Genomic DNA, 57,671 nt, shown 5'->3' on the forward strand with positions numbered 1-57,671 from the left:
CGGAGCGCAAGTTTCCGTCGCTCTTCGAGCCGGTGCACGGTTCGGCGCCCGACATCTACGGCCAGAACATCGCCAACCCGATCGCGATGATCTGGTCGGGCGCGCTGATGCTGGACTTTCTCACGCAAGGCCAGGGCGCGGGCCGCGCGGCGCACGACGCCATCCTCGGCGCGATCGAGGCGGTGCTGCGCGAAGGGCCGCGCACGCGCGACCTGGGCGGCACCGCTTCCACGACGGAACTGGGCATCGCCATTGCCGAACGCGTGGCCGCGGCCTGACGCGTTCCCTGCCTCAACTCTTTACCGACCTTTTCATTCCATGCCACTCACCCTCCAACGCCAGGACCTGCTGCCGGGCCTTCATCTCATCGGCGCCGAATGGCGCGACGCCAGCGATGCACGCCGCCTCGATGTGACCGACCCCGCCACCGACAGCGTCTTCGCGAGCGTGCCCGACGGCACGGCCGCCGATGCGCGCGCCGCGGTCGATGCGGCGCATGCGGCCTTCCCTGCCTGGCGCGCCGTGCCGGCCAAGCAGCGCGCGCAGATCCTCAAGCGCTGGAACGACCTGATGCTCCTGCACCAGGAAGACCTGGGCCGCCTGATCTCGCGCGAACAGGGCAAGCCGCTGGCCGAGGGCCGCGGTGAAGTGGCTTATGCGGCCAGCTATGTCGAGTGGTTCGCCGAAGAGGCCACGCGCGCCAACGGCGAGGTCATTCCCGCGCCGGTGAGCGGCCGCCGCATGCTCGCGCTGAAGGAGCCCGTGGGCGTGGTCGCCGCGATCACGCCGTGGAATTTTCCGGCCGCGATGATCGCCCGCAAGATCGCCCCCGCGCTCGCTGCGGGCTGCACCGTGGTCTGCAAGCCGGCCGAAGACACGCCGCTGACTTCGCTCGCGCTCGTGAAGCTGGCCCAGGAAGCGGGCGTGCCGGCGGGCGTGCTCAACATCGTGACCGCCTCGCGCGAACGCACGCCCGAGGTGGTCGATGTGTGGCTGGCCGATGCGCGGGTGCGCAAGATCAGCTTCACCGGCTCCACGCCGGTCGGCAAGCACCTCGCGCGCGCCTCGGCCGATACGCTGAAGAAGCTGTCGCTCGAACTCGGCGGCAACGCGCCCTTCATCGTGTTCGAAGACGCCGACATCGATGCCGCGGTGGAAGGTCTGATGGCCGCCAAGTTCCGCAACGGCGGCCAGACCTGCGTGTCCCCGAACCGCGTGTTCGTGCAGGCCAAGGTGTACGACGCCTTCGTCGACAAGCTGGCCGCGCGCGTCGGTGCGCTGCAGGTCGGACCGGCCACCGAACCCGATTCGCAGATCGGGCCGATGATCAACGCGCGCGCCGTGGACAAGATGGAGCGCCACGTGCGTGATGCCGTGTCCCGCGGCGCGCGCATTGCGGTCGGCGGCGAGCGGCTGCGTTCGGCGCGCTGCGACGGCCCCAACTACTACGCGCCGACCGTGCTGGTGAATGCCGACGCCAGCATGGAATGCAGCTGCGAGGAGACCTTCGGGCCAGTGGTTCCGGTCACGCGCTTCGAGACCGAGGCCGAGGTGATTGCCGCCGCCAACGACACGCCCTTCGGCCTCGCCGCCTACTTCTACTCGACCGACACGCGCCGCATCTGGCGTGTGACCGAGGCGCTCGAATCGGGCATCGTCGGCGTCAACGAAGGCGCACTGGCCGCCGAGGCGGCGCCCTTCGGCGGCGTGAAGGAATCGGGCTACGGCCGCGAAGGTTCCGTGCATGGCCTGGACGACTACATGCACATCAAGTACGTGTGCCAGGGGCAGCTCTAACGGCGCATCGTTTCGCCCTGGTTGCGTCGAGAAAAACCCAACCGCAGGCTACCGAACCAGTCGGTGGACCGCACCTCCTTCTCGACGCGCCAACGGCCACCGCACGATCCATCAGCGCACGCCCGCAAAGACATATTTCCCGCTGTTATCGCCCGCTGGTTCAGCATCAACGCAGCCGGAATTTTTCTAGCATTGGTTCACCATCCAACCAACGCGAACAGGGTTTCACATGTCCAAGCTTCTTGTCCCATTCAACCTCGACCAACTCGGCGAACCGCGTGAATACCGGCCGCCGGCGGAACGCGTCATCGAGGGCGATGTCGTATGCCGCAACTGGGACGTCGACAGCGCGAAAGACGGCAAGGTGCGCGCCGGGGTGTTCGAGTCGACCGTTGGCGTCAATCACTCCATCAAGGGCGAGACGTGGGAGTTCTGCCTGATCCTTTCGGGCGTGGTGGAAATCACGGAGCAAGGCCAGCCCCCGTTGACCTACAAGGCCGGCGACTGCTTCATCATGAAGCCGGGCTATGTCGGAACGTGGCGCACCATCGAAACCGTTCGCAAGGTGTGGGTCATGGCTTGACCGGAAAGCGCCGTGATGACAACTGAACCACGCATGAACGACGCCCGCTTCTATATCGATGGATGCTGGCAAGACCGCACCGATGCCGCAGGCATTGCGGTCGTCGATCCGTTTACCGAAGAAGTCATCGGGCACGTTGCAGCGGGCTCGTCGACGGATGTGGACCTGGCCGTCGCCGCGGCCCGGCGCGCTTTCGAAACGTTTTCGCGAAGTTCCGTCGAGGAGCGGCTTGCGCTGCTGGGCCGAATCCTGGCGTTGCTGGAAAAACGCGCGGAGTTGTTCGCCCAAGCCATCGTGGCGGAGATGGGTGCGCCCATCGGATTCGCCAGGGCCGCCCATGTGCCCTTCGGCATCGCGCATGTTCGCGCGCAGATGGAAGTGCTTCAGCGCTACAGGTTTCTTTCCTTGGATGGCAGCACCGCCATTTCGAAAGAGCCGATCGGCGTCTGCGCACTGATCACGCCGTGGAACTGGCCGCTGTATCAGATCACCGCGAAGGTCGCGCCGGCGATCGCCGCGGGCTGCACGGTCGTCCTGAAGCCCAGTGAGTTGTCGCCCTACAGTGCGCAGCTTTTCGCGCAGGTGATGCACGACGCCGACACGCCGGCCGGTGTCTTCAACCTGGTCGGGGGCAGGGGAGAGGTGGTCGGTGCGGCGCTGGCCGCGCACCCCGATGTCGACATGATCTCCATCACCGGATCGACGCGCGCCGGCGTGCTCGTGGCCCAGGCAGCTGCAGTGACGGTGAAGCGCGTCGTGCAGGAACTTGGCGGCAAGTCGCCGAACCTGTTTCTGGACGACGCCGATTTCGAACAAGGCGTGGCCAAGGGCGTGCTGGCGGGAATGCGCAACGCGGGCCAGTCGTGCAGCGCGCCGACACGGATGCTGGTGCCCGCGTCGCGCCTGGCCGAGGTGGAAGCATTGGCGCAAGCGGCGGTGATGGGCATCAACGTTGGCGATCCACGCGACGAAAAAATCTCGATGGGTCCGATCGCAAACGCTGCGCAATATGCGAGGGTGCAGGAGATGATCGCCAGCGGAATCGAAGAGGGCGCCAAGCTCATCTGCGGCGGTCCGGGCAGGCCCGCCGGTTTGACGCACGGCTACTTTGCACAGCCGACCGTGTTCTCCAACGTGTCGCCCGACATGAGAGTGGCGCAGGAAGAAATCTTCGGCCCCGTGCTGGTCATCATTCCTTATCGGGACGAGCAAGAGGCCATTGCGATTGCGAACGACACGGTCTATGGCCTCGGTGCCAGCGTGCAGTCCGGCGACCGGGAGCGAGCGCAGCGCGTAGCCAGGCAAATTCGCGCCGGCCAGGTGCACATCAACTATCCGGCGTGGAACAGCCATGCGCCGTTCGGCGGATACAAGCGGTCGGGCAATGGCCGCGAATACGGCGTCCATGGGCTCGAGGAGTACCTCGAAACCAAGGCCATCCTCGGCTATTGACCTTGCTTCCAAGAAACGAGGAAGCGAGGAAGCGGCGTCACGCGAAACCAAACCTGTCCTCAAGTTTTCACTGAACTTTCACCGGTATCACAAGAATGCCCGCACCTCTAGTTTCCGTCGAGTCCAGTCCAGAACTGCCGACGCACGCCGACGTTGTCGTGATCGGCGGCGGCATCATCGGCGTCTTTGCCGCGTACTACATGGCCAAGCGCGGGATGAAGGTCGCGCTCGTCGAAAAAGGACGTGTCGGCGCCGAGCAGTCGAGCCGCAACTGGGGTTGGTGCCGTCAGCAGAACCGCGATGCCCGCGAGTTGCCGATGGCCACGAAGAGCCTGGACCTGTGGGAGCAGTTCGCCGCGGAAACCGGCGAGGTCACAGGGTTCCAGCGATGCGGGTTGCTGTACCTCAGCAACAGCGAGAAGGAGCTGGACGGTTGGGCGCGCTGGGGAGAATTTGCGCGCACCGTCGATGTGAAAACCCACATGCTGACGGCCGACGAGGCGGCGCGACACGGCCGGGCCAGCGGCAAGCCCTGGAAGGGCGGCGTCTTCTCGCCGACCGACGGCACCGCGGACCCCTCGCGAGCGGCGCCTGCCGTGGCGCGGGCCCTGATGAAGCTCGGCGGCACGATTCACCAGGGCTGCGCGGCGCGAGGTATCGAGACCGAAGGCGGGCGCCTCTCGGCCGTGGTCACCGAGCGCGGCACCATCCGCACCAAGGTCGCGGTGCTCGCCGGCGGCGCCTGGGCATCGTCGTTCTGCCGCCAATACGGCATCCGGTTTCCGCAGGCGTCGATCCGGCAGACGATGCTCTCGGTTGCCACGGGCAGCAAGGAGATTCCGCCTGCGCTCCACACGACCGGCGTCTCGATGACGCGGCGCATGAACGGCGGATACGCGATCGCCATCAGCGGCCGTGGTCGCGTCGACCCGACGCTGCAGCTCTTGCGTTTTGCACCGCAGTTCCTGCCCATGTTCCAGCGGCGATGGCGCAATCTCGCGCCGGGCGGACTCGAAGGCGTCCGCTCGGGCCATGAAGCCTGGTCCCGCTGGCGGCTCGACAAGCCGACGCCGATGGAGCGCATGCGCGTGCTCGATCCGAAGGCGGACGCATCGGCTGTTCGCCTCACGTACAAGCGCGCCGTCGAACTGATGCCGACGCTGAAGGGGAGTTCGGTCACCGCATCCTGGGCCGGCTATGTGGACAGCACGCCCGACGGTGTGCCGGGCATCGGCGAGATCACGAACCTGCCCGGGCTCGTGCTGGCGGCAGGGTTCAGCGGCCATGGCTTCGGTATCGGTCCTGGGGCCGGGCACTTGATCGCCGACATCGTCAGCGGTGCAGAACCTCTTGTCGACCCGCGCCCGTATCACCCGGACCGATTCCTGTCTTCGGCCTGGGGCAAGGTCTCGGACTTCTAGGCCTCGCCATGACGCTCGACCCCTCTCGTGGCCTGCACGCGCCGGCGCACAAGACGACGCCGCACCTCATCGCGCTGCGCGCCGATCATTTGCCGGATGCGGTCGAACAATCGGCCGCATTGGGATGGCCGTACCGGGAAGCCGACTGGCGCTTCGCCTTCGATCTCGGCAGCGGCTTCGCGGCGGAAGTCGACGGCCGCCTGGTCGCCACGGCGCTGTGGTGGCCCTATGGACAGACCCATGCCTCGATGGGCATGGTCATCGTCGATCCGGGCATGCAGGGCCGCGGCCTCGGGCGGGCCTTGATGGAAAAGCTGCTCGACGAGGCGCGCGATCGCACGGTGTTCCTGAACGCCACCCAGGAAGGCCTTCCGCTCTATACACAGCTCGGGTTCGTCGCGCGCGGGCAGGTGTTTCAGCATCAGGCCGTACTGCCTGCGGACACCGTTCTTGCCGCGACACCGGCGAGCGTGCGCCCCATGCGAGCAGCAGACGAAAAGAGCGTGCGCCGGCTGGACTTGGCCGCCACGGGGATGGACCGAACCGCATTGCTGAGCGCATTGTTCGCGGCCGGAACGACGATGGTCGTCGACCGCGGTGCCGGTGTGTCGGCCTACGCCTGCGCGAGGGAATTCGGGCGTGGCGTGGTGATCGGCCCGGTGGTCGCATCGGGCGCAGACAGTGCGGCGGACGCAATGGATCTCATCGCCGCACTGGCTGGCCGAACCCGCGGCCGGTTCCTTCGCATCGACGTGACCGAGAGCAGCGGGCTGTCTGCATGGCTGAGCGAAATGGGGCTGCCCTGCGTTGGCCATGCGGTGCCCATGGTGCGCGACATCCAGGCTCGTGCCGGTGCGGATGCAGATGCAGATGCGGATGCGGACGCGCGCCTGTTCGCCCTTTCCAACCAGTCGTTCGGCTGACGCCGCGACCCACCTCGCAAATTCGTCCCGAAGACGATGAAAGTTTGTCCATGAAGCTGATGCCCTACTGGCTCGATAGCGCGCCCAAGTTCACCGCCGCACAGACAGCAGCGCCCAGCGGCGATGTCGATGTGGCGGTGGTCGGTGCAGGCTTTACCGGGTTGTCCGCGGCCATCGCGCTCGCCAGGAAGGGTGCGAGCGTTGCGGTGTTCGACGCCAGCACGGTGGGCAGTGCCGCTTCCGGCCGCAACGGCGGCATGTGCAACAACGGCTTCGCACAGGACTATGTTGCTTTGTCGGGCAGGCTCGGACGAGAGCGCGCCAACATGCTCTATCGCGCATTCGACGCGGGTGTGTGCAAGGTGGAATCGCTGATCGCGGAGGAAGGCATCGACTGCGACTTCAAGCGTGTCGGCAAGCTCAAGCTCGCTGCCAAGCCGGAGCACTACGACAAGCTGGCCCGCACGCAGGCACTGATGGAGAAGGAATGCGATCCGGACACCCACATGGTCACGCGGGCGGACCTGCGCAGCGAGATCGGGTCGGATCGGTACTTCGGCGGCATGGTCTTCGGCAAGAGCGCCGGCATGCACGTGGGCCGCTATGGCCACGGGCTTGCCGTCGCGGCAGCCAGGCGCGGCGTGCGCATCTACGAGAACGCGCCGGTCGTCGGCCTGAAGCGCCAGGGCGGTTCGGTGCATCAGGTCGAGACCCCCAACGGCAGCGTTCGCGCCAAGCAGGTGCTGCTTGCGACCGGCACGTCGGCCATAGGGCCGTTGGCATGGTTCCGCCGCCGCATCGTGCCCGTGGGGGCATTCATCATCGTGACCGAGCCGCTGTCGGTCGAAGTGCTCGACCGGCTCACGCCGCGGCGCCGGATGACGACGGACACGAAGAACTTCGTCAACTACTTCCGCGTCACGCCGGACAACCGCCTGCTGTTCGGCGGCCGTGCGCGTTTTGCGGCGACCAATCCCAAGTCGGACATGAAGAGCGGCGTCATCCTGCAAAAGTCGCTCGTGGAAGTTTTCCCCGAGCTGAAAGACACCCGCATCGACTACTGCTGGGGCGGCATGGTCGACATGACACGCGACCGCCTGCCGCGCGCCGGTGAGCGCAACGGCCTCTTCTATTCCATGGGCTACAGCGGGCATGGAACGCACATGTCGACCTACATGGGCGCGGTCATGGCGGAAGTGCTGGATGGCCGCGCCGACCTGAACCCCTGGCGTGATTTCGACTGGCCTGCGATTCCGGGCCATTTCGGCAAGCCATGGTTTCTTCCCATCGTCGGGGCGTATTACCGCTTTCAGGATCTGGTGCGCTGAGCGGATTCGGCGACGCGAACAGGCGTCGGCGAGATTCAAGATTGGCGACGGCAGCTTCGCGCAAGGCGCGCCCATCGGCGTGTCTTGCGTGGCAAAGCGAATGGTGGTTCTGCCGACAAGTCAGCGCTCGGTACGCGGCGACCCGAAGAACAGCGCCGCCAAAAATGCCAGGCCGCTCGCGCATTGACCAAGAATCTGCTCGGTATCCACAGCGATATGGCATCTCCTGCAGAGGGGCAAACCTAGACTTGTTTCCTCTCAACGCAGCAGGTCTACCGATGATCTTCAAACCCAAATTCATCAGCTTCGATTGCTACGGCACGCTCATCAACTTCGAGATGGGCCCGACGGCAAAGGTCTTGTTCAAGGACCGCGTTCCAGCCGAGCGGATGCCGGCATTCCTGGACAGTTTCAAGGCCTACCGCCTCGACGAGGTGCTGGGCGACTGGAAGCCTTTTTTCGACGTGGTGGAAAACGCCATCCAGCGCACCTGCAAGGCGCACGGCATCGAATGCGTGGCATCGGATGCAGTCGCCTTGTACGCCGCGGTGCCGACCTGGCAGCCGCATCCGAACGTGGTCGAAGTGCTGGAGGCGATTGCGCCGCATGTGCCGCTGGTGATTTTGTCGAACTCGATGGTCGACCTCATTCCCCACAGCGTCGCGCACCTCAAGGCGCCTTTCCACGCGGTCTACACCGCCGAGGAAGCGCGCGCCTACAAGCCGCGCATGCAAGCCTTCGAGCACATGTTCGACCGGCTGGGATGCGGACCCGACCGGATGATGCATGTCTCCTCGAGCTTCCGGTACGACCTGATGACGGCGTCCGATCTCGGATTCATGGCCAAGGCCTTCATCGACCGGGGCCATGAGCCCACGTCGACCGAATACGGCGTGAGCCGCCTGACAGACGTTCGCCAGCTCCCCGCACTGCTGGGACTCTGATGGCCAGCCTCGACTCCTCCCCTGGCCGCCAGGGAGCGGTGCCCGAAGAGCGCCCGGACGAGGCCGCCGAACTGGGCACCGCAGTGCCCGACCTGGCGCCGGCCGAGGTGCAGGCGCTGGTGGCGCATCTCTACGGCATGGATGTCGGCGTGAAGGCACTGGCCGGCGAGCGCGACCAGAACTGCGCGCTGGAATCCTCGGACGGCGCGCGCTACGTGTTCAAGATCAGCAACCCGTCGGAGCCCGTGTCGCTGGTCGATTTCCAGATCGCCGCCATCGAGCACATCGCGCGCACCTCGCCCGGGCAGCCGGTTCCCCGCGTCGTGCGAATGCTCGATGGACGTGCGCGCGGCACCGTGGCGCTCGCCGACGGCACCCCCACCACCGTGCGCATGCTCACCTACCTGGAGGGCGTCCAGATACGGGAGACGCCGCGCACCGCCGCCCAGCGCATCGCGATGGGCAAGGGCCTCGCCGAACTGAACCTTGCCCTGCGGGACTTCACGCATCCCGCGGCCACGCACGATCTGCTGTGGAACGTGTCGGCAGCGCACCGGCTGACCGCGCAGCTCGACAGCCTGGCCGAAGGACCGCGGCGTGCGCTGGCCCGGTCGTTCATGGCGCGCTTCACCGTGCATGTGCTGCCTCGCCTCGCATCGCTCCGGGCGCAGGTGATCCACAACGACTACCACCTCTACAACGTGCTGGTCGCGCCCGATGAGCCGGCGCGCATCACCGGCATCATCGATTTCGGCGACATGCTCCATGCGCCGCTGGTGGGCGAGGTGGCGACGGCTGCCGCCTTCCACATGACCGGCAGCGCGGATCCGTTCGAAGGGCCGGCGCAGTTCGTCGGCGCCTACCAGTGCGTGCTGCCGCTGACCGCGCCGGAGCAGGAAGTCGTGGCCGACCTCATGGCGACGCGCCATCTCATCACTGCGTTGATCTCGGAGTGGCGCGCCCTGCGCTATCCCGAAAACCGCGCCTACATCCTGCGGCACAACCCCGCGGCCTGGGAGGGGCTGTCGCAGATGGCAGACCTCTCCCGCCACGACGCGCGCGACCGCTTGCTGACCCCCACACGAACCGGAGCCTCCTCATGAAAACCACTGCCGACTTCAACATGGTCAACGCCTACATTCCCGGCCGCGCCAACGTCGGGCCCGCCACCGAGGCGATGATCGAGCGGCGCAATGCGCTGCTCGGCCCGGCCTACCGGCTGATGTACGAACACCCGCTGCACATCGTGCGCGGCGACGGCGTCTGGCTGATGGACCCGGAAGGCCGCCGCTACCTCGACGTCTACAACAACGTCACCTCGCTCGGCCACTGCCACCCTGCGGTGACCGAGGCGATCTGCCGCCAGGTGCAGACGCTCGCGACCAATACGCGGTACCTGCACGACACCATCCTCGAGTTGGCCGAACGCCTGATCGCCAGCGTGCCCGGCACGGACCTGGCCCACCTGATGCTCACCTGCACCGGCAGCGAGGCCAATGACCTGGCCTACCGCATCGCCAAGGTGCGCACGGGCGGCACGGGTGTGATCGTGACCGACACGGCCTATCACGGCATCACCGACGCCGTGTCGCAGTTCTCGCCATCGCTCGGCGTGACGGTCGCCCTCGGCCCGCACGTTCGGCTGGTGCCGGCGCCGCGCCTGTACCACGCCGAAGGCGCCGATCTGGGAGAGCGCTTCACGCGCGACGTGGAGGCAGCGATTGCCGACCTGCAGCGGCACGGCATCAAGCCGGCAGCCCTGATCGTCGATTCGCTTTTCACCAGCGACGGCATCCTGCCCGAGCCCGCGGGCTTCCTGAAGGGAGCGGTCGAGGCGATCAAGCGCGCCGGCGGGCTCTTCATTGCCGACGAGGTGCAGCCAGGCTTCGGCCGGACCGGCGAGCACATGTGGGGCTTCCAGCGCCATGGCCTCGTTCCCGACATCGTCACGCTGGGCAAGCCGATGGGCAACGGCCAGCCGATCGCGGGGCTTCTTGCGACCGCCGACGCGCTGGCGGAATTCGGAAAGCACTCGCGCTACTTCAACACCTTCGCCGGCAACACGGTCTCTTGCGCGGCCGCGCTGGCGGTGCTGGAGACCATCGAACGGGAGCGGCTGTTGCCGCACGCCGCCCACGTTGGTCGGTTGCTGCGCGACGGCATCGCCGGGCTCGCCGCAAGGCACGAGGCCATCGGCGACGTGCGCGGCGCGGGGCTCTTCGTGGGCGTTGAACTCGTATCGAACCGCGCGACACGCGCGCCGGACCGCGGCCTCACCAGCCGGGTGGTCAACCTGATGCGCGACAAGGGCGTGCTGCTCAGTGCCTGCGCGCAGGGGCACAACGTGCTCAAGATCCGCCCGCCGCTGGTGCTGTCGGCGGAGCAGGCGGGCATGGTGATCGAAGCGCTCGACGCCTCGCTCGCCGAGGCGCAGCGCACGCCGCAAGCGTTGGCTTGAACGTACGATGGCGCGATGAGATCCGCAGTTTCCTTCGACCGGTTCGACCTCAAGATCCTTGTGCATCTGCAGCGCGAGGGGCGCTGCTCGAACGTCGACCTGGCGGAGTCGGTAGGCCTGAGCCCGAGCCCGTGCCTGCTGCGCACCAAGCGGCTGCAGGAGACCGGGCTGATCCGCGGCTACGGTGCCGACATCGCGCTGGAAAAGCTGGGCGACCACGTCATCGTGTTCTCGGAGGTCACCATCGGCAGTCACCGCCCGCACGATTTCCGCAAGTTCGAGGAGGCCGCCGCGAAGTACGAGGAAATCGTCGAGTGCTACAACGTCAGCGGCGGCTACGACTACCTGCTGAAGATCGTGGCGCCGGGCATCGGCTACTTCCAGGCAGTGATGGACAAGATGCTGGAAGAAGACATCGGCATCGAACGCTTCGCCAGCCGGATCGTCCTTCGCCACTCGATGGGACGGCGTGGATATCCGCTGGGCATCATCGCGACGCAAAAGCGGTGGGAGTGAGGTTGTGGGTCTCACTGAATCGCCCCGGGTTTTCTAGACACCTCTGAGCCTCAAACCTGAGGCCCAATAGGAGGTGCCATGAGTAAGCAGAGATATCCCGAAGAATTCAAGGCCGAAGCGGTCAAGCAGATCACCGAGCGCGGCCACAAGGTGGCCGATGTGTCGGCCCGGCTGGGCGTGAGTCAGCACAGTCTTTATCAATGGATCAAGGCCCAGCGCATGCCCACCGGTGATCGGCAGGCGCAGGTGTCGCAGACAGACGAACTGCGGCGGCTGAAGGCCGAGCTCAAGCGTGTGACCGAGGAGCGCGACATCCTAAAAAAGGCCGCAGCGTACTTTGCCAAGCAGTCCGGGTGAAGTACGCATTCATCGAGCGCCATGAAGGCGAGCACAGCGTTCGCAGGCTGTGCAAGGTCATGGCCGTTCACCCCAGCGGCTACTACGCCTGGAAGATCGAGCCGATGAGTTTTCGTGGCAAGGACGATCAACGTCTGCTGGGCCTTCTCAAGCACGCCTGGCTGGAGAGTGGAGGCGTCTATGGCTACCGCAAGCTGACCATGGACATGCGCGATCTGGGCGAGACATGCGGCAAGCATCGCGTGGCTCGCCTGCTCAAGCTCGAGGGGCTGCGCTCCCAGACGGGCTACCGCCGACGGCCTGGAAGTCGTGGTGGCAAGCCTGCCGTGGTCGCCCCCAATCATCTGCAGCGACGCTTCATAGTCAGCGAGCCCAACCAGTCCTGGGTCACGGACATCACCTACATCCGTACCCACGAGGGCTGGCTGTATCTGAGCGTGGTGATCGACTTGTTCTCGCGCCATGTCATCGGCTGGTCCATGGGGCACCGCATCGATACTGAATTGGCCCTCAATGCTTTGTTGATGGCTTTGTGGCGGCGCCAACCCAAAGCGACGGTCACCGTGCATTCCGACCAAGGCAGCCAGTTCACCAGCCATGACTGGCAAAGCTTCCTGCGCGATCACAACCTGGTGAGCAGCATGAGCCGGCGCGGCAACTGCCATGACAACGCAGTCGCAGAGAGCTTCTTCCAGTTACTCAAGCGAGAGCGCATTCGCCGACAAATCTATTCGACGCGCGATGAGGCCAGGGCAGATGTCTTCAACTACATCGAGATGTTCTATAACCCCAGGCGTCGCCACAACACCGCTGGCGACCTGTCGCCCGTAGAGTTCGAGCGACGCCATTTCCAACGGCTCAAAAGTGTCTAGGGAATCCGGGGCGATTCACACGCCCGATGCGAGGAGTGGCAGGATCGCACCGTGCGCCTCTTCGTCGCTGGGCTCGAATTTGTTCAGCTTGCCGGATCTTTGCTTCACATCACGGTCCGGGGCAGTGTCCTGTTTGATATTGCCGGCGTGTTGGATGGGGAGGCGTGCAGCTGGAACAGTGCGCATCCCGACCACGATTTCACTCGCTGGCCCTGCAGTTCTTTTTGAGGCCAGTAAAGTACCGGGCAACTTTTTGAACTCTGCTTATTTGCCTTGAACTCCACCAGCCTCGACCTCATTCATTTCGATGCCGCCATCGTCGACCTCGACGGCACCATGGTCGACACGCTCGGCGATTTCGCCGAATCCCTGAACCGCATGCTGCGCGACCTCGACCTGCCGCCGGTGGCGCCCGCCGCCATCGAACGGATGGTGGGCAAGGGCTCCGAGCACCTGATTCACTCGGCGCTCGTGCATGTGATGACGCCCGCCGGGGCGGCCGATGTCGAGGCCAGGGCACAGGCGCTCTTCGACCGCGCCTGGGACCGCTACCAGCACCACTACCTGGCGATCAACGGCCAGCACTCGGCGCTGTACCCGGGGGTGATCGAGGGGCTGAAGGCGTTGCGCGCGCGGGGCTTGCGGCTGGCCTGCCTCACCAACAAGCCAACCTCGTTCGCCAGACCGCTGCTGGCCGCGAAAGGTCTCGATGGTTTCTTCGAGCTGGTGTTCGGCGGCGATGCCTTCGAGCGCAAGAAGCCCGATCCGCTGCCGCTCCTGAAGACCTGCGAGGCGCTGGGCACGGTGCCGGCGCGCACGTTGATGGTCGGCGACTCGAGCAACGATGCGCGCGCCGCAAGGGCCGCCGGTTGCCCGGTCGTGCTCGTGACCTACGGCTACAACCACGGCGAGCCGGTGCGCGGCGTGGATGCGGACGGCTTCGTGGATTCGCTGGCCGATCTCTAGCCTCCAGTGGCTAGGAGGACTTGCCGAGCAGCGCGTCCTTCAGCTTCCAGTCCGCGGGGCTCGGGCCGAGCCAGATGCGCAGCAGCGCATTGAAGAAGGCCGGCTCCTTCACCGGATCGGGCTGCGGCACGCCGCGCACCGTGATCACCGTGCCGGTGCCGGGCAGCCAGTCGATGGTGAAGGTGTCGCCGGTCTTCAACTGCTTCTGGTCCGCGAACATCTGGCCCATGCGCAGCAGGCCCGGAATGAGGTTGACCATTTCGCTCTTCGGCGAGTTCTCTTCCACACCCTTGGTGAAGAGCTTGCCCAGTTCGTTGGCGTCGATGTCGCGCAGCATCGTGATCGCCACGCGCTTGGGGCCGGGGGCGGCCAGCGCCTCTTCGGGAGTGGACACCTTCTTGCCGACGTACAGGCCGGCCGTGTAGACCTTGAAGATCGCCTTGAAGCGAACGCCCGCGCCGTTGAGCTGCAGCGGGGTGCCGCGCAGGTCGAGGTGGTCTTCCAGCTTGACGCCGGCGACATCCACTTGCGCGGCCGAGGCGCCGAGCGCCGACGCCAGGCAGGCCAGCAGGGCGAGACGCGAGAACACCTTGGGGATCGAGAGTGCGGGCAAGTGGAGCCTCCTTGAATTTGCGAACGGTCGTGCGAATGTATCTTTTCGTGTTACCGCCAAGGCTTCGGGGGAACCCTGAAACCGGCTTTATTGCTCAATCGGCCGTTTTCGTGGGCTAAACTCCCGCTTCCATGTTCGTTCATCACATCAATCAAACAGGTGAAGGCAGCCGGGGAGCCTGGCCCTGGCGTAGCCATACTTCGCTGACTGTTTGATTGCACGGCGCACGCCGTGCGCCCGCGGCGCCGGATCGATCCCTTCGACTCCGGGCCACCAGTGAATGACCTTGCCACCGACCGAAGAAGCGTCGGCCGGCAATTGGAGAACGAATCCGTGATCACCGAACTTGAATTCAAGAGCCTCAGCGCCCAGGGCTACAACCGCATCCCGCTGATGGCTGAGGCCTTTGCCGACCTCGAGACACCCCTTTCCCTCTACCTCAAGCTGGCCCATTCGCAGGGCGGCGGCAAGCACAGCTTCCTGCTCGAATCGGTCGTGGGCGGCGAGCGCTTCGGGCGCTACAGCTTCATCGGCCTGCCCGCACGTACCTTGCTGCGCGCCAGCGGTTTCGGCGCCGATGCCGTGACCGAAGTGGTGACCGACGGGCAGGTCGTCGAGACCGCCGCCGGCAATCCACTCGACTTCATCGCCGACTACCAGAAGCGCTTCAAGGTGGCGCTGCGGCCGGGCCTGCCGCGCTTCTGCGGCGGCCTCGCCGGCTACTTCGGCTACGACACGGTGCGCCACATCGAGCGCAAGCTCGAAAAAAGCTGCCCGCCCGACACGCTCGGCTGCCCCGACATCCTGCTCTTGCAGTGCGAAGAACTCGCCGTCATTGACAACCTCTCGGGCAAGCTCTACCTCATCGTCTACGCCGATCCGAAGCAGCCCGAGGCCTACGCCAACGCCAAGCGGCGCCTGCGCGAACTGAAGGAAAAGCTCAAGTACTCGGTGAGCGCGCCCATCGTGAAGCCCACGCAGGCGCATCCGCCCGAGCGCAGCTTTGCCAAGGCCGACTACATCGCGGCCGTGGAGCGCGCCAAGGAAATGATCGCCGCCGGCGACTTCATGCAGGTGCAGGTGGGCCAGCGCATCAGCAAGCGCTACACCGAGTCGCCGCTGTCGCTGTACCGCGCGCTGCGCTCGCTGAACCCCTCGCCCTACATGTACTACTACCACCTGGGCGATTTCCACGTGGTCGGTGCGTCGCCCGAGATCCTGGTGCGCCAGGAGAACACGGGCGATGGCGAGCAGAAGATCACCATCCGCCCGCTGGCCGGCACCCGTCCTCGCGGCGCCTCGCTCGAGCTCGACAAGGCGGCCGAGGAAGAACTCATCAACGACCCCAAGGAGCGCGCCGAGCATGTGATGCTGATCGACCTCGCGCGCAACGACATCGGCCGCATCGCCAAGACTGGCACCGTGAAGGTGACCGAGGCCTTCGCGGTGGAGCGCTACAGCCATGTGATGCACATCGTGAGCAACGTCGAAGGCACGCTGAAGGACGGCATGACCGCCATCGACGTGCTCAAGGCGACCTTCCCGGCCGGCACGCTGACCGGCGCGCCCAAGGTGCATGCGATGGAGCTCATCGACCAGCTGGAGCCCACCAAGCGCGGCCTCTACGGCGGCGCCTGCGGCTACATCAGTTATGCGGGCGACATGGACGTGGCGATCGCGATCCGCACCGGCATCGTGAAGGACCAGATGCTGCATGTGCAGGCCGCGGCCGGCGTGGTCGCCGACTCGGTGCCCGAGCTGGAATGGAAAGAAACAGAGGCCAAGGCGCGCGCACTCCTGCGTGCGGCCGAACTGGTCGAGGAAGGCCTGGAATGAGCACCACACCGGATATTCAGAACGACTTCTCGCACGAGATCATCGGCGCCGCCGTCGAGGTGCAGCGCGTGCTCGGCACGGGGCTCGACGAGGGCGCCTACGCTGCGGCGCTGGCCATTGAGCTCGCCGAACGCGAAATCGGCTTCACCCGCGACGTGGCGCTGTCGGCCGCCTACAAGGGCCGCTCGCTCGGTGAGGTGTACCGCGCGGGCTTCGTGATCGAGCAGTCGGTCATCGTGGAACTCAAGGCAGTCGACGTGCTGACCGACCTGCACCGCGCGCAGGTGCTCGCGGCGCTGCGTCTCTCGGGCCTCAAGCTGGGCCTCTTGATCAACTTCAACGTGTTCCCCGTCGTGAAGGGCGTGCACCGGATTGTGAGCAAGCCATGAAACTGCTGATGATCGACAACTACGACAGCTTCACCTACAACATCGTCCAGTACTTCGGCGAGCTGGGTACGGATGTGCAGGTGCATCGCAACGACGAGATCACCGTCGCGCAGATCGGCGAGCTGATCGCCTCGGGCGTGACGCGGCTCGTGGTGTCGCCGGGGCCATGTTCTCCGGCGGAAGCGGGCGTCTCGGTGGCGGCCATCGAGGCCTTCGCGGGCAAGCTGCCCATCCTGGGCGTGTGCCTCGGCCACCAGGCCATCGGCGCGGCGTTCGGCGGCAAGATCGTTCGGGCGCAGCAGCTCATGCACGGCAAGACCAGCGAGATCACGACCACGCAAGAGGGCGTGTTCGCGGGCCTGCCCGAGAAGTTCATCGTCAACCGCTACCACTCGCTCTCTATCGAGCGCGAGAGTTGCCCGAAGGAATTGGCTGTCACCGCGTGGACCGACGATGGCGAGATCATGGGGGTGCGGCACACCGGATTTGCGCATGACGTGCGCATCGAAGGCGTGCAGTTCCATCCCGAATCGATCCTCACAGAACATGGTCACGCCATGCTCAAGAACTTCCTGGACTGACCCACCATGACTGAACGCACTTCCGTCGTCGACCTGCGCAGCGACACCGTCACCCAACCCACCGCTGCCATGCGCGAAGCCATGATGGCCGCGCCGCTCGGCGATGACGTCTTCGGCACCGACCCGACTGTCAACGCGCTGCAGGAAAAGATCGCCGCGCTGCTGGGTTTCGAGGCGGCGCTGTTCGTGCCGACCGGCACGCAGAGCAACCTCTGCGCGATCCTCTCGCACTGCGGCCGCGGCGATGAGTACATCGTCGGTCAGCAGGCGCACTGCTACCGCTGGGAGGGCGGAGGCGCCGCGGTGTTCGGCAGCGTGCAGCCGCAGCCGCTGGACCACGCACCCGACGGCACGCTGCCGCTCGCGCAGATCAAGGCGGCCATCAAGCCCGACGACGCGCACTTCGCGCGCACGAAGCTGCTGGCGCTGGAGAACACGCTGGGCGGCAAGCTGCTGCCGTTCGACTACGTGCAGGCCGCGACGGACTTGGCGAAGAGCAAGGGCCTGCAGCGGCACCTCGACGGCGCCCGCCTCTTCAACGCGGCGACGGCGCAGGCCGCGCTGAACAAGCGCAGCGATATCCGCGCCGAAGCCCGCCGCATCGCGCAGTGCTTCGACAGCGTGTCGGTCTGCTTCAGCAAGGGCCTGGGCGCGCCCGTCGGCTCGGCGCTGGTCGGTTCGCGCGAGTTCATCGCGCGGGCGCACCGCATCCGCAAGATGGCGGGCGGCGGCATGCGGCAGGCGGGCCTGTTGGCTGCGGCTGCGTCGCATGCGCTCGATCACCATGTCGATCGCCTGGCTGACGACCACGCGCTGGCCCAGCGCCTAGCGCAGGGGCTCGAAGGCATCGAAGGCCTGACCGTCGAGGCGCCGCACACGAACATCGTTTTCGTCGATCTCACGGGTGCGGCGCAGGCGCGTTCGTCGGAACTGCTCGCGAGCCTCAACAGCCAGGGCATCCTCGCGACGGGCCTCTACCGCCTGCGCTTCGTGACGCACCTGGATGTCGACGCGGCCGGCGTGGACCGGGCGGTTGCCGCGATCCGCGCGTTCTTCAAGTCCTGAATCCGGCGAGGATGCGATGCCTGATCTTCCCCATCTGCTCGCCTTCATCGCCGCCGGCTGGTTGCTGAACCTCACGCCCGGCCCTGACGTGCTCTATGTCGTGGCGAACTCGCTGCGCTCTGGCGTGCGCGCCGGCATCGTCGCCGGACTGGGCATCACCGCCGGCTGCTTCGTCCACATCTTCGCGGCGGCGGTCGGCGTTGGCACGCTGATGGCGACATCGGCAGCGGCCTTCACGGTGCTCAAGTACATCGGCGCGGCCTACCTGCTGTACCTCGGCGTGCGCATGGTGCTGTCGCGACCAGCGCCGCCTGCAGATCTCGGCAGGGCGGCCGCAGCAGGCGGGGAACGCGGCCTCAAGGCGATCTTCCTCGGCGGTTTCTGGACGAACGTGCTCAACCCCAAGGTGGCGTTGTTCTTCCTGGCCTTCGTGCCGCAGTTCATTGCGCCCGGCGCCGATGGCAAGGCGCTGTACTTCGTGCTGCTGGGCGTGCTGTTCAACCTCAACGCCATCCCCGTCAACGTGGGATGGGCCGTGGCGGCGGGCTGGATGGCGCGCCGTGGCGCCGTGCAGAAGGGCATGCACTGGCTCGACCGCGCGGCCGGCGTCCTCTTCATCGGCTTCGGCCTCAAGCTCGCATTCACCGACGCACCGGCCGTTCGCGTCGGCCACTGACCACAGACAGACACCAGGAGACTTCCCATGATCACCCCCCAGGAAGCGCTGCAGCGCACCATCGAGCACCGCGAGGTCTTCCACGACGAGATGCTGCACATCGTGCGGCTCATCATGAGCGGCGAGTGCTCGCCCGTGATGATGGCCGCACTGATCACCGGCCTGCGCGTGAAGAAGGAAACCATCGGCGAGATCACCGCCGCCGCGCAGGTGATGCGCGAGGTCTCGACCAAGGTGCCCGTGACCGACACCACGAATCTCGTGGACATCGTGGGCACCGGCGGCGACGGCTCGCACACCTTCAACATCTCGACCTGTTCGATGTTCGTTGCGGCCGCGGGCGGCGCGAAGGTGAGCAAGCACGGCGGGCGCAGCGTGTCGAGCAAGTCGGGCAGTGCCGATGTGCTGGAGTCACTGGGCATCAACATCAACCTGAAGCCCGAGCAGATCGCGCGCTCCATCGAGCAGTGCGGCATCGGCTTCATGTTCGCGCCCAACCACCATCCGGCGATGAAGAACGTCGCCCCGGTGCGCAAGGAGTTGGGCATCAAGACCATCTTCAACATCCTCGGCCCGCTGACCAACCCCGCGGGCGCGCCGAACATCCTGATGGGCGTGTTCCACGCCGACCTCGTGGGCATCCAGGTGCGCGCGCTGCAGCGCCTGGGCACCGAGCACGCGCTCGTGGTCTACGGGCGCGACGGCATGGACGAAATTTCGCTGGGCGCCGCCACGCTGGTGGGTGAGCTCAAGAACGGCGAAATCCGCGAGTACGAACTGCACCCCGAGGACTTTGGCTTTGCGATGTCGAGCAACCGCGCGCTGCGTGTGGAAACGCCCGAGCAGTCGAAGGCGATGCTGCTGGGGGTGCTCGACAATCAGGCCGGCCCGGCGCTCGACATCGTGCTGCTGAATGCCGGCGCGGCGCTGTATGCGGCCAATGTGGTCGACTCGGTGGCCGCGGGCGTCGAACGCTCGCGCGAAGCCATCGTGTCGGGCGCGGCGAAAGCCAAGCTCGCCGAGTTGGTCAAGGCCTCCGCGACCGTTTGAGCCCCTGAAAAAAAGAAAGCATCACAAGCCATGTCCGACATCCTCGACAAGATCGTTGCCGTCAAGCGCCAGGAAGTGGCGACGGCGCTGAAGCGCGCGCCGCTCGAAGCCGTTCGCTTCGACGCCGAAAGCCGCGTACTCACGCGCGATTTCGAAGCCGCCCTGCGCGCCAAGATCGCTGCGGGCCAAGCCGCCGTGATCGCCGAAGTCAAGAAGGCCAGCCCGAGCAAGGGTGTGCTACGAGAAGACTTCATTCCGGCCGACATTGCCCAGAGCTATGCGGAGGGTGATGGCAAGGTCAGCGCGGCGTGCCTCTCGGTGCTGACGGACAAGCAGTTCTTCCAGGGCGGCGTGGACTATCTCAAGCAGGCCCGCGCTTCGTGCGACCTGCCGGTGCTGCGCAAGGATTTCATCATCGACGCGTACCAGGTGTACGAGTCGCGCGCGATGGGCGCCGATGCCATCCTGCTGATTGCCGCGTGCCTGGACGATGCGCAGATGAAGGACTACGAAGCGATCGCGCGCGGGCTTGGCATGGCGGTGCTGGTGGAGGTGCACGATGCGGCCGAACTCGATCGCGCGCTGAAGCTCAAGACGCCGCTCATCGGGGTCAACAACCGCAATCTGCGCAACTTCGAGGTGTCGATCCAGGCCACGATCGACCTGCTGCCGAAGCTGCCGGCCGATCGGTTGCCGGTGACCGAATCGGGCATCGGCACGCGCGAAGACGTTGCCACGCTGCGTGCGGCGGGCGTCAACGCCTTCCTGGTCGGTGAAGCCTTCATGCGCGCCAAGGAACCCGGCGAGGCCCTCGCTGCGTTGTTCGAATGAACCGGCCGGATCAGCTGTCGAGCAGCGATCCTGCCGACTGGCCTGTAGCGTCGGGCTGGCAGCTGCTGGTCGACGATTTTTTTGCGGGCATCGTGGGACAGAAACTGCTCGGCTTCCTGCGCGAGCGCCTCGATGCGCACGCCGTGATCTTTCCGCCGCAACCGCTGCGGGCTCTGGAATTGACGCCGCCCGAAGACGTGCGCGTCGTGATCCTGGGCCAGGACCCGTACCACGGTCGCGGACAGGCCGAAGGACTCGCGTTCTCGGTCGCGCCCGGCGTGGCGCTGCCGCCGTCGCTGCGCAACATCTTCAAGGAACTCCAGCGCGACCTTGGCACGGCGCCGCCGCAGTTTCCGAATCCGGGTGGCAGCCTAGTGAAGTGGGCGACGCATGGCGTGCTGCTGCTCAACACCTGCCTCACGGTGGAAGAAGCCCAGCCGGCGAGCCATTCAGGGCGGGGTTGGGAAGTGCTGACCGATGCCGTCATCCGACATGTATCAGACGGCGCAAAACCTGTTGTTTTTATGCTGTGGGGTTCGCATGCGCAAAGTAAGCGTGCGTTGATCGATGTTGGGCGCCACAAGGTGCTGATGTCGAATCATCCGTCGCCACTTTCCGCGTTACGTCCGCCGGTGCCGTTCATCGGATGTGGTCATTTCGGCGAAGCGCGAGCTTGGCGGGAGGCGCATCAGGGAGGCGGTTGAATTCGCGGATAATCCGCGCAGTTCATGCCTCGGGGCAGTTCTCTCGCTTCTTCTTGGTGCTGGGAGTTCTGTGTAGTCACAAAACCGTGCTATATTTCGAGGTTCGCCGGAGAGGTGGCCGAGTGGTTAATGGCAGCAGACTGTAAATCTGCCCTCTTACGAGTACGCTGGTTCGAATCCAGCCCTCTCCACCAGCGATGAATTTGGTTTCTAAGAGCGATTGGATCTAGCGCTTTGGGTGCCTTGAAGTGCCCCTGATGCGGGAGTAGTTCAATGGTAGAACCCCAGCCTTCCAAGCTGATGACGCGGGTTCGATTCCCGTCTCCCGCTCCAGAGACCCGGTTCGACGCCGGAAGCGATTGGTTAGACAAAAGCCCTTTTGGCTCAGTGGTAGAGCACTCCCTTGGTAAGGGAGAGGTCGCGGGTCCGATTCCCGCAAAGGGCACCAGTTTCTGGGGGTTGCAACGGCAGATTTGCAACCCATCTGCATACGTTGAAATCGTTTTTTTCGGAGTCGAAAAATGGCAAAAGGTAAATTCACCCGCACCAAGCCGCACGTGAACGTGGGCACGATCGGTCACGTTGACCACGGCAAGACGACGCTGACGGCTGCGATCGCAACCGTTCTGTCGGCCAAGTTCGGCGGCGAAGCCAAGGCTTACGACCAGATCGACGCAGCGCCCGAAGAAAAGGCCCGCGGCATCACGATCAACACCGCGCACGTCGAGTACGAAACGGCCAACCGCCACTACGCACATGTCGACTGCCCCGGCCACGCCGACTATGTGAAGAACATGATCACCGGCGCCGCTCAAATGGACGGCGCCATCCTGGTGTGCTCGGCCGCCGACGGCCCGATGCCCCAGACCCGTGAACACATCCTGCTGGCTCGCCAAGTGGGCGTGGGCTACATCATCGTTTTCTTGAACAAGTGCGACATGGTGGACGACGCCGAGCTGCTCGAGCTGGTCGAAATGGAAGTGCGCGAGCTCCTGGACAAGTACGAATTCCCTGGCGACGACACCCCGATCATCCACGGCTCGGCCAAGCTCGCCCTGGAAGGCGACAAGGGCAAGCTGGGCGAAGAAGCCATCATGAAGCTGGCCGAAGCGCTGGACACGTACATCCCGACGCCCGAGCGCGCCGTGGACGGCACGTTCCTGATGCCTGTGGAAGACGTGTTCTCGATCTCGGGTCGCGGCACTGTCGTGACCGGCGCCGTCGAGCGCGGCGTGATCAAGGTTGGTGAAGAAATCGAGATCGTCGGCATCCGCCCGACCGTCAAGACCACCTGCACCGGCGTGGAAATGTTCCGCAAGCTGCTGGATCAAGGTCAAGCTGGCGACAACGTCGGCGTGCTGCTGCGCGGCACCAAGCGCGAAGAAGTCGAGCGCGGCCAAGTGCTGTGCAAGCCCGGCTCGATCAAGCCGCACGTGCACTTCACCGCCGAGGTGTATGTGCTGTCCAAGGACGAAGGTGGCCGTCACACGCCGTTCTTCAACAACTACCGTCCCCAGTTCTACTTCCGCACGACGGACGTGACCGGCGCGATCGAGTTGCCCAAGGACAAGGAAATGGTCATGCCTGGCGACAACGTCAGCATCACCGTCAAGCTGATCAACCCGATCGCGATGGAAGAAGGCCTGCGCTTCGCCATCCGTGAAGGCGGCCGTACCGTGGGTTCGGGCGTCGTGGCAAAGATCCTCGACATCTAAGCCGAGCGAAAAGAGTACCGGAGGGGTATAGCTCAATTGGCAGAGCGTCGGTCTCCAAAACCGAAGGTTGTAGGTTCGATTCCTACTGCCCCTGCCACCTAGGTGGCACTCCGAAAAAAGCCCATCGTGACCCGATGGGCTTCGGCGTCTCAAGAGGCGCATTGAATTGAAGGTCGAAAGACCACAGGAAATCAGCCGAACATGGCCACTTCTCAAATCGAAACCGTGAGCACGGGCGCCGACAAGGCCAAATTGGCCGCGGCCGTGGTGCTGGCAGTGGGCGCCATCGTGGCGTTCTACCTGCTGTCGCGCCAAGGCTCGCTGGTGCAATGGGCTGCGCTGCTGGTCGGCCTGGCTGCAGCCGTGGGCGCGTTCGGCAGTTCGGAGAATGGCCGTCAGTTGTGGGCCTTCGGCCGCGACTCGTGGCGCGAGGTCAAGAAGGTCGTCTGGCCGACCCGCAAGGAAGCGATGCAGATGACGGCCTATGTGTTCGCCTTCGTGGCGATCATGTCCGTCTTCCTCTGGCTCACCGACAAGACGCTCGAATGGGTGTTTTTCGACCTCATTCTGGGCTGGAGAAAATAAATGACCGACGACGCAGTTGAAACCACGCCGAGCGCGCCCGAGGAAGAAAACACCTCCGTGCTGGCTCCCGCCGCCAACCCCGATCTGCGTTGGTACGTGGTGCATGCCTATTCGGGCATGGAGAAGGCCGTCGAGCGCAACATCACCGAGCGCATCAACCGCGCCGGCATGCAAGACAAGTTCGGCCGCATCCTGGTCCCGACCGAAGAAGTGGTCGAGATCAAGAACGGCCAGAAGCGCACCACCGAGCGCCGCTTCTTCCCAGGCTACGTGCTGGTCGAAATGATCATGGACGACGAGAGCTGGCACCTGGTGAAGCACACCAACAAGGTGACCGGTTTCGTGGGCGGCGCCAAGAACCGTCCTGCTCCGATCTCGCAGAAAGAGGTCGAGGACATCGTCAGCCAGATGCAGCAGGGCACCGAGAAGCCGCGCCACAAGGTCGAGTTCACCGTCGGCGAATTCGTGCGCGTCAAGGAAGGCCCGTTCACCGACTTCAATGGCACGGTGGAAGACGTCAATTACGAGAAGAGCAAGGTCAGCGTGTCGGTCATGATTTTCGGCCGCTCCACGCCCGTCGAACTCGAATTCAGCCAGGTCGAGAAGACCTGAGCCTCGGGCCAATCTCAGGTTAATTGGCCTGAACCATTTCCGGCTGCGCGTTATCCGACTCGGCGCGCGGCCTTGAGCAGAAGAGTCGTTAAACCCCGGGGAGCCGCGGCGAAAGCCAAGGCGATATCACCCGCAAGGAGCAAAAAATGGCGAAAAAAATCGTCGGCTTCGTCAAGCTGCAAGTGCCAGCTGGTAAGGCCAACCCATCACCACCGATCGGTCCCGCACTGGGCCAACGTGGTTTGAACATCATGGAGTTCTGCAAGGCGTTCAATGCGCAAACGCAGAGCTACGAGCCGGGTCTGGCGCTGCCGGTGGTCATCACCGCGTTCGCCGACAAGAGCTTCACCTTCATCATCAAGTCGCCGCCCGCCGGCGTGCTGATCAAGAAGGCGATCAAGCTGGACAAGGGTTCGGCTCGCCCGCACCTGGACAAGGTCGGCAAGATTACGCGCGCTCAGCTCGAAGAAATCGCCAAGACCAAGATGAAGGACCTGACGGCCGCCGACATGGACGCCGCGGTTCGCACCATCGCCGGTACTGCCCGCTCGATGGGCGTGAATGTGGAGGGCGTGTAAATGTCCAAGATCACCAAGAAGCAAAAAGCGCTCGAAGGCAAGGTCGACAGCAACAAGCTGTACCCGCTGGCTGACGCGATCGTCATCGTCAAGGACGCCGCCACCGCCAAGTTCGACGAATCGATCGACGTGGCCGTGCAACTGGGCATCGACGCGAAGAAGTCGGACCAGGTCGTTCGTGGCGCCGTCGTGCTGCCCAACGGCACCGGCAAGACCAAGCGCGTGGCTGTGTTCGCCCAAGGCGCCAAGGCTGAAGAAGCCAAGGCCGCCGGCGCCGACATCGTCGGCATGGACGACCTCGCTGCGATGGTCAAGGCTGGCGACATGCCTTTCGACGTCGTGATCGCTGCCCCCGATGCCATGCGCGTCGTCGGTACGCTCGGCCAGATCCTCGGCCCGCGCGGCCTGATGCCCAACCCCAAGGTTGGCACCGTGACCCCTGACGTCGCCACGGCAGTGAAGAACGCCAAGGCTGGTCAGGTTCAGTTCCGCGTCGACAAGGCCGGCATCGTGCACGGCACGATCGGCCGTCGTTCGTTCGACAACGACAAGCTGCAGGGCAACCTCGCCGCGCTGATCGATGCTCTGGTCAAGGCCAAGCCGGCGACCAGCAAGGGCGTGTACCTGCGCAAGGTGGCTGTGTCGTCGACCATGGGTCTGGGTGTCCGCGTGGACACGCAAACCATCTCGGCGAGCTAAAGAGATTGGCCCGGCTCCGAAAGGAGCAGGGCGAATGTGGTGGGTCGCGGCAGCTTCGGTTGCCGTGAGCCATCCAAGACCGCTGGTGTGCAGGGCGCTGCACTTAATGGCCGGATCGATCCTTCCGGTACCCAGCGCAGATGGCGATCCCGCTGCGAGGAATTTGATTTTTGTTCCGAACAGTTGGTCGCTGCATGAAGCGCGATCCGAGGCCCCGGCCGAAGGTCGCATTAAAAGGAGTAGACCTTGAGTCTGAATCGCAGTGAGAAAGAAGCGGTCATCAGTGATGTGACCAGCCTCGCCGCTAAAGCTCAAACGCTCGTGATGGCGGAATACCGTGGCATCACGGTTGCCGATATGACCAAACTGCGCAGCGAAGCTCGCAGCAAGGGTGTGACCCTCAGCGTGTTGAAGAACACGCTGGCACGCCGTGCTGTCGCTGGTAGCGCATTCGAAGTCGTCGGTGACCAGATGACCGGTCCGCTGATCTACGGCTTTTCCGAAGACGCAGTGGCCGCCGCCAAGGTGGTGGCCGACTTCGCGAAGACCAACGACAAGTTGGTGATTCGCGGTGGCGCGTTTGGCGGCAAGGCCCTGGACGTCAACGGCGTGAAGCAACTGGCCAGCATCCCTTCCAAGGAAGTGCTGCTGTCCCAATTGCTGGGCTTGATGCAATCCCCCGTTTCCCGCACGGCACGCGTTCTCGCGGCGCTGGCTGCGAAGCGTGGCGAAGGCGAAGCTGCACCCGTCGCCGAAGCACCGGCAGAAGCGCAGGCTGCTTAAGCCTTGCGTTTGAAGTATTCAACCCAATTGTTAGGAAACAAAAATGGCATTCGATAAAGACGCATTTCTGACCGCGCTCGACAGCATGACGGTCCTGGAACTCAACGACCTGGTCAAGGCCATCGAAGAGAAGTTCGGCGTGAGCGCCGCAGCAATGGCCGCTCCGGCCGGCGCTGGTGGTGGTGCCGCTGCTGCTGCAGTGGAAGAGCAGACCGAATTCAACGTCGTGCTGGCCGATGTCGGCGCGAACAAGGTGTCGGTCATCAAGGCCGTGCGCGAAATCACCGGCCTGGGCCTCAAGGAAGCCAAGGACCTGGTGGAAGCCGCTCCCAAGGCTGTCAAGGAAGCCCTGTCCAAGGCTGACGCTGAAGCCGCCAAGAAGAAGCTGGAAGAAGCCGGCGCCAAGGTGGAACTGAAGTAATTCAGACCCCCTAGAGGGCTGGAGGCGCCTGAAAAGGCCCTCCAGCCTTTGCCGCTTTCAGAGCGCACCCAAAAGCCGGCTTGATGCCAGCTTTCCCGGAGACCGCCAAGGTTGACGGAAAAGCCAGATCAAGACGATTTTTGAGTGTCTTCTGACCCCGACTGCAGAAGACCCCTTGGTTCGGGCGATGTGCAACGCATCGCTGTCCGCCAACGGCTGGTAGTGGCCAGCCGCCAAGCAGTGGTGCCGTTCGTCCCGGCATTGCTGACAAGTCGCTGAAGATCTCAAGCTCCGGAGCTCTCATGGCCCAATCGTCCGCGTACAGTTACACCGAACGCAAGCGCATCCGAAAAAGTTTCGGTAACCGCGACAGCGTCGTCGAAATCCCCTACCTGCTGCAGATGCAGAAAGACGCGTACACCGCGTTCCTGCAAGCCGGCATCGCCCCCAAACAACGCACCGTCGAAGGCCTGCAGGCCGCGTTCGACGCCGCGTTCCCGATCGTCTCGCACAACGGTTTTGTCGAGATGAAGTTCCTCGAGTACAACCTCGCGAAGCCGGCTTTCGACGTGCGTGAGTGCCAGACCCGCGGTCTGACTTTCGCCTCGGCCGTGCGCGCCAAGGTCCAGCTCATCATCTATGACCGCGAGTCGTCGACGTCGCAGTCCAAGGTGGTCAAGGAAGTGAAGGAACAAGAGGTCTACATGGGCGAAGTGCCGCTCATGACCGAAAAGGGTTCGTTCATCATCAACGGCACCGAGCGCGTGATCGTGTCGCAGCTGCACCGTTCGCCCGGCGTGTTCTTCGAACACGACAAGGGCAAGACGCACAGCTCGGGCAAGCTCCTGTTCTCGGCCCGCGTGATTCCTTACCGCGGCTCGTGGCTCGACTTCGAGTTCGACCCGAAGGACATGCTGTACTTCCGCGTGGACCGTCGCCGCAAGATGCCGGTCACGATCCTGCTGAAGGCCATCGGCCTGAACCCGGAATCGATCCTCGCGAACTTCTTCGTGAACGACAACTTCCGCCTGATGGACAGCGGCGCCCAGATGGAGTTCGTCTCCGAGCGCCTGCGCGGCGAAGTCGCGCGCTTCGACATCACCGACAAGTCGGGCAAGGTCGTGGTCGCCAAGGACAAGCGCGTCACCGCGCGCCACACGCGTGAACTGGAGCAGTCGAACACCACGCACATCAGCGTGCCGGAAGACTTCCTGGTCGGCCGCGTCATCGCCCGCAACATCGTGGACGCCGATTCGGGTGAAATCCTGGCCAAGGCCAACGACGAACTGACCGAAGCGCTGCTCAAGAAGCTGCGCACGGCCGGCGTGCAGGACATTCAGGTCATCTACACGAACGAACTGGACCAGGGCGCGTACATCTCGCAGACCCTGCGCATCGACGAAACGGTCGACGAGTTCGCAGCCCGCGTGGCCATCTACCGCATGATGCGCCCCGGCGAGCCGCCGACGGAAGACGCGGTGCAGGCTCTCTTCCAGCGCCTGTTCTACAACCCGGACACGTACGACCTGTCGCGCGTGGGTCGCATGAAGTTCAACGCCAAGGTCGGCCGCGACGAATCCACCGGCCCGATGGTGCTGACCAACGAAGACATCCTGGCCGTGGTCAAGATCCTCGTTGACCTGCGCAACGGCAACGGCGAAGTCGACGACATCGACCACCTGGGCAACCGCCGCGTGCGTTGCGTCGGCGAACTCGCCGAGAACCAGTACCGCACCGGCCTGGCACGTATCGAGAAGGCCGTGAAGGAACGTCTGGGCCAGGCCGAGCAAGAGCCGCTGATGCCGCACGACCTGATCAACAGCAAGCCGATCTCGGCCGCGCTGAAGGAATTCTTCGGCGCGTCGCAGCTGTCGCAGTTCATGGACCAGACGAACCCGCTGTCCGAAATCACCCACAAGCGCCGCGTGTCGGCCCTTGGCCCGGGTGGTCTGACGCGTGAACGTGCAGGCTTCGAAGTGCGCGACGTGCACGTGACCCATTACGGCCGCGTCTGCCCGATCGAAACACCCGAAGGCCCGAACATCGGCCTGATCAACTCGCTGGCCCTGTACGCCCGCCTGAACGAATACGGTTTCATCGAGACGCCGTACCGCCGCGTGGTCGACAGCAAGGTCACCAACGAGATCGACTACCTGTCGGCCATCGAAGAAGGCAAGTACGTCATCGCCCAGGCCAATGCGGCCCTGGACAAGGACGGCGTGCTGACCGGCGACCTGGTTTCGGCACGTGAAGCCGGCGAATCGATCCTGGTCGGTGCCGAGCGCATCCAGTACATGGACGTGTCGCCCGCGCAGATCGTGTCGGTGGCTGCCTCGCTCGTGCCGTTCCTGGAGCACGACGATGCGAACCGCGCGCTGATGGGCGCCAACATGCAGCGTCAGGCCGTGCCCGTGCTGCGCCCCGAAAAGCCGATGGTCGGTACCGGTATCGAGCGCGTTTCCGCGGTCGACTCGGGCACCGTGGTCACGGCTTCGCGCGGCGGTATCGTCGACTACGTCGATGCGACCCGCGTGGTGGTGCGCGTGAACGACGCCGAAGCGGCAGCCGGTGAAGTCGGTGTGGACATCTACAACCTGATCAAGTATCAGCGTTCGAACCAGAACACCAACATCCACCAGCGTCCGATCGTCAAGCGCGGCGACAAGATCGCCAAGGGCGACGTGATCGCCGACGGCGCATCGACCGACCTCGGCGAACTGGCCCTCGGCCAGAACATGCTGATCGCGTTCATGCCCTGGAACGGCTACAACTTCGAAGACTCGATCCTGATCTCCGAACGCGTCGTCGCCGAAGACCGCTACACCTCGATCCACATCGAGGAACTGGTGGTGATGGCTCGCGACACGAAGCTGGGCGCGGAAGAAATCACGCGCGACATCCCGAACCTGGCAGAGCAGCAGCTCAACCGCCTCGACGAATCCGGCATCATTTATGTCGGCGCCGAAGTGCAGCCGGGCGACACGCTGGTGGGCAAGGTCACGCCGAAGGGCGAGACCACGCTGACGCCGGAAGAGAAGCTGCTTCGCGCCATCTTCGGCGAGAAGGCTTCCGACGTGAAGGACACCTCGCTGCGTGTGGATCAGGGCTCGCAAGGCACTGTGATCGACGTGCAGGTGTTCACCCGCGAAGGCATCACGCGCGACAAGCGCGCCCAGCAGATCATCGACGACGAGCTCAAGCGCTTCCGCCTTGATTTGAACGACCAGCTTCGCATCGTCGAAGCCGACGCGTTCGACCGTATCGAGAAGCTCCTGACCGGCAAGGTCGCCAATGGCGGCCCGAACAAGCTGGCCAAGGGCACCAAGCTCGACAAGGCCTACCTGTCGTCGGTCGAGAAGTTCCACTGGTTCGACATCCGCCCGGCGGAAGACGAAGTGGCGACGCAGCTCGAATCGATCAAGAACTCGCTGGAGCAAACGCGCCACAGCTTCGACCTCGCGTTCGAAGAAAAGCGCAAGAAGCTCACGCAGGGCGACGAGCTGCCCGCGGGCGTGCTCAAGATGGTCAAGGTCTACCTGGCCGTCAAGCGCCGCCTGCAACCCGGCGACAAGATGGCCGGCCGCCACGGCAACAAGGGTGTGGTGTCCAAGATCGTTCCGGTCGAAGACATGCCCCACATGGCCGACGGCACGCCGTGTGACATCTGCCTGAACCCGCTGGGCGTGCCTTCGCGGATGAACGTGGGCCAGGTGCTCGAAGTGCATCTGGGCTGGGCCGGCAAGGGCATCGGCCAACGCATCGGCGACATGCTGCAGCAAGAGGCCAAGGTGGCCGAAGTGCGCAAGTTCATGGAGCAGCTGTACAACGGCTCGGGCCGTCCGGAAGACCTCTCCCAGCTCAGCGATACCGACGTGCTCGCCATGGCGGCCAACCTGCAAAGCGGCGCGACCTTCGCCACGCCGGTGTTCGACGGCGCCTCGGAAGAAGAAATCCGCGGCATGCTGAAGCTCGCCTACCCGGACGACATCGCCAAGCTCAAGGGCCTGACCGATACGCGCACGCAGGCCTACCTATACGACGGCCGCTCCGGCGACCAGTTCGAGCGTCCCGTCACCGTGGGCTACATGCACTTCTTGAAGCTGCACCACTTGGTGGACGACAAGATGCACGCCCGCTCGACCGGCCCGTACTCGCTCGTCACGCAGCAACCGCTGGGCGGCAAGGCGCAGTTCGGCGGCCAGCGTTTCGGGGAAATGGAAGTGTGGGCGCTGGAAGCTTACGGCGCCGCCTACGTCCTGCAGGAAATGCTGACCGTGAAGTCCGACGACGTGCAAGGCCGTACCAAGGTGTACGAAAGCATCGTCAAGGGCGAGCACTCGATCGAAGCCGGCATGCCGGAATCGTTCAACGTGCTGGTCAAGGAAATTCGTTCGCTGGGGCTCGACATCGAGCTCGAGCGTTCTTAAGTTGAAAAGGGAAAGAGTCTTATGAAATCGCTACTCGACCTGTTCAAGCAATTCACGCCCGATGAGCATTTCGATGCCATCAAGATCGGCATGGCTTCGCCCGAGAAGATCCGTTCGTGGTCTTTCGGTGAAGTGAAGAAGCCAGAGACGATCAACTACCGCACGTTCAAGCCCGAGCGCGACGGTCTCTTCTGCGCCAAGATCTTCGGCCCCATCAAGGACTACGAGTGCCTGTGCGGCAAGTACAAGCGCCTGAAGCACCGCGGCGTGATCTGCGAGAAGTGCGGCGTTGAAGTCACGCAGACCAAGGTGCGTCGCGAGCGCATGGGTCACATCGACCTGGCCGCGCCCTGCGCCCACATCTGGTTCCTGAAGTCGCTGCCGTCGCGTCTGGGCCTCGTGCTCGACATGACACTGCGCGACATCGAACGCGTGCTGTACTTCGAAGCCTATGTGATCACCGATCCCGGCATGACCCCGCTGAAGAAGTTCGGCATCATGTCCGAGGACGACTACGATGCCAAGCGCAAGGAATTCGGCGATGAATTCGTTGCCAAGATGGGCGCCGAAGGCATCAGGGATCTGCTCGAAGGCATCGAACTCGACAGCGAGATCGAGCGCCTCCGCGGTGACCTGACCGGCTCCGAAGTCAAGGTCAAGAAGAACTCCAAGCGCCTGAAGGTGCTGGAAGCCTTCCGCAAGTCGGGCATCAAGCCCCAGTGGATGGTGCTCGAAGTGCTGCCCGTGCTGCCGCCGGACCTGCGTCCGCTGGTGCCGCTGGACGGCGGCCGCTTCGCGACCTCCGACCTGAACGACCTGTACCGCCGCGTCATCAACCGCAATTCGCGTCTGCGCCGCCTCCTGGAGCTCAAGGCTCCGGAAATCATCGCGCGCAACGAAAAGCGGATGCTGCAGGAGGCTGTCGACTCGCTGCTGGACAACGGCCGTCGCGGCAAGGCCATGACGGGCGCGAACAAGCGCGCACTCAAGTCGCTGGCCGACATGATCAAGGGCAAGAGCGGTCGTTTCCGCCAGAACTTGCTGGGCAAGCGCGTGGACTACTCGGGCCGTTCGGTCATCGTGGTGGGCCCGACGCTCAAGCTGCACCAGTGCGGCCTGCCCAAGCTGATGGCGCTCGAGCTGTTCAAGCCCTTCATCTTCTCGCGCCTGGAAGCCATGGGCATCGCGACGACGATCAAGGCTGCCAAGAAGGAAGTCGAATCGGGCACGCCGGTGGTCTGGGACATCCTGGAAGAAGTGATCAAGGAACACCCGGTCATGCTGAACCGTGCGCCTACGCTGCACCGTTTGGGCATCCAGGCGTTCGAGCCGATCCTGATCGAAGGCAAGGCGATCCAGCTGCACCCGCTGGTTTGCGCCGCCTTCAACGCCGACTTCGACGGCGACCAGATGGCCGTTCACGTGCCGCTGTCGGTGGAAGCGCAGATGGAAGCCCGCACGCTGATGCTGGCCTCCAACAACGTGCTGTTCCCGGCTTCGGGCGAACCGTCGATCGTTCCTTCGCAGGACGTGGTGCTGGGTCTGTACTACACGACCCGCGACCGCATCAACGGCAAGGGCGAGGGCCTGATCTTCTCCGACATCGGTGAAGTGCAGCGCGCGCTGGACGCCAACGAAGTCGAACTCACCGCCAAGGTGGCAGTGCGTATCACGGAATACACCAAGGACAAGGAAACCGGCGTCTTCACGCCGTCGACCTCGCTCGTGGACACCACCGTGGGCCGCGCCCTGCTGTCCGAGATCCTGCCGAAGGGCCTGCCGTTCTCGAACATCAACAAGGCGCTGAAGAAGAAGGAAATCTCCAAGCTCATCAACGTCTCGTTCCGCAAGTGCGGCCTGAAAGAGACCGTCGTGTTCGCCGACAAGCTGCTGCAGAACGGCTTCCGCCTGGCGACCAAGGCCGGTATCTCGATCGCGATCGACGACATGCTGGTGCCCGCCGAGAAGCACGGCATCATCGAGCGCTCCGCCAAGGAAGTGAAGGAGATCGAACAGCAGTACGTCTCCGGTCTCGTGACCTCCGGCGAGCGCTACAACAAGGTGGTGGACATCTGGGGCAAGGCCGGCGACGAAGTGTCGAAGGTCATGATGGCCAAGCTGTCCAAGCAGAAGGTCATCGACCGCCACGGCAAGGAAGTCGAGCAGGAGTCGTTCAACTCCATCTACATGATGGCCGACTCCGGCGCCCGCGGTTCCGCAGCGCAGATTCGCCAGGTGGCCGGCATGCGTGGCCTGATGGCCAAGCCGGACGGCTCGATCATCGAGACGCCCATTACCGCGAACTTCCGCGAAGGCCTGAACGTGCTGGAGTACTTCATCTCCACCCACGGTGCCCGTAAGGGTCTGGCCGACACGGCGCTGAAGACGGCGAACTCGGGTTACCTGACCCGTCGTCTGGTCGACGTGACGCAAGACTTGGTCGTGACCGAGCAGGACTGCGGCACGCACGGCGGCTACCTGATGCGCGCGATCGTCGAAGGCGGTGAAGTGATCGAGTCGCTGCGCGACCGAATCCTCGGCCGCTCGGCTGCGGACGACGTGCTGCACCCGGAAAACCGTTCGGTGCTGCTGAAGGCCGGCGAGATGTTCGACGAAGACAACATCGAAGTCCTGGAAGCCCAGGGCGTCGACGAAGTCAAGGTCCGCACCGCGCTGACCTGCGAAACCCGCTTCGGCATCTGCGCGACCTGCTATGGCCGCGACCTGGGTCGCGGCGGCCTGATCAACATCGGCGAAGCCGTCGGTGTGATCGCGGCGCAGTCGATCGGCGAACCCGGCACGCAGCTGACGATGCGTACGTTCCACATCGGTGGTGCGGCATCGCGTGCGGCCATCGCTTCGAGCGTGGAAGCCAAGTCGAACGGTTCGATCGGCTTCAACGCCACGATGCGCTACGTGACCAACAGCAAGGGCGAATTGGTCGTGATTTCGCGTTCGGGCGAGATCGTCATTCATGACGAGCACGGCCGTGAGCGCGAGCGCCACAAGGTGCCGTACGGCGCGACCCTGGCCGTCAAGGCCGACCAGCAGATCAAGGCCGGCCACGTGCTCGCCAACTGGGATCCGCTGACGCGCCCGATCATTACCGAGTTCGCCGGCAAGACGCAGTTCGAGAACGTCGAGGAAGGCCTCACGGTCGCCAAGCAGGTGGACGAAGTGACTGGCCTGTCGACCCTGGTCGTGATCGATCCGAAGCGCCGCGGCGCTGCCAAGGTCGTGCGCCCGCAGGTGAAGCTCATCGACGCCTCCGGCGCCGAAGTGAAGATCCCGGGCACCGACCACTCGGTGACGATCGGCTTCCCGATCGGCTCGCTGGTGCAGATCCGCGACGGCCAGGACGTGGGCCCCGGCGAAGTGCTGGCGCGTATTCCGGTCGAAGGCCAGAAGACCCGCGACATCACCGGCGGTCTGCCGCGTGTTGCCGAGCTGTTCGAAGCGCGCTCGCCGAAGGACAAGGGCATGCTGGCCGAAATGACCGGTACCGTGTCGTTCGGTAAGGAAACGAAGGGCAAGATTCGCCTGCAGATCACCGATCCCGAAGGCGGCGTCTACGAAGACCTCGTGCCGAAGGAAAAGAACATCCTGGTGCACGAAGGCCAGGTGGTGAACAAGGGCGAGTCGGTGGTCGACGGTCCGGCGGACCCGCAGGACATCCTGCGCCTGCTGGGTTCGGAAGAACTGGCGCGCTACATCGTGGACGAAGTGCAGGACGTGTACCGCTTGCAGGGTGTGAAGATCAACGACAAGCACATCGAGGTGATCGTTCGCCAGATGCTGCGTCGCGTCGTGGTCGACAACATCGGCGAGACCGGCTACATCTCCGGCGAACAGGTCGAACGCAGCGAAATGCTCAACACCAACGACGCCCTGCGCGCCGAAGGCAAGATCCCCGCGACGTTCACGAACCTGCTGCTGGGTATCACGAAGGCATCGCTGTCGACCGACTCGTTCATCTCGGCTGCTTCGTTCCAGGAAACGACGCGCGTGCTGACCGAAGCCGCGATCATGGGCAAGCGCGACGAGCTGCGCGGCCTGAAGGAAAACGTCATCGTCGGCCGCCTGATTCCCGCAGGCACCGGCATGGCTTACCACCAGGCTCGCCGGGCCAAGGATGCGATGGACGACGCCGAGCGCCGCGCCATCGCCGAATCGGAAGCTGCCGAACTGGCGGGTTCCTCGAGCGATGCGACGAGCACGGCCGACGCCAGCGAAGGCGCCGCGACCGAATAAGCGGCTAGCATCACCGGCCATGACCGGTACCCCACGCCCCCCGACCGCCTCCGGTTGGGGGGCGTTTTTCTTTGTGCTTTCCTGATGATGATGAGGTGTCGTTTCCGATGAGCGTGTTGCCCGAATCGCTGGCCAGCTGGATCGTCATTGCGGTGCTGTTGTTCTGGTTTGTCGGCGCCTACAACCGGCTGGTGCGCCTGCGCGCGGCCGTGCTGCAGTCCTATGCGACGCTCGATGCGGCTTTGGGCAGGCAGCTCGATTTCGTCCAGGCCAGCATCAGCGCCGCACCGCAACAGGACCCGCCATCGCAGGAGCTCCTGTCGTCGATCGCGCCGCTGCAGGCGGCCACCACCCAGCTGGCCACCTTGCTGGGCGCAACGCGGCTTCATCCGCTCGATGCCGGCGGCATGGCCGCGCTGGGCACGGCACTGCAGGTGCTGATTTCCGCCTGGCAGCGCCAGCATCCGGATGCGGTGACGGTCTTCGATGCCGACGGGACGCTGTCGCGGCCCGTGTCGGCGCAGCCTGGCGCTGTCGCCGTCGCCACGCCGAACGCAGCCGAGCCGATCGCCTGGCCCGAACCCTCGGCAGCCGCGGAAATCGCACGCAGCCAGTTCAACCTGGCGGTGAGGAACTACAACGAGGCGATCGTCCAGTTCCCTGCGCTGCTGGTGGCATGGGCCGTGCGTCTGCGTCCGGCCGCACCCCTGCGCTGAGAGGCTGAAAGGCCGTCGTTTCCTTTTTTACATTGCATGGCGTAGTGCCTTTGGCCCGCCCTTTACCATCCGCCCCAACTTGTCCGAACTACCTTCCGATTCCCCCGGCAACGCAGCGCCCTCGCTGCAGCCACCGCTGTGGCGCCAACTGCAATTGACGGCAGGGGCGCTGGCGTCGATCCGCGCCGGCACCTCGGGCTCCGTCGCGTTCGAGGCCGTCGAACCCGCGCTGCGGCCCGGCGTGCAGGCGCTCGGCTTCCAGGTGCTGCGCTGGCTCGGCCGCGCCGAGGCGCTGCGCCGCCACCTGGCCAAGCGCACGCCGCCGCCGCTGCCCGACGCCTTGCTCTGCACCGCGCTGGGCCTCGCCTGGGACCCCGAACGTGCGCCCTACGAGCCCTTCACGCTGGTCGACCAAGCCGTCGAGGCCGCCAAGCGCAACCCGGCGACCCGGGCGCAGGCGAGCTTCATCAACGCGTGCCTGCGCCGATTTCTTCGGGAGCGCGATGAACTCGTCGCCATCACCGACCAGGAACCGGTCGCGCAATGGAACCATCCGCGCTGGTGGATCGAGAAGCTCAAGCGCGACCATCCCCGTGACTGGCAGCGGATATTGAATGCGAACAACGCCCAGGCGCCGATGACTTTGCGCGTCAACGCCCTGAAGTCCACGGCCGCTGCTTATTTATCAGAGCTGGAGGCCGCGGGCCTTGCGGCCACGCGCGTCGGCGCCAGCGGCCTCCAGCTGGGGCGCGCGCGGCCGGTGCAGCAGCTGCCCGGCTTTGCGGACGGCGCTTGCTCGGTTCAGGACGCGGCCGCGCAGATGGCGGCGCCCCTGTTGCTCGAAGGACTGCTGCCGGCGAAGCGCGGTGCCGCGCCGCTGCGTGTGCTCGACGCCTGCGCCGCCCCGGGCGGCAAGACGGCGCACCTGCTCGAACTGGCCGGCCCGGGCGCCGCCGAGGTGATCGCCCTCGAGGTCGACCCTGTCCGCAGCCGCCGGATCGACGAGACCCTGGCCCGCCTCGGCCTGCAGGCCAAGGTGGTGGTGGCGGACGCGGCGCGTCCCGCCGACTGGTGGGATGGCACGCCTTTCGACGCCATCCTGCTCGACGCCCCATGCACCGCCTCGGGGATCGTGCGCCGTCATCCGGATGTCCGATGGCTGCGCCGTGAGAGCGACACCGCCCAGTTGGCGGGCCAGCAAGCCGCGCTTCTTGCCGCGCTTTGGCCACTTGTAAGGCCCGGCGGCCGCCTCCTTTACTGCACCTGTTCCGTCTTCCGGGAAGAGGGCTCGCAACAAATTGATGCGTTCCTTGCACACAACACTGACGCACGATTGCAACCGTCCCCGGGCCATTTGCTGCCTCAAAGCGGGGGGAATGTCCGTGGCGTCCCGGACAATCCCTCAGGTGACCACGACGGCTTCTTCTACGCCCTGCTTGAAAAACGCTGAGTCCGCTCGGCCGCGCCGAGCGGTCCTGCTGGCCGTGTTCCTGCTGGCCTGGGCACTGATGCTGACCTTCCTGCCGGCCCCGGCGGCCGCCCAGAACCGCCCGGGCGCGGCGATCACCCAGATGCGGCTGGAGCAGTCCGACGACGGCGTCTATCTCAGCGCTGCCGTGCAGTTCGAGCTGCCGTCGCTGGTCGAGGAGGTGCTCGACAAGGGCATCGCCATCTATTTCGTGGCCGAGGCCGAGATGTACCAGGAGCGCTGGTACTGGACCGACCGCAAGGTCGCCCAGGTCACGCGCCACATGCGGCTGGCCTACCAGCCGCTGACCCGCCGCTGGCGGCTCAACGTGTCGCCGGTGCCGATCACCGGTGCCGCCGGTTTCGGCATCTCCCTGAACCAGAATTTCGACAGCCTGGGCGATGCGCTGGAAGCCATCAAGCGCATCGGCCGCCTGCGCATGGGTGACGCGGCCGAAATAGGCGACGACCCGCTGCACCAGGTGACGTTCCGCTTCCGCCTCGACACCTCGCAGTTGCCGCGGCCGTTCCAGATCGGCGTGGTCGGGCAGGCCGACTGGAACATCTCGACCGAACGCACCGCGCGTCTCGCGCTGGAGAAGCAGCGGTGAGCAGCAAACCGCGCAGCGGCGCAGCGGCCACACCCGCCGCACGCCGCTCGCGCGCGATGCGCTGGGCCGTGGGCGTCGGCGCGGCCATGGTCACGGCCATCGGCTTGGTGCTGATGTTCCTCTTGGCCCAGGCCACCAACAACCGGGAGCTCTACGAGCGCTACTACGTGCGCCTGTTCGGCATCAACGTCGTGGTGGCGGTGCTGCTGGTGCTGGTGATCGGCTGGGTCGCCTTCCGGTTGGCGCGGCGGTTGCGCCAGGGCAAGTTCGGCAGCCGGCTGCTGATCAAGCTGGCGGCGATCTTCGCGCTGGTGGGCGTGGTGCCGGGGGCGCTGGTGTACGTCGTGTCGTATCAGTTCGTCGAGCGCTCGATCGAGAGCTGGTTCGACGTCAAGGTCGAAGGCGCACTCGACGCCGGCCTGAACCTCGGGCGCGCCACGCTCGATTCGCTCTCCGACGACCTCGCGGCCAAGACGCGCGCCGCCAGCGCCCAGCTCTCGCAGGTGTCCGATGCGAGCGCCGGCCTCGCGCTGGAGCGCATTCGCGACCAGCTCGAGGCGAGCGACGTGGTGCTGTGGACCGGGACCGGCCAGCTCATCGCCGGCGCGGGCACCTCGCGCTTCCAGCTCAACCCAGAGCGGCCGACCGCGCAGCAGTTTCGCCAGGTGCGTCCCGACCGCCCGCTCGCGCACATCGAGGGGCTGGACGAAACCGCCGCGCCCGGCGCCACCCAGCCCGTCGCGAGCGTGCGCGCGCTTGCCATGGTGCAGCGGCCGGGTTTCGATTTCGACACCGCGCCGCGCTACCTGCAGGTCACGCGGCCGCTGCCGCCGGCCGTGGTCAAGAACGCGCTCGACGTGCAGGAGGCCAATCGCGAATACCAGGAGCGGGCGCTCGCGCGCGGGGGCCTGCGCCGCATGTACATCGGCACGCTCACGCTGAGCCTGTTCCTCGCGGTGTTCGGCGCGGTGCTGCTGGCCGTGCTGTTCGGCAATCAGCTCGCGCGTCCGCTGCTCGTGTTGGCCGACGGCGTGCGGCAGGTGGCGGCCGGCGACCTGCGCCCCACCGCCGTGCTGCAGGGCAAGGACGAACTGGGCGGCCTCACGCGCTCGTTCGCCGTCATGACGCAGCAGCTGGCCGACGCCCGCGGCGCAGTCGAAAAGACCATGGGCCAGCTCGACGCGGCCCGCGCCAACCTGCAGACCATCCTGGACAACCTGACCTCGGGCGTGATCGTGCTCGACGCCAAGGGCACCGTGCTCTCGACCAACCCGGGCGCGACCCGCGTGCTGCGCGCGCCGCTCGCGGCCTACGAAGGCCAGGCGCTGGTCGACGTGCCCGGCCTGGCCGACTTCGGCGCCAAGGTGCAGCAGCAGTTCGACGACTTCCTGGTCGAGCGCATGCAGCACGGCCTCGATCATTGGCAGCACGCCTTCGAGCTGCACGCCACCGGCATGGACCTGCCTCAGCAGGACGGCGCGATCAACATCGTTGCGCGCGGCGCGGAGCTGCCCGGCGCCGCGCGGCTCTTGGTGTTCGACGACATCTCCGAGATCGTGTCGGCCCAGCGCGCGCAGGCCTGGGGCGAGGTGGCGCGGCGCCTGGCGCACGAGATCAAGAACCCGCTCACGCCGATCCAGCTTTCGGCCGAGCGGCTCGAGATGAAGCTCTCGGGCAAGGTCGCGGCGCCGGAGCAGGCGATTCTGGTGAAGTCGGTGAAGACCATCGTCGACCAGGTCGATGCGATGAAGCGGCTGGTGAACGAATTCCGCGACTACGCGCGGCTGCCCGCGGCCGATTTGAAGCCGGTCGATCTGAATGCGCTGCTGGCCGACGTGCTGCAGCTCTATCACGCCGAGAACCTGCCGATCGTGCTGCGCTCCGAGCTCGATGTGCGCTGCCCGCCGATCCGCGGCGACGAGCAGCAGATCCGCCAGGTCATTCACAACCTGCTGCAGAACGCGCAGGACGCCGCCGAGGCCGCGGCCAGCAGCACGGGCAGGGCGGGCGAGGTCGTCATCCGCACCCGACTGGGCGATTCGGGCCAGCGCGTGCGCCTCACGGTGCAGGACAGCGGCCCGGGCTTTGCAGAAAACATCTTGAAGCGCGCGTTCGAACCCTACGTCACGACGAAAACAAAAGGTACCGGTTTGGGGCTCGCGGTGGTCAAGAAGATCGCCGACGAGCATGGTGCGCGCATCGAGCTTTCCAACCGCGTTGTCGACGGGGCTGTGGCAGGGGCGCAAGTCTCGCTATCATTCGCGCTGGCAGGCGAGCCGCGGGCAGCGGCCGCTCACACCGAAGACTCGAAGTCTTCCACCGCCTGAGCGCCACGAAATCCAGCGCGAGGGCGCTGGACAGGCCAGCGGACAAACACATACCAGCGCACACAACAAGCAGCACTCATGGCAAACATTCTCGTGGTCGATGACGAGCTGGGCATCCGGGACCTGCTCTTCGAAATTCTCAATGACGAAGGCCACAACGTGGAACTCGCGGAGAACGCGGCCGAGGCACGCGCCGCACGTCAGCGCGCGCGGCCCGATCTCGTATTGCTCGACATCTGGATGCCCGACACCGACGGCGTCACGCTGCTCAAGGAATGGTCCACCGCCGGCCTCCTGAGCATGCCCGTCATCATGATGAGCGGCCACGCCACCATCGACACCGCGGTCGACGCGACGCGCATCGGCGCCTTCGCCTTCCTCGAAAAACCCATCACGCTGCAGAAGCTGCTCAAGGCTGTGGAGCAGGGGCTCGCACGCGAGAGCGCACGGCGCGCCGCAGCAGGCGTGGTGCCCGCGCCGGTCGGCGGCCATCAGGCAGCAGCGATCACCACGACGGGCGACAGCATGCTGATGGCGTCGCTGGCCTCGGTGCCGGTTCCGGATGCAGGTCCGCAATCGACCCAGAGCTTCGACCTCGACCGCCCGCTGCGCGATGCGCGCGATGGCTTCGAGAAGGCGTACTTCGAATTCCACTTGGCGATGGAGAACGGTTCGATGACCCGCGTCGCCGAGAAAACCGGCCTGGAGCGCACCCATCTTTATCGCAAGCTCAAACAATTGGGCGTTGATCTTTCAAGAGGGCGCAGAAGCGCTGTATAATTTAGGGCTGCACACAAAGGCCCGGTAGCTCAGTTGGTAGAGCAGCGGATTGAAAATCCGCGTGTCGGTGGTTCGATTCCGCCCCAGGCCACCATTTTTCTTTCTCGGTAGATCCCAAGACAGCTCAAAAGCCCTTGTACATCAAGGACTTAGCCTCAAAAAAGGCGGCTCAAGCGGCATCACCGAATCTCACAAAGTCCCGTTCTTGCGCGTACCCCACGGTGTACCCCAGACTGCTTTTCAATCGCAGTCGATTTTGGGTACACCATGGGGCAACTCAACGAGCTTCAGATCAAGGCGGCAGCGCCGCGGGACAAGGAATATTTGCTGGCGGACGGCGACGGTCTATACCTTCGCGTGCGCCCGACCGGCAAGGTGTGGGTCTATCGCTACAAGAGGCATGGCAAGGAGGCCAAGCTCAGCATCGGGCACTACCCGGTCGTGACGCTTGCGGCTGCGCGCAGGAAGGCGCGTGCCGAGGCCGAGAAGCGCGCCGAAGGCGTCGATCCCCGCGAGGCACGGCGCGTGGAGGAAGAGCGCCATCGTGTCGCGCGCCTCAATACCTTTGAACGGACTGCCCGTGCATGGCACGCGCAGGCGTGGAAAGACCGCACATGGTCCGCCGGCTATGCCGAGAAGGTGATGCGCCACCTGGAATTGCACATCTTCCCGTGGATCGGTGCGCTGGCCATGGAGGCCATCTTGCCGACCGAGGTTGTCCGATGCCTTCACCGCATCAAGGAGCGCGGCAATCTGGAGACGGCGCAGCGCGTTCGCGAGGCCGTGCAGCACGTGTTCCAGTACGCCGTCGATGTGGGCGCGCTGGAGCCGGCCAAGAACTTCGTGAACAGCCGTACGGCTGGCCTGCCGCCACCTCGCACGCGCCACTATGCAGCCATCACGGACCCGCAGAAGCTCGGCCAGTTGCTTCGGGACATGCGTGCCTACAACGGCAACGTGATCACACGCGCGGCGCTGCAGCTCTCGCCCTTGTTGTTCCAGCGGCCAGGTCAGTTGCGGCTCGCGCACTGGGAAGATGTGGATCTTGACCAGGCGCTGTGGCGTTGCCCGCCCGAGAAGATGAAGTTGCGGGAGTGGAAGAAGCGGGATGTACGCACGCCAGCACATCTCGTGCCGCTGCCGAAGCAGGCGGTGGAGATCCTGCGTGACATCCATCCTCTGACCGGTCCGAGTGGGCCGATCTTCCGAAGCATGTCGAAGCGTTCCGAGAAGACGCGCTACATGAGCGATAACACCATCAACAGCGCACTGCGCACGTTGGGGTACGACACCAAGGAGCAGATTACCGGCCACGGGTTCCGTGCCACGGCGCGGACCCTGATTCGTGAACTCCTGGGATGCGATCGTGAGGTGATCGAGCGGCATCTGGCACATGGCTCCGATGAGGAGCTGGGTAGCGCCTATGACCGCGCCACTTTCCTGAATCAGCGGCGGAAGATGATCCAGTTGTGGGCGGATCTACTCGATGACCTGGCCGCGAACAAGGCGTTGGCGATGCCTTCTTGCACGGGGTTCGCGACAGCAAGGGGGAGCGGGATGAGTGTGGAGGCTGGCACTCTTGCCGGCGCGTTGCCCGTCTTGATGTCCGATTCCGAGAGCAGTGTTGACGCGTTGCAATGGCACACCCTCGCCGAATCTCGATCGGAGGGCATCAAGTCATGAGGGGCGGCTCCTTCTTCCAAGGCAAGCGCTGCGATTTTTGCCGAGCGGGTATGCCGATGTCTATGGGCATTGTCGAGTTGCTCGATGTAAGGTAGGCGGCTGCTCGGAGCTTCAATTCATTGATGACGGCAAGCTACTGGGAGGTCGGTCGCTGCATAGTCCAGGCGGAGCAGAAAGGCAGGCGGTGAGCGCGCTATGGCGAGCAACTGATCGAGCGGCTTTCTTGGACCTGATGGGGCATTCGGTCGAAGGTTCAGCTGTCAGAACTTGCGGCAGATGCACTCATTCTTTCTTCTTGGCAGATTCGCCAGACAGCGTCTGGCGAATCGAAGTTTCGTGCCCTCTGCAGGTCGAACTGGCGCCGATCCTCGATCGCACCGCGGTTTATTTCATCCACGGGAATCACGATACCGACTCAGATCCGGACTACGACAACCTGTTTGGATCGGAGCTCGCAGATCGCAACCTGCACGGGCGCATCGTCGAGCTTGCCGGGTACAAGGTTGCCGGCCTAGGCGGCATCTTCCGCGGAAAGATATGGGATCCGCGGCGACCGGTCGAGGAGGCCGCGTCCTTCTCGGCAGATGCGCTGCGCCGGTCCATGCGCCCCGAGGAGCGGTGGAGGGATGGCATCGCCCGCCGGCACCGGTCCACGATATTCCCGGAGGAGCGAACGATCGGCAGCATTTCGACGGGCAGTAGTGTCGTCATCGAACGAGTTGCCACCATAGCGTCGCCTGGCCTTTGCGCCTGCGACTGGCAAGTGAACCGCAGCTGTTTGCATTCCGCGAAAATCGGAATATTTACTTCACAGGAGACGACAAGTGAGCAGTAGCTTTAGTTTTGTGACGCGCATGGAGTTCAACAGCGTGGTCATCATCGACTCCTTGCCGCCTACTGACCCCCAAACTGGCATGGCTCTCTACGGTGCCTTGAGCAAGCTAACACCTCCCAACAATTTGCGACGCCTTAGTCACCACTTCGTTGAGAACCTTGGTCAAGTTCAGGACATCCTCAAGGACGTGGAAAAGCACTGCCATAGTGGCGAGCGACCTGTTCTTCATTTCGAGGCACATGGCAACGCTGATGGTTTTGGTATTCAGCGCGGCGCAAAGGATGAGTTTGTTGAATGGTCTACGATCGCGCCGTTGATGCGGCAGGTGAATGCTGCGAGTCAGTGGAATCTCGGGGTATTTTTTGGGGCGTGTGAGGGCATGGCGGCGATCAAACCTATTTCGCTTGAAGCGGCCACACCGTTCCAATATCTGATCGCTCCAACTGTCCCGGTGTATGACACTGACATCGAAGAGGTCGCCAAGGCGTTCTATCCAGAGCTCCTGAAAACGAGCAACCTCCTAGAGTCCTTCAGGACGGCCTCCATCGGCAAGCCATTCAAATGTTTTATTGCCGAGGAAGTCTTTGCAAGGGAGTTTGGGCGTGTCATGAAAAAACGCGGTGTGGGCGACGAAGCAAGAAAGGCGCACCTTGAGGACGCAGTTCGCAAGTCCAACCCGTCGTCGCCTGAGCAGGCAGAGTTCAATCGCAAGCTTCTTGAGCAGCGCGGCGATCCTGCTGAGCGGGTCTTCTCAAAGCTTGTGCAATCGTTTCTCCCAGGTGGCATCAGCTTCAGTTATGCGCAGCTGGTCGAATTTCTTGAGGAAAACAATCCCGCGCCGCCCGCTGCGTAGGCAGGCGGATTGCAGCGGCCGATCGACTATCTGGGCGCGGTACTGCCGATGAACTGGCAGATGAGGCGCTCTCCTTGATGGGCAATGGGCGCCGAGGGCTCAGCGCAACAGGCGAACCGCCGCTTGACCAGTGGAAACGTGACGTCAAAGCGCCGAACAAAAGGGTTCACCCGGGCAACCAAAGACGGACTCAGCCACTTGAATGATTTTGCGCGCTGGCCCTACGTCTCGGGTGCTGGCTCGGGCTCAGCCACCAAGTAGCCGGCCCTGTTTTCTCGCAGCAATGCGTCCAACTCGGGTACTGGTAAAAGGGACGCGGATCTGACCTGCTCGACAAATGTCCCATACCCTATGGCGCCAACGAGGTCAGCGCCTGTCTCGGTTGGCATCCTGACGACCCGCTCCACATCGGCGCGATCGAGCAAGGCGAAGATGGGCGATATCAACTTCGAGAAGCGGAAGTTCACATTGTTAAAGTTCCCTGCTTCCGCTAGGAGTTGCAGCGCCCGCTCTTTCACTACGTCGAGACGGCTGCCGCTGGCGACAATCTGTGCCAACTCCGTTGCATCGAGTTCCAGAATCCTCTCGCGGGCTGCAGCGGCCAGGTCGGCTTGCTTGGCTAGGCCAACGATCGCTTTTTCCATATCTGCAAGCGGCGCCGTCTTCAAAAACTCAACGAGCCGAATGCGCGCTACCTCGTTTAGGAGAGCTGTTCCTTCGTTCATTGTCGCCACCAGCAAGGCCACCGCCGGCAGCGCCGGATCGTCAACGTCGAGCACGAGCCGACTTAGCTTGTCGGAGATTCGCGCCTCAGATCGACCTCGATGAAGGTCGAGCAGCGCATCCAGAGCCGTCCCGATCTGCATCTTTCCATACACTGAACTACCGGGCGTGGCGTAGCCGAAGATGATGGTGTCGATGAAGCCACGGATCAATGCGTCATTGGCGTTCAACAGCGCGCTCCCGCGCAGCAGGATTAGCGCACGCGCTCTATCTTTTGGAAAGTAGTCCGACGCAACATCGGCTTGCAATGTTGCGATTGCTGAACGTCCTTGCACTGGTGGTTGCGAAAGCACATGCTCCACGGCATTTCGTAAGTGCAATCTCGCTTGCTCCGCTGACGGCCTGTACGGCTCGCCCGCACGTTGGAAGGAAGGATGCGCACATTGATGCCGATCGTCCCGAAGGCGGTCCAGGTCGCGAATTTGCTGATGATTGAAAAATTGCAGCCGATCCCTGCAGGTTGCCACGATCATTCGTTCGAACTCCAGTGCGCTCTTGACACCCTGGTCGTTGCCCGCTTCGATCTGCGCGAGGTACGCTTCGTACTGCGTGTTGATGGCGGTTGCGTTTGCGTCTCCAGACAAAGCAAGTTCACGGACTTTGTCGATCAGGTCGAACACCACCGCAATCCACGAGTTCACGATCGCAGACCTGTACGCGCCTGCCCGGTAACACGTAATGGCCTCTTGAACATACTCGCGCGCCCTTTCTGCGCGGCAACGCAGCGTCAGCGTTTCAATATCTACCAGAGAGTCGGACATGTGACTTGGTCCGCATCGCTCGAAGGGCAGTTGCGGCAGTATGTAAAGCGCGCACTTTAACCCGAGCGATGACGCCCTCGCAGCTAACGCATTACGCGCGGAGAGGCACATGCTGTAGGCAACGTGAACAGGTACGACCGATCCCAGATCGACGGCCACTCAATGCGAATCCATCAAGGGACCATTGAGGTCCACAGGTTCGAATCGCGTCCTGGAGCTCTACCTTGACGTTCTGCTGGCTGGGATCCAGCCCGAATAGCGGCGCCGGGATGGCGGGTCCAACGGCTTCGACGGCGAGCTGAGCTACGCGTTGCGCCGATCCAATGGACGCTCGTCTTCCTTACGCCCGGGAGAGACTGCATGCGGGGCCACGGCTACTGTCGATGCTCTCCTGAGTTTATTTTTCTCGGACTTCGACTGAACCCTTGGCAGCCACCAGCTGCTTTACAGGTTGTGAACGCTCTTGCCGTCTTCGGAGATCAGAAAGCCCCGGATCGTGGCCTCTCCGATACTGACTTTGACCTGCGTCGAGTTGGGCTGACCGCCCTCGATGTGCATCACCAGCACACCCGAATCCAAGGCTGGGAAGTGCTCGTAAAGCTGTCGCAGGGACTCGATTCTCCGTTCGACGTGTTGCCCCGTCTCGTGCGCGTAGGGTAGAGACGTCATGATCATCACTCGGCGATCGGCCTGGATGAGCAAGAGCTTCACGAAGTCTTCGCCGACGTTCTTCATTACCCCGTAGGCGGATGAAGCACTGGTGCCGCCCAACTCCGACTCGACTGCCAAGTGCGCCCGAAAGGCCGTGGGAAGGAGACTCAAAGTCTTCTTCTGAAAAATCTCCTTCGGATTGAATGACGTCACCAACACATCGACCATGTACTCGCTACGCATGCCGCCGCTGCAGAGGATCTCGTAGTCGGCATCGTAAGCTTGGCAGAAGAAGCGCTTTATGCTTTCCGTGATCTTTTTAGTGTCTTGCACGCCTTCGTTGATCAGATGGCTGCGGAGGCCCGAATAGATGTGCTGGTAGCCGAAGTGGTCAGGAAGCATGGCGATGGCCTAAGAAGCTGTTGACGCGCACGTTGCGGGAACTGGAGCACAGTGTTAGCGCATCGATCGATGCGAATCTGCTGCAGTGCAAGTTCGAGCCTGCTATCTGGCCCTCGCCCTCGCTGCGGCGTGGCTAAACGTTCCGCAATCTCGCATGCCTCATTGAACTCGAACGTCTCACCCAATCGACCAAAGCTAGACGTGTGCCGGCGGGGAAATGGGGAGCGCGAGATGGTCGTCGTATGAGATATAAAACTTGGGCTCAACCGGCAGCGCTTCCACCGTTTGGGCGGTCACAGTGAACCCCAGACCCGATTGGGTCTCATCGAACACCGCCCCATTCAGATGAGAGACCAGTGGGCGCGATGTCTCGACATCCGAGGTGGCATCGATGACGAAAAGCCCGACACGAGATGGCTTTGAGTCCGCCAGTTCTTGCTGCAGATGAAATTCCGCGACCCACACCCACGTCGGCAGATCGATCGTGCGACCAAACTTTTTGAGCGTCTCTGCACCCATGTCATCCTTATGCATGTGTCGCCGAAAAGCATGACGCTCCATCAGGAATTGCCTGACGACAATGCCATCGCGAAGGTTTAGAGGCACCTTCATGCCCGCGGCCAAGGGCTCTAGCAGCCGACGAAACCAGTCGTGCGCTAGCGCGTTGGCCTCAGCTGCCGTTGCAATCACTCCATTGGGGAAGGGCACGATGATTGAAGCGATGTCATCGAGTGCCCATCCATCCGCACTACCGACAGCACGGCGCGCAAGCTCTACATATGGACCCTGACCGTCGTTGTGAACGACGAGTGTTTCCATGCCCAATGCGGACGAGATCAGGACGTTTGGGGCAGTTGCTGCTGGGAGTCCATCCACACGCCTTCCAATTGCAGTCACCGCATGACCTTCCCCATCTGGCCGGATCATGCACAAGATGACAGGGAGGCCTGAAATGACATAGGGCTCTATCGCAGCACGCACATGATCGAGATCAGCGGGAGAGTAGTTCGAGAAAGCTGGCCAGTCTGCATTTCTGCGACTGGGGATCGGCACCACACAAGGATCGTGCCCTGCAAATTGAATGGCCTGCAGCATTTGCCCTACCGTCAATCCATTTCGGCCAGGAAAGACCCGATCCTCCATCAAGTACCGTGTCGCAGCCAGGGTGAGCTCTGCTGTGTTGAACGCCGAATTCCCTGTGCGACGGCGCTGGGTACGCAGCGCCATCCACATACTGGCCTGCGCGCACGCACCGACCGAATTGTCTTGCTGAAGGAACGGCGTTCCGATTACATGAAAGGTCTGACCTGCGATGTGAACCGGAAACTTATCACTGCAAGGTACTGAATAGTGCGAAGCGTCGGCCTCAAGAATGGTTGCCGCGACTGGTGCACTTATGAGTGGCCGTACAGTGGTGAATCCTATGTACGAATGAGCTTCTTGCTCGGCAAGATCAATCAGCCGCAAGGGATCCTCATCCTCGCAAACCTCTGTTCGAAAGGCATGTATCCGCGCGCACAGCGGACTCACGTACCGATGCTGCTTTAGATAGTAAGCGTGGTGTTCGGCAAAGAAATCTGGATCCCGCACGCGATCCTGAAGAAGCAGGCTTTTCGCCCCGCGCTCCTTCATGCATTCCCAGACGCGGGTCAGGGGGCCATGGAAGGGGGAGTTGACGTACCCTTTGGGAAGGCACTTTGATTGCTCAATAAATGAGCAGAACTCTAGGAACGTGTCAGGAAAAGATACGCACTTGTGCCTGGTCATCCAGGCCATTATCCGGTTAACTTGTTACCAAGTCACCGGAGTTTCATACGCAAAAGACTTTCCGGCACTGCCCGCTCCGCAGCACGGATGTGTTTGAGTTGATTGGAAAACTCGCGAACACCATGGTCAAGCACCTGGGCCCGCAACGCGTCGGGCAACTTAACCGAGACAGCAGCTTCGTTGACCGCCTTGTTCTTGTCGAAGACTTGTTCCCAAGCCGCTTTGTTGGCCGAATCAACGAGGTTGAGCGTCGTCAAGACCAGCATTTCAACCTCCAAAAAGAAAAGCCGACGATTATACGAAGAATAGTCGCTATTCATCAACCGCCCCTGATAGAAGTCAGACTAGCATTGCTATTGATTTTTAGCAATCAGTTAAAGGACGTAGAACGGCCGAAGCGTGACGTAGAAAATACGTGTGCACCGTGCTAGTGCCAGAACACGCGGCACTCAAGCTGCTCGGGCGCCGAACGCTTTAACGATTCAACTTAGCGATGGTTGACGAACAATCGTGCTTTTAGTTCCTACTTGACATCAGAACCAGCAGGGCCGGTCGATGGAGGCGTAGCCAGCGCTCGGTAGGTTGATTCCAAGATCGTCATCAACTGTTGCTTGGCCGCCTCGGTGAGGACTGTGTCTCGCCTGACAGCAAACGCGAGTTGCTCAAGCGTACTGGGGCTTTCGCCGTTGGTCTGTTCTATTCCCCCTACATAGTCTGCAGGGTTGATCCTTGCCCAAGCCGAAAGGGTGGCAAGGCTTGCGGCATCGGGCTTGCGGCCCTGCCCCATGCGAGTGAGGGTGGTCTGACTCACCCCCGTGTCTTGGCTCAACGCCTTCCACGTCGCACCCCGGTCCTTCACCGACCGCTCGAGCGCTGCATAGAACGCCTCGTTATCAAACTCTTTAGCCGTCACTTGACACCTTTTGTTTCAATTGCTTTATAGCAATTAGTTGCTTTTCAGCAGGATGGCGGGCAATATCTGCCCATCGGTTGCTTTATAGCAATTGACGAGCTAAGAGGCAACTCCTTAACCGCCTCGCCAGGTAACGAAAGGACCTGAAAAATGACCGCTGAACATTCCCCCCAACCCTGCCGAGACTCTGGCGCCTTCCAATTCCAGGCCGCCGGAAGTGATCTGCAGTTGAAGCCCTACCTTCTGGAGGATGCCACGCCAACGGGAGCGCAGATAGCCGCTGTACTCGGCTTCCGCCCGAATCAGCAAGTGACCGTGCTGCACTGGTTCGGCACCACGCTCGAAGACGTGCGCCCCGACGAAGTGGTCGACATCCGCGACGGCATGGCACGCTTCATCGTCGCGGAAAGCGACGGTGCCTGGCGCTTGGCCATGGACGGCCAGCGTCTCGACTGGCTGGCTCGTCACATTTCCGTGTCGACGCTGCGCCAGTTGACGAACATCCCCTCGGAGTTCGGGATTTACCTGGAACACGAAGACGAACCCGACGAGCTCCTGGATGAAGGTTACAGGCTCGATCTCCAGGCGCGCGGCGTCGAACGCCTCGCAAGCCGCCGCTCGACCTGGAAGCTCAACGTACAGGGCGAAATCCTCACGCTGCATGCTCCCACCATCATCGTGCGCGAAGCGCTCACCCAAGCAGGGTTCAACCCCGATCAAGGCTGGCACATCTACCTGAAGATCGAGGGTCAGCCGAAGGAGGTTGTGGGCCTGGACACGCTCGTCGATCTGCGCCGCCCAGGCATCGAGAAGTTGCGCCTGACGCCCAAAGATGTGATCAACGGAGAAGGCCCCTCGACGCTGGCGCGCGCGTTTTCCGTGCTCAACATCGATGAGGCCTTCCTCGATGCCAAGTTCCCGGGCTGGGAAGCAGTATTGGAAGGTGGCCGCCAGTGGCTGCTGCTGCCGAACCACGAACTGCCGCCGGGCTACTCCGCGCAGGTCGTGCAGCTTGCGCTGGAACTCCCGCCGACATATCCAGCCACGCAGATCGACATGTTCTACCTGTTCCCTGGGGTGACGCTGAGCACCGGCGCTCAGATCCCGGCGACGGAAGCGTCGGCCGAGATCCGCGGCCAGAGCTTCCAGCGCTGGTCGCGCCATCGCACCGCAGCCGGCCCGTGGCGCACTGGACATGACAACGTGAAGACGCACTTGGCCTTGGTCGACTCCGCGCTGCAGAAGGAGGTGCAACTGTGATCGGCGCCTCGAGCCTGACGCTCACGGCCGAGCTGCACGAGCAGGCCAGGAAGCATTTGTTCCCCGGCGATGGGCTCGAGGCGGCCGGCATCTTGCTGTGCGCGCGAACGCCCGGGCCCCGCGTACGCTTGGTGGCCCGGACATTCGTGCCGGTGGCGCACGCGCTGTGCGTACGCGATCCATACTTCCTGCGCTGGCCGGGGGCCGCGATCGAAGAAGCCATCGACACGGCGGATGCGGACAACCTCAGCCTGATCCTGCTGCACTCCCATCCTGGCGGGTTCTTTGCGTTCTCCGAACAAGACGATCGCAGCGACCAGACGACGATGCCCGGTCTGCTGCAGGCGATCGGCGCGCCCCACGGCTCGGCGATTATGGTGCCTGACGGGGCAATGCTGGCACGACTGTATACAACCGACCTGCGGCCCGTGCTCGTGGAACGCGTTACGGTGCCAACCGAGCGGCTGCGCTGGTGGTGGAGTGACGGAGCCTTCGCGTCCCGCCCGATGGCCTTCACATCGGCGACGCGCGAGGAACTGGGGCGACTGACGACGTGCGTGGTCGGGGTGTCCGGCACCGGCTCTATCGTGGCCGAACAGTTGGCACGGCTGGGCTTCGGCAGAGTGCAATTGATCGACTTCGATGAGGTCGAGTCGCGCAACCTCAATCGAATTCTGAACTCCACGCTGGACGACGCGCAGGCACAACGACCCAAGGTCGAGGTGTTCGAACGGGCCATCTCAGCCTTCCGCGGGCCCGGCATCGCGCAGCCGCTGAACGCATCCATCTTCAATCGCGAGGCCGTGCTCCTGGCCAGCCAGGCCGACGTGGTGTTCAGTTGCATGGACTCGCTCGAGGGGCGGCAGATCGTCGACATGTTGTGCGCGGCCTTCCTGCTTCCCCTCTTCGACGTTGGTGTTTCGATCCCGACCCGGCAAGGCAGCCATGATTCGAAGATCGTGGATGTGTGCGCGCGCTTGGACTATGTGCGGCCAGGCGGCCCCACGCTGCGCGATCGAGGCATCTATTCCGACTCTTCGTTGCGCGCAGAGTACCTGCGGCGCACCTCGCAGGAGGATTTCGCACGCGAGCTTGCGGCCGGATATATCCAAGGCGTTGCCGAAGAGGCGCCGTCCGTGATCACCTTGAACATGAACGCGGCTTCCGACTTGGTCATGGAGTTCATCGCACGCACTTACCCTTTCCGCAGCGCCAACATCGACGCCAGCGCGCAGCGTCGAATCAGCGTCGTCGAGCACGAGGATGAACTTATCTTGGAGAGCGCTTTTGAAAGCGCGCCGAACCCTCTGCTCGCGCGCGGTGATATAGAGCCGTTGCTTGGACTTCCGGCACTCGCTGCCCTGCCCGGCCAGACGGTCAAGTTCGGCGACCAGCGGAGAGGTGTTTGATGTTCACATGGTTCAAACGACTCGTCAGTGACGGGATCGAAAGATTCGGACCGCCGCGCAAACTGGTCATCGTCAAAGGCGACAGCCTGTCCGGTCGCCTTCCTCGCCGAGATTTGGTCTTGGCGAGAGATGATGAGGAGGATTGGTGCGTTGGTATGAAATGCCCCTGCGGGTGCGGCCGCACCATTGAACTGTTGGTGATTCCTGAAGCATCGCCGCGCTGGAACATCACTAGTGATAGCGCGGGGCGGCCCACCTTGCATCCTTCAGTTCACATGAAAGACGGGTGCAAATCGCATTTTTGGCTACGTCATGGGCGGGTTCAGTGGTGTAAGTAGCGCCGACCGCCGGCCTCTTCGGCGCAGCGCCACTCACCTCGCAAACGCCTTCTGATGCGAAACTTCAACCCCATGTCGCAGCCAGCCCCTCCTTCCCCGGCCGCCGCCGAGCTCCTCGCCAAGGTAGCGCCTGCAGCGCCGATGCGCGTTGACGATGCCGTGCGACGGATCCGAAATCAGTTGCGCAAATACTCGGCCCGATCTTTGGTCGACGTCGTGCTCCGCGAGCTTTGGACTGACCATGGCTCACCCATGGCAAACCTGAAGGCGGCTCCTTGGATATCGCTTCTTCTCGTGAAGTGGTCCCTGCAGGATCGGATGGTGCACATCAACGTCGGGCACCGGATTCCCCTATCCGCCTTCAATCGGCTTCGGCAGGAGGTGTGGGATCTTCCCGCGGCGATGGACGGTCCAAACGAACACGGCAATATGCACGCGATGATGCGCACGCTCCTGCAGCAGCAAATAGAGTTTCAGCGCGAACCGGGATGGGGTTTCCTGCGCTGGGCCGCCCTGATCTCGCGACGCCCTGCGAACGACGCTTTGTGGCAGCGGTTCCGAGAGACGCTCGGGATGGATCCCCATACCTACATAGATCTTTCTATGGCGTTATTCGCCAGCACAATCGATGGAAAAAGGACCATCACAGATCGATTTTTTGCGCCGTTACGTCCCGTGTATGGGCAATCTGTGGGAAAGTTTCTGGACCTGTTCGTAAGAGACTTGTCTGCCTTGCGCGGCGAACTTCAAAAGCCGGTTGCCCAAGAGGTGCGCGGCCGCGCCGAGCTCGCTGAGTTTCCATACTTGAAGCGTTATCCGTTTGTCCGCCTGGCGGCAGGCGAACTGACCTGCTGGCATCCGCTCGTTCTTGCTCGAGGTCTCGAAGACGCAGTTCACATTCGTCTTTCGGACCATGGGGAGGAATACACCCGCCCCTTCAGTCTGATCTTCGAGAGATACGTGATCGAACTTGCCACAGCGGCGATACCGGACGCCATCCCGGAGGCCGACTACGAACGTGCGCTGGGAGGCAACGCGCCAAAGGTGGAGGCTCTCATACAGCTCGACAGTTGCAACATCATGGTGGAGGCAAAGATGGCGCTCTTCTCCGACTCCATGATCGTGACAGATAACCCGGAGAAGGTCATGTACAAGACCAAACGCGTGCGTGATGCGATATCGCAGGGATGGAAAGTCAGTAAATCCCTCTCGCAAGAGACTAATCCTTACTACAGCGGCGAGCGCCCGGAGAACTTTCTACTGGTCGTCACGAGCCGCCAACTGCACCTCGGCTACGGGGAAATGCTTGCGCGTCTCTACCCTCCAGGACGGCTTGCCTATCCTGACGACGACGCAGAGCAACGACTCCCTCTCAACCATATCTTTATCCTCTCGATCGAAGAATTCGAGACCTTGATGGGAAGCGTTCAAGCAGAGAAGGTCTCTCTCTCGACTCTGCTGAGGAAAGCTGCTGCAGACAACAAGGAACCGAGCACCGCAAAGCTGTACTTTCTGGATCACTTGCGCGCACACGGGCTACGCAAGTTCCAGCCCCACCTGATCAAACAAGCGATTGATGACTCGCACCTCCGGCTCGCGAGTGTGCTTGGGGGCGGCGCTTTTGCTTGATTCTTTTCCGTTTGGGGAGATCGTTGGCGCCACCAGGCGGCCAAGTTCGCGTTCTTAATCTATTGGCTTCCTATGTTTCTCACGCCATGAATTTTTCAGTCCTTCAAAACAGCAAGGGTCCCATGTCGAGCACACTTTTATTCCCTCCTGAGGTGCGGTTCGAGGGCAGCTCTACCAGCACGCGGCTTCGCAAATTCTCTTCACGAATCGCCTCGCCGTTTAATCGAAGCACTCCTGAGGCATTTGGCATTACAAATCCGACGTTGGTGCCACAATGCCGGCAACCGTCAACTCGACGGCCGCCTCAAGAACTAGACGAAGCGGCATATGCCGACAGAGGAGAAGACATGACTCAATCGCCACCTTTGTTGCCCAGGGATACCTTACTGGGCCGGTCTATTAAAGGCGGATGGGTTGTGACCGAGAAACTCGAGAAGAAGGCTGGCGACTCTGGAGGAAACTTTGGGACCGGCTATACCGCCCGACGAGGCGAAGGCGAACTCGCCTTTGTGAAGGTAATCGACTACGTCCGCGCGATGAGAAGCGGGGATGCTGCTGCAGAGCTTTCGAAGCTTACGCGCGAGTTCCAGTTCGAGCGGGAAATCTTGGAATACTGCACGAGCAGAGGCCTGAGCAAAGTCTTGCGCTTTTATGGTCACGATGAGTTTTTTGCCGACGGCAGTGACGATCCGATGATGAAAGTTTCGTGCCTCATCATGGAGGCCGGCGAAAAAGATCTGCGTCGGCTCGTGAACACTGATGGCGCAGGAACGCGAGCTGGATGCGCGTGGAACTTATTCATCATCAGCGACATAGCGTTGGCCATTTCTCAGCTCCACGCCAACGGGATCGCTCACCACGACATCAAGCCGTCAAATGTCATTGCGACCAAAACTGAAGGCGTGGCTTTTCTCAAGAGGAGCGGGAAGCCTCAGCCCCAGGAAGCAGCCCCGGCGCCCGACGGGGGCATCAAGGCTCGGCAAGAGGTGAAAGTCGGTGATCTTGGTCGCGTTCTGCGCAAGGATAAGGACGGCCCGTTCAATGGGTATGGTTTTGCAGGGGACGAGCGCTACCAACCGTTGGAGTCCTTCTACGGTCACGTCCCAACAACAGGCTGGGTCGATGCACGCGATGCCGCCGACGCCTACATGCTCGGAAGCATCATGGTCTATCTTTTTACCGGAGTCAGCCTTCAACAACTCTTAGTCAAGTACGTCCCGGAACAGTTTGCTCCAGGCACTTGGCAGGGCGACTACGATCAGGCTTTGGTGACCGTCTTGAACGACGCGACGACGAGAGCACTGCACGACATGCTCAGGCCAACATTGCCGGAGGAATATGTCGATGCCATCATGGGTATCACGCAATGCCTGACTCATCCGGATCCCACGCTGCGCGGTGATTTGAAGGCGCGTAGTCAGCACGGCAGATCTGTGGGACTCGATCGCATTCACCAGCGACTGCACCTGCTGGCCCGCCGATGTGCAGCAGACGAACGCGGCCGTCTTGCGGCGTGACCAAGGAGCTCTCGCGCCATGAAGGCAATGCTTCCGACCCGCCGATTGATCCCAAAATGGCGTCAGGTCAAACGCTCACTTGCTACCAACGAAGCAGCAGCAAGCGTTTCAACCACTAAGACATCGGGAACATCGGAAAAGCCGCGAGATGGGAATACGCGAACGCAGCCCACCCCTAGTTTAAAGATCAAAGTCGACCTGGAGGAGTTTGAGCAAGCGGTGGCGCTATGGAAGGAATTCAAGGAACCAGGTGTACTGGGTGACATCCTTTCGTTCTCCATGTATCCCTCACTGCAACGACGCATCATCGATATCGGCACCCAAGCCCTCCAGATCGGCGCAGGCGTGTCGACGACACAGCGTTTCATGATTCGTCATCTGGCAAATACCAATGGTAGGGGAGATGACCTGCTATTGCCGGAGCCGGGATCTAATGCAAAGGATCAAGTGCGCCCCTTCGCGCAGCCGATCCGAAGATTGCGCGAGTTGCTGCGTACAAATCCACGGAACCCACTGGCACTTCTTGACTTCGCTCAATTGCAAGCTGCAATCGGGCACAACGACACTGCGGAGCGAGCGCTACAAAGCGCCCTAGGACTAGCCCCGAGTAATCGCCTCGTCCTTCGCACGCTTGCGCGCTTCTACGTCCATGCCGGTGATCCTGAGCGTGCGCACCTCTTGCTTCGACGCAATGCGCGCACTCCTTACGATCCATGGTTGATATCGAGCGAGATCGCCTTGGCGAATCTCGCAGACACACACTCGACTTTTTTGACCAAGGGCCGGCGCATGCTGGTCGAGGCCGGAAAATCCCCCTCGTCAAACTTCTCTGAGCTGGCGGGCAGCATCGCCATGGTGGAACTGGAGGCAGGCAATCTTAAGAAGGCGAGGGAGCTGCAGCGCATTGCGTTACTTGATCCAACTGACAACGTTGCAGCGCAAGCAGTGGACCGTATCCGTCAATTTGGAATAGCGCTGAACTCTCCGAAGATCGAACACGCAATCTCCTCGTCCGCGGAGGCACAGATGCTGCAAGCCTGGCTTACTTCTGACCCCGCGGCGGTTGAAAATCATGCGCTTGATTGGCACAACGAAGAGCCGTTCTCAAGCCGACCCATTCAAGTACTGACTGCCTTGTTCGCCTACAAGCGAGATACGCAACGGGCTCTCAACTGGCTGAGTGTCGGCCTTCGCTCGGACAGCGAGGATCGAGGGCTCTTGCTCAATCTTGCTTTCGTGCAGGCTCGCGCCGGTCACTTGGAGCAAGCGCGACAAACCATTCTGAAGACCAGGCGTCTTTGGCGTCAGGATGCGGAGCCCTATCTGCTGGCAACCGAGGGGGTTATTGCCTACCAACTCCAGCACTTTGACGAGGGTGACCGCTTGTATAGCAACGCGATTGCGTTGTGCGAAAAGCTCGATGGGCAACAAGGAAACATCTCCACCGACTGCATTCTCAATCAGGCCATCATCGCACTCGAATTACAGCATCCTCGTGCCGCCGAGATCGTTGCCCGCTCGAATGATGCGATGACT

50 protein-coding genes, 5 tRNA genes and 1 pseudogene (2 of these 56 cut by a window edge) are annotated in these 57,671 nt (G+C 63.2%); 50 read left to right on the forward strand and 6 right to left on the reverse strand.

The window, feature by feature from the left end:
* The 13 genes from QFZ83_RS31865 to QFZ83_RS31925 form a co-directional block, all read left to right on the forward strand.
* Nucleotides 1-278, forward strand: partial view of a tartrate dehydrogenase gene (locus QFZ83_RS31865; protein ID WP_306881961.1) — the 3' portion only. The gene continues 811 nt to the left of window position 1, outside the view; the window shows 278 of its 1,089 coding nt (coding positions 812-1,089); its start codon lies off the left edge, out of view; the stop codon is at nucleotides 276-278.
* A 40-nt stretch (nucleotides 279-318) separates the two neighbouring features.
* Nucleotides 319-1,797, forward strand: a complete 1,479-nt coding sequence (locus tag QFZ83_RS31870) for an NAD-dependent succinate-semialdehyde dehydrogenase (RefSeq protein WP_306881819.1) — start codon at nucleotides 319-321, stop codon at nucleotides 1,795-1,797.
* 229 nt (nucleotides 1,798-2,026) lie between these two features.
* The gene (locus QFZ83_RS31875; RefSeq protein WP_306881818.1) at nucleotides 2,027-2,380 is read left to right on the forward strand and encodes a cupin domain-containing protein; all 354 of its coding nucleotides are present in this window, start codon (nucleotides 2,027-2,029) and stop codon (nucleotides 2,378-2,380) included.
* 33 nt (nucleotides 2,381-2,413) lie between these two features.
* On the forward strand, nucleotides 2,414-3,832 hold the full coding sequence (locus tag QFZ83_RS31880; protein WP_307512392.1) for an aldehyde dehydrogenase family protein: 1,419 nt from the start codon (nucleotides 2,414-2,416) through the stop codon (nucleotides 3,830-3,832).
* Nucleotides 3,833-3,927: 95 nt separating this feature from the next.
* Nucleotides 3,928-5,253, forward strand: coding sequence for an FAD-binding oxidoreductase (locus QFZ83_RS31885; RefSeq protein ID WP_307512394.1), 1,326 nt, complete (start codon nucleotides 3,928-3,930; stop codon nucleotides 5,251-5,253).
* Between the two features lie 8 nt (nucleotides 5,254-5,261).
* A complete protein-coding gene (locus QFZ83_RS31890) occupies nucleotides 5,262-6,176 on the forward strand; it encodes a GNAT family N-acetyltransferase (RefSeq protein WP_307512396.1) in 915 nt (304 codons plus the stop codon).
* 50 nt (nucleotides 6,177-6,226) lie between these two features.
* Nucleotides 6,227-7,504 carry an FAD-binding oxidoreductase gene (locus QFZ83_RS31895; protein ID WP_306881814.1) on the forward strand — a complete coding sequence of 426 codons (1,278 nt, stop codon included), beginning with the start codon at nucleotides 6,227-6,229 and terminating at the stop codon, nucleotides 7,502-7,504.
* 278 nt (nucleotides 7,505-7,782) lie between these two features.
* Nucleotides 7,783-8,448, forward strand: a complete 666-nt coding sequence (locus QFZ83_RS31900) for a haloacid dehalogenase type II (RefSeq protein WP_307512398.1) — start codon at nucleotides 7,783-7,785, stop codon at nucleotides 8,446-8,448.
* Nucleotides 8,448-9,551 (forward strand): phosphotransferase, encoded by a 1,104-nt coding sequence (locus tag QFZ83_RS31905; protein ID WP_307512401.1) that lies wholly within the window; start codon nucleotides 8,448-8,450, stop codon nucleotides 9,549-9,551. The genes QFZ83_RS31900 and QFZ83_RS31905 overlap by 1 nt, the downstream gene beginning before the upstream one ends.
* Complete coding sequence (locus QFZ83_RS31910) at nucleotides 9,548-10,906, forward strand: aspartate aminotransferase family protein (RefSeq protein ID WP_307512402.1); 1,359 nt, start codon at nucleotides 9,548-9,550, stop codon at nucleotides 10,904-10,906. Before QFZ83_RS31905 ends, QFZ83_RS31910 begins: the two co-directional genes overlap by 4 nt.
* 15 nt (nucleotides 10,907-10,921) lie before the next feature.
* Nucleotides 10,922-11,422, forward strand: coding sequence for an Lrp/AsnC family transcriptional regulator (locus QFZ83_RS31915; RefSeq protein ID WP_013539092.1), 501 nt, complete (start codon nucleotides 10,922-10,924; stop codon nucleotides 11,420-11,422).
* 78 nt (nucleotides 11,423-11,500) lie between these two features.
* Nucleotides 11,501-12,651 (forward strand): IS3 family transposase gene (locus QFZ83_RS31920; RefSeq protein ID WP_307502085.1). Its coding sequence is split into 2 segments (ribosomal slippage): nucleotides 11,501-11,747 and nucleotides 11,747-12,651, totalling 1,152 coding nucleotides; the frame shifts between segments, so codons are not numbered across the junction.
* A 273-nt stretch (nucleotides 12,652-12,924) separates the two neighbouring features.
* A complete protein-coding gene (locus tag QFZ83_RS31925; RefSeq protein WP_307512404.1) occupies nucleotides 12,925-13,617 on the forward strand; it encodes a phosphoglycolate phosphatase in 693 nt (230 codons plus the stop codon).
* Nucleotides 13,618-13,627: 10 nt separating this feature from the next.
* Here QFZ83_RS31925 and QFZ83_RS31930 read toward each other — a convergent pair whose 3' ends face one another.
* Nucleotides 13,628-14,230 carry a chalcone isomerase family protein gene (locus QFZ83_RS31930; RefSeq protein WP_306881810.1) on the reverse strand — a complete coding sequence of 201 codons (603 nt, stop codon included), beginning with the start codon at nucleotides 14,228-14,230 and terminating at the stop codon, nucleotides 13,628-13,630.
* Between the two features lie 333 nt (nucleotides 14,231-14,563).
* On the opposite strand from QFZ83_RS31930, the gene trpE reads away from it, so the two are divergent.
* The 31 genes and pseudogenes from trpE to QFZ83_RS32085 all read left to right on the forward strand — a co-directional run bounded on the left by trpE (nucleotide 14,564) and on the right by QFZ83_RS32085 (nucleotide 44,705).
* On the forward strand, nucleotides 14,564-16,066 hold the full coding sequence (gene trpE, locus QFZ83_RS31935; RefSeq protein ID WP_306881809.1) for an anthranilate synthase component I: 1,503 nt from the start codon (nucleotides 14,564-14,566) through the stop codon (nucleotides 16,064-16,066).
* Nucleotides 16,063-16,455 carry a GxxExxY protein gene (locus QFZ83_RS31940; protein WP_306881808.1) on the forward strand — a complete coding sequence of 131 codons (393 nt, stop codon included), beginning with the start codon at nucleotides 16,063-16,065 and terminating at the stop codon, nucleotides 16,453-16,455. Before trpE ends, QFZ83_RS31940 begins: the two co-directional genes overlap by 4 nt.
* Nucleotides 16,452-17,036 (forward strand): aminodeoxychorismate/anthranilate synthase component II, encoded by a 585-nt coding sequence (locus QFZ83_RS31945; protein WP_306881807.1) that lies wholly within the window; start codon nucleotides 16,452-16,454, stop codon nucleotides 17,034-17,036. Before QFZ83_RS31940 ends, QFZ83_RS31945 begins: the two co-directional genes overlap by 4 nt.
* 6 nt (nucleotides 17,037-17,042) lie before the next feature.
* A complete protein-coding gene (ltaE, locus tag QFZ83_RS31950) occupies nucleotides 17,043-18,101 on the forward strand; it encodes a low-specificity L-threonine aldolase (protein ID WP_307512406.1) in 1,059 nt (352 codons plus the stop codon).
* A 16-nt stretch (nucleotides 18,102-18,117) separates the two neighbouring features.
* Nucleotides 18,118-18,777 (forward strand): LysE family translocator, encoded by a 660-nt coding sequence (locus tag QFZ83_RS31955; RefSeq protein WP_307512408.1) that lies wholly within the window; start codon nucleotides 18,118-18,120, stop codon nucleotides 18,775-18,777.
* Between the two features lie 27 nt (nucleotides 18,778-18,804).
* Nucleotides 18,805-19,827, forward strand: a complete 1,023-nt coding sequence (gene trpD / locus QFZ83_RS31960) for an anthranilate phosphoribosyltransferase (RefSeq protein ID WP_306881804.1) — start codon at nucleotides 18,805-18,807, stop codon at nucleotides 19,825-19,827.
* Between the two features lie 30 nt (nucleotides 19,828-19,857).
* Nucleotides 19,858-20,658: an indole-3-glycerol phosphate synthase TrpC gene (trpC, locus tag QFZ83_RS31965; RefSeq protein ID WP_307512410.1), complete on the forward strand. Its 801-nt coding sequence runs from the start codon at nucleotides 19,858-19,860 to the stop codon at nucleotides 20,656-20,658.
* The gene (locus QFZ83_RS31970) at nucleotides 20,655-21,362 is read left to right on the forward strand and encodes a uracil-DNA glycosylase (protein ID WP_307512411.1); all 708 of its coding nucleotides are present in this window, start codon (nucleotides 20,655-20,657) and stop codon (nucleotides 21,360-21,362) included. Before trpC ends, QFZ83_RS31970 begins: the two co-directional genes overlap by 4 nt.
* Before the next feature lie 108 nt (nucleotides 21,363-21,470).
* Nucleotides 21,471-21,556: transfer RNA gene (locus QFZ83_RS31975), tRNA-Tyr, on the forward strand.
* 65 nt (nucleotides 21,557-21,621) lie between these two features.
* Nucleotides 21,622-21,695 (forward strand) — tRNA-Gly (locus tag QFZ83_RS31980).
* Between the two features lie 40 nt (nucleotides 21,696-21,735).
* Nucleotides 21,736-21,810: transfer RNA gene (locus tag QFZ83_RS31985), tRNA-Thr, on the forward strand.
* Nucleotides 21,811-21,883: 73 nt separating this feature from the next.
* A complete protein-coding gene (tuf, locus tag QFZ83_RS31990; RefSeq protein WP_013539103.1) occupies nucleotides 21,884-23,077 on the forward strand; it encodes an elongation factor Tu in 1,194 nt (397 codons plus the stop codon).
* A 21-nt stretch (nucleotides 23,078-23,098) separates the two neighbouring features.
* A tRNA-Trp gene (locus tag QFZ83_RS31995) sits at nucleotides 23,099-23,174 on the forward strand.
* Between the two features lie 104 nt (nucleotides 23,175-23,278).
* Nucleotides 23,279-23,662: a preprotein translocase subunit SecE gene (secE, locus tag QFZ83_RS32000; protein WP_007831049.1), complete on the forward strand. Its 384-nt coding sequence runs from the start codon at nucleotides 23,279-23,281 to the stop codon at nucleotides 23,660-23,662.
* Complete coding sequence (gene nusG / locus QFZ83_RS32005; protein ID WP_176659878.1) at nucleotides 23,663-24,274, forward strand: transcription termination/antitermination protein NusG; 612 nt, start codon at nucleotides 23,663-23,665, stop codon at nucleotides 24,272-24,274.
* A gap of 146 nt (nucleotides 24,275-24,420) precedes the next feature.
* On the forward strand, nucleotides 24,421-24,852 hold the full coding sequence (gene rplK / locus QFZ83_RS32010; protein ID WP_013539105.1) for a 50S ribosomal protein L11: 432 nt from the start codon (nucleotides 24,421-24,423) through the stop codon (nucleotides 24,850-24,852).
* Nucleotides 24,853-25,551, forward strand: a complete 699-nt coding sequence (rplA, locus tag QFZ83_RS32015) for a 50S ribosomal protein L1 (RefSeq protein WP_013539106.1) — start codon at nucleotides 24,853-24,855, stop codon at nucleotides 25,549-25,551. It begins immediately after the preceding gene.
* Between the two features lie 246 nt (nucleotides 25,552-25,797).
* The gene (gene rplJ / locus QFZ83_RS32020) at nucleotides 25,798-26,334 is read left to right on the forward strand and encodes a 50S ribosomal protein L10 (RefSeq protein WP_013539107.1); all 537 of its coding nucleotides are present in this window, start codon (nucleotides 25,798-25,800) and stop codon (nucleotides 26,332-26,334) included.
* A gap of 43 nt (nucleotides 26,335-26,377) precedes the next feature.
* Nucleotides 26,378-26,755, forward strand: coding sequence for a 50S ribosomal protein L7/L12 (gene rplL / locus QFZ83_RS32025; RefSeq protein ID WP_013539108.1), 378 nt, complete (start codon nucleotides 26,378-26,380; stop codon nucleotides 26,753-26,755).
* Between the two features lie 302 nt (nucleotides 26,756-27,057).
* Nucleotides 27,058-31,182, forward strand: coding sequence for a DNA-directed RNA polymerase subunit beta (gene rpoB / locus QFZ83_RS32030; RefSeq protein WP_307512416.1), 4,125 nt, complete (start codon nucleotides 27,058-27,060; stop codon nucleotides 31,180-31,182).
* Nucleotides 31,183-31,203: 21 nt separating this feature from the next.
* Nucleotides 31,204-35,433: a DNA-directed RNA polymerase subunit beta' gene (gene rpoC / locus QFZ83_RS32035; RefSeq protein ID WP_013539110.1), complete on the forward strand. Its 4,230-nt coding sequence runs from the start codon at nucleotides 31,204-31,206 to the stop codon at nucleotides 35,431-35,433.
* 107 nt (nucleotides 35,434-35,540) lie between these two features.
* Nucleotides 35,541-36,149 (forward strand): lema family protein, encoded by a 609-nt coding sequence (locus QFZ83_RS32040; RefSeq protein WP_307512417.1) that lies wholly within the window; start codon nucleotides 35,541-35,543, stop codon nucleotides 36,147-36,149.
* A gap of 124 nt (nucleotides 36,150-36,273) precedes the next feature.
* A complete protein-coding gene (gene rsmB / locus QFZ83_RS32045) occupies nucleotides 36,274-37,599 on the forward strand; it encodes a 16S rRNA (cytosine(967)-C(5))-methyltransferase RsmB (RefSeq protein ID WP_307512853.1) in 1,326 nt (441 codons plus the stop codon).
* Nucleotides 37,586-38,227: a DUF4390 domain-containing protein gene (locus QFZ83_RS32050; protein WP_373424183.1), complete on the forward strand. Its 642-nt coding sequence runs from the start codon at nucleotides 37,586-37,588 to the stop codon at nucleotides 38,225-38,227. Before rsmB ends, QFZ83_RS32050 begins: the two co-directional genes overlap by 14 nt.
* Nucleotides 38,224-40,554: an ATP-binding protein gene (locus QFZ83_RS32055; RefSeq protein ID WP_307512418.1), complete on the forward strand. Its 2,331-nt coding sequence runs from the start codon at nucleotides 38,224-38,226 to the stop codon at nucleotides 40,552-40,554. Before QFZ83_RS32050 ends, QFZ83_RS32055 begins: the two co-directional genes overlap by 4 nt.
* A gap of 78 nt (nucleotides 40,555-40,632) precedes the next feature.
* Nucleotides 40,633-41,334, forward strand: a complete 702-nt coding sequence (locus QFZ83_RS32060) for a response regulator (protein ID WP_013539115.1) — start codon at nucleotides 40,633-40,635, stop codon at nucleotides 41,332-41,334.
* An 18-nt stretch (nucleotides 41,335-41,352) separates the two neighbouring features.
* Nucleotides 41,353-41,428 (forward strand) — tRNA-Phe (locus tag QFZ83_RS32065).
* Nucleotides 41,429-41,601: 173 nt separating this feature from the next.
* Complete coding sequence (locus QFZ83_RS32070; protein ID WP_307512419.1) at nucleotides 41,602-43,017, forward strand: integrase arm-type DNA-binding domain-containing protein; 1,416 nt, start codon at nucleotides 41,602-41,604, stop codon at nucleotides 43,015-43,017.
* Nucleotides 43,018-43,054: 37 nt separating this feature from the next.
* Nucleotides 43,055-43,308, forward strand: a pseudogene (locus QFZ83_RS32815) (DUF1016 N-terminal domain-containing protein); the annotation flags it as partial.
* A gap of 4 nt (nucleotides 43,309-43,312) precedes the next feature.
* Nucleotides 43,313-43,852, forward strand: a complete 540-nt coding sequence (locus tag QFZ83_RS32080; protein WP_307512421.1) for a hypothetical protein — start codon at nucleotides 43,313-43,315, stop codon at nucleotides 43,850-43,852.
* The gene (locus tag QFZ83_RS32085; RefSeq protein WP_307512423.1) at nucleotides 43,842-44,705 is read left to right on the forward strand and encodes a hypothetical protein; all 864 of its coding nucleotides are present in this window, start codon (nucleotides 43,842-43,844) and stop codon (nucleotides 44,703-44,705) included. The genes QFZ83_RS32080 and QFZ83_RS32085 overlap by 11 nt, the downstream gene beginning before the upstream one ends.
* Before the next feature lie 221 nt (nucleotides 44,706-44,926).
* On the opposite strand, the gene QFZ83_RS32090 is transcribed toward QFZ83_RS32085, so the two are convergent.
* The 5 genes from QFZ83_RS32090 to QFZ83_RS32110 all read right to left on the reverse strand — a co-directional run bounded on the left by QFZ83_RS32090 (nucleotide 44,927) and on the right by QFZ83_RS32110 (nucleotide 49,982).
* Nucleotides 44,927-46,249, reverse strand: a complete 1,323-nt coding sequence (locus QFZ83_RS32090) for a hypothetical protein (RefSeq protein WP_307512425.1) — start codon at nucleotides 46,247-46,249, stop codon at nucleotides 44,927-44,929.
* Between the two features lie 444 nt (nucleotides 46,250-46,693).
* Nucleotides 46,694-47,302 (reverse strand): hypothetical protein, encoded by a 609-nt coding sequence (locus QFZ83_RS32095; RefSeq protein WP_307512426.1) that lies wholly within the window; start codon nucleotides 47,300-47,302, stop codon nucleotides 46,694-46,696.
* 195 nt (nucleotides 47,303-47,497) lie between these two features.
* Nucleotides 47,498-49,069, reverse strand: a complete 1,572-nt coding sequence (locus QFZ83_RS32100) for a hypothetical protein (RefSeq protein WP_307512428.1) — start codon at nucleotides 49,067-49,069, stop codon at nucleotides 47,498-47,500.
* Between the two features lie 32 nt (nucleotides 49,070-49,101).
* Nucleotides 49,102-49,389 carry a hypothetical protein gene (locus QFZ83_RS32105; RefSeq protein WP_307512429.1) on the reverse strand — a complete coding sequence of 96 codons (288 nt, stop codon included), beginning with the start codon at nucleotides 49,387-49,389 and terminating at the stop codon, nucleotides 49,102-49,104.
* 203 nt (nucleotides 49,390-49,592) lie between these two features.
* A complete protein-coding gene (locus QFZ83_RS32110; protein ID WP_307512430.1) occupies nucleotides 49,593-49,982 on the reverse strand; it encodes a helix-turn-helix transcriptional regulator in 390 nt (129 codons plus the stop codon).
* A gap of 150 nt (nucleotides 49,983-50,132) precedes the next feature.
* Here QFZ83_RS32110 and QFZ83_RS32115 point away from each other — a divergent pair, with 150 nt between their 5' ends.
* From QFZ83_RS32115 to QFZ83_RS32140, 6 genes are all read left to right on the forward strand, one after another.
* Nucleotides 50,133-51,242: a multiubiquitin domain-containing protein gene (locus QFZ83_RS32115; RefSeq protein WP_307512432.1), complete on the forward strand. Its 1,110-nt coding sequence runs from the start codon at nucleotides 50,133-50,135 to the stop codon at nucleotides 51,240-51,242.
* Entirely contained in the window at nucleotides 51,239-52,651 is a 1,413-nt protein-coding gene (locus QFZ83_RS32120) for a ThiF family adenylyltransferase (RefSeq protein ID WP_307512434.1), read from the forward strand. Before QFZ83_RS32115 ends, QFZ83_RS32120 begins: the two co-directional genes overlap by 4 nt.
* A 155-nt stretch (nucleotides 52,652-52,806) precedes the next feature.
* Nucleotides 52,807-52,989, forward strand: coding sequence for a DUF6527 family protein (locus tag QFZ83_RS32125; RefSeq protein ID WP_307512857.1), 183 nt, complete (start codon nucleotides 52,807-52,809; stop codon nucleotides 52,987-52,989).
* Nucleotides 52,990-53,241: 252 nt separating this feature from the next.
* Nucleotides 53,242-54,618: a hypothetical protein gene (locus QFZ83_RS32130; protein WP_307512435.1), complete on the forward strand. Its 1,377-nt coding sequence runs from the start codon at nucleotides 53,242-53,244 to the stop codon at nucleotides 54,616-54,618.
* Nucleotides 54,619-54,965: 347 nt separating this feature from the next.
* The gene (locus QFZ83_RS32135; protein WP_307512436.1) at nucleotides 54,966-56,135 is read left to right on the forward strand and encodes a hypothetical protein; all 1,170 of its coding nucleotides are present in this window, start codon (nucleotides 54,966-54,968) and stop codon (nucleotides 56,133-56,135) included.
* A gap of 18 nt (nucleotides 56,136-56,153) precedes the next feature.
* A protein-coding gene (locus tag QFZ83_RS32140; protein ID WP_307512438.1) for a hypothetical protein crosses the window boundary here: on the forward strand, nucleotides 56,154-57,671 show its 5' portion. The gene runs 225 nt beyond the window's last position; the window shows 1,518 of its 1,743 coding nt (coding positions 1-1,518); the start codon lies at nucleotides 56,154-56,156; its stop codon lies off the right edge, out of view.

The organism is Variovorax sp. W1I1, from assembly GCF_030815625.1.
Taxonomy (GTDB): domain Bacteria; phylum Pseudomonadota; class Gammaproteobacteria; order Burkholderiales; family Burkholderiaceae_C; genus Variovorax; species Variovorax paradoxus_C.

Bases quoted from the DNA above. Each gene is read 5' to 3' on its own strand.
- QFZ83_RS31870 (WP_306881819.1), top strand. From the start codon at position 319: ATGCCACTCACCCTCCAACGCCAGGACCTGCTGCCGGGCCTTCATCTC.
- QFZ83_RS31875 (WP_306881818.1), top strand. From the start codon at position 2,027: ATGTCCAAGCTTCTTGTCCCATTCAACCTCGACCAACTCGGCGAACCG.
- QFZ83_RS31880 (WP_307512392.1), top strand. From the start codon at position 2,414: ATGAACGACGCCCGCTTCTATATCGATGGATGCTGGCAAGACCGCACC.
- QFZ83_RS31885 (WP_307512394.1), top strand. From the start codon at position 3,928: ATGCCCGCACCTCTAGTTTCCGTCGAGTCCAGTCCAGAACTGCCGACG.
- QFZ83_RS31890 (WP_307512396.1), top strand. From the start codon at position 5,262: ATGACGCTCGACCCCTCTCGTGGCCTGCACGCGCCGGCGCACAAGACG.
- QFZ83_RS31895 (WP_306881814.1), top strand. From the start codon at position 6,227: ATGAAGCTGATGCCCTACTGGCTCGATAGCGCGCCCAAGTTCACCGCC.
- QFZ83_RS31900 (WP_307512398.1), top strand. From the start codon at position 7,783: ATGATCTTCAAACCCAAATTCATCAGCTTCGATTGCTACGGCACGCTC.
- QFZ83_RS31905 (WP_307512401.1), top strand. From the start codon at position 8,448: ATGGCCAGCCTCGACTCCTCCCCTGGCCGCCAGGGAGCGGTGCCCGAA.
- QFZ83_RS31910 (WP_307512402.1), top strand. From the start codon at position 9,548: ATGAAAACCACTGCCGACTTCAACATGGTCAACGCCTACATTCCCGGC.
- QFZ83_RS31915 (WP_013539092.1), top strand. From the start codon at position 10,922: ATGAGATCCGCAGTTTCCTTCGACCGGTTCGACCTCAAGATCCTTGTG.
- QFZ83_RS31940 (WP_306881808.1), top strand. From the start codon at position 16,063: ATGAGCACCACACCGGATATTCAGAACGACTTCTCGCACGAGATCATC.
- QFZ83_RS31945 (WP_306881807.1), top strand. From the start codon at position 16,452: ATGAAACTGCTGATGATCGACAACTACGACAGCTTCACCTACAACATC.
- ltaE (WP_307512406.1), top strand. From the start codon at position 17,043: ATGACTGAACGCACTTCCGTCGTCGACCTGCGCAGCGACACCGTCACC.
- QFZ83_RS31955 (WP_307512408.1), top strand. From the start codon at position 18,118: ATGCCTGATCTTCCCCATCTGCTCGCCTTCATCGCCGCCGGCTGGTTG.
- trpD (WP_306881804.1), top strand. From the start codon at position 18,805: ATGATCACCCCCCAGGAAGCGCTGCAGCGCACCATCGAGCACCGCGAG.
- trpC (WP_307512410.1), top strand. From the start codon at position 19,858: ATGTCCGACATCCTCGACAAGATCGTTGCCGTCAAGCGCCAGGAAGTG.
- QFZ83_RS31970 (WP_307512411.1), top strand. From the start codon at position 20,655: ATGAACCGGCCGGATCAGCTGTCGAGCAGCGATCCTGCCGACTGGCCT.
- tuf (WP_013539103.1), top strand. From the start codon at position 21,884: ATGGCAAAAGGTAAATTCACCCGCACCAAGCCGCACGTGAACGTGGGC.
- secE (WP_007831049.1), top strand. From the start codon at position 23,279: ATGGCCACTTCTCAAATCGAAACCGTGAGCACGGGCGCCGACAAGGCC.
- nusG (WP_176659878.1), top strand. From the start codon at position 23,663: ATGACCGACGACGCAGTTGAAACCACGCCGAGCGCGCCCGAGGAAGAA.
- rplK (WP_013539105.1), top strand. From the start codon at position 24,421: ATGGCGAAAAAAATCGTCGGCTTCGTCAAGCTGCAAGTGCCAGCTGGT.
- rplA (WP_013539106.1), top strand. From the start codon at position 24,853: ATGTCCAAGATCACCAAGAAGCAAAAAGCGCTCGAAGGCAAGGTCGAC.
- rplL (WP_013539108.1), top strand. From the start codon at position 26,378: ATGGCATTCGATAAAGACGCATTTCTGACCGCGCTCGACAGCATGACG.
- rpoB (WP_307512416.1), top strand. From the start codon at position 27,058: ATGGCCCAATCGTCCGCGTACAGTTACACCGAACGCAAGCGCATCCGA.
- rpoC (WP_013539110.1), top strand. From the start codon at position 31,204: ATGAAATCGCTACTCGACCTGTTCAAGCAATTCACGCCCGATGAGCAT.
- QFZ83_RS32040 (WP_307512417.1), top strand. From the start codon at position 35,541: ATGAGCGTGTTGCCCGAATCGCTGGCCAGCTGGATCGTCATTGCGGTG.
- QFZ83_RS32060 (WP_013539115.1), top strand. From the start codon at position 40,633: ATGGCAAACATTCTCGTGGTCGATGACGAGCTGGGCATCCGGGACCTG.
- QFZ83_RS32070 (WP_307512419.1), top strand. From the start codon at position 41,602: ATGGGGCAACTCAACGAGCTTCAGATCAAGGCGGCAGCGCCGCGGGAC.
- QFZ83_RS32090 (WP_307512425.1), bottom strand. From the start codon at position 46,249: ATGTCCGACTCTCTGGTAGATATTGAAACGCTGACGCTGCGTTGCCGC.
- QFZ83_RS32095 (WP_307512426.1), bottom strand. From the start codon at position 47,302: ATGCTTCCTGACCACTTCGGCTACCAGCACATCTATTCGGGCCTCCGC.
- QFZ83_RS32100 (WP_307512428.1), bottom strand. From the start codon at position 49,069: ATGACCAGGCACAAGTGCGTATCTTTTCCTGACACGTTCCTAGAGTTC.
- QFZ83_RS32105 (WP_307512429.1), bottom strand. From the start codon at position 49,389: ATGAATAGCGACTATTCTTCGTATAATCGTCGGCTTTTCTTTTTGGAG.
- QFZ83_RS32115 (WP_307512432.1), top strand. From the start codon at position 50,133: ATGACCGCTGAACATTCCCCCCAACCCTGCCGAGACTCTGGCGCCTTC.
- QFZ83_RS32125 (WP_307512857.1), top strand. From the start codon at position 52,807: ATGAAATGCCCCTGCGGGTGCGGCCGCACCATTGAACTGTTGGTGATT.
- QFZ83_RS32130 (WP_307512435.1), top strand. From the start codon at position 53,242: ATGGCAAACCTGAAGGCGGCTCCTTGGATATCGCTTCTTCTCGTGAAG.
- QFZ83_RS32135 (WP_307512436.1), top strand. From the start codon at position 54,966: ATGACTCAATCGCCACCTTTGTTGCCCAGGGATACCTTACTGGGCCGG.